44 protein-coding genes and 2 pseudogenes (2 of these 46 running past the window's edge) are annotated in these 57,671 nt (G+C 69.7%); 19 read left to right on the top strand and 27 right to left on the bottom strand.

Annotated elements, in window-relative coordinates; translation table 11 throughout:
- Nucleotides 1–504: the 3' portion of a DUF488 domain-containing protein gene (locus AB5T46_RS06295; protein ID WP_370562998.1), read on the top strand. Its footprint begins 42 nt before the window's first position; 504 of the gene's 546 nt are visible here — the last part of the coding sequence; the start codon falls outside the window, past its left edge; it ends in the stop codon at nucleotides 502–504.
- A 48-nt stretch (nucleotides 505–552) separates the two neighbouring features.
- Here the strand turns inward: AB5T46_RS06295 and AB5T46_RS06290 are convergent, their stop codons facing one another.
- The 3 genes from AB5T46_RS06290 to AB5T46_RS06280 all read right to left on the bottom strand — a co-directional run bounded on the left by AB5T46_RS06290 (nucleotide 553) and on the right by AB5T46_RS06280 (nucleotide 3,407).
- Nucleotides 553–753 (bottom strand): hypothetical protein, encoded by a 201-nt coding sequence (locus AB5T46_RS06290; RefSeq protein WP_370562997.1) that lies wholly within the window; start codon nucleotides 751–753, stop codon nucleotides 553–555.
- Nucleotides 750–1,343, bottom strand: coding sequence for a TlpA family protein disulfide reductase (locus tag AB5T46_RS06285; protein ID WP_370562996.1), 594 nt, complete (start codon nucleotides 1,341–1,343; stop codon nucleotides 750–752). Before AB5T46_RS06285 ends, AB5T46_RS06290 begins: the two co-directional genes overlap by 4 nt.
- 186 nt (nucleotides 1,344–1,529) lie before the next feature.
- Nucleotides 1,530–3,407 (bottom strand): ABC transporter ATP-binding protein, encoded by a 1,878-nt coding sequence (locus AB5T46_RS06280; RefSeq protein ID WP_370562995.1) that lies wholly within the window; start codon nucleotides 3,405–3,407, stop codon nucleotides 1,530–1,532.
- Nucleotides 3,408–3,746: 339 nt separating this feature from the next.
- Between AB5T46_RS06280 and smc the strand changes: the two genes are divergently transcribed.
- From smc to AB5T46_RS06210, 14 genes and pseudogenes are all read left to right on the top strand, one after another.
- Complete coding sequence (smc, locus tag AB5T46_RS06275; protein ID WP_370562994.1) at nucleotides 3,747–7,250, top strand: chromosome segregation protein SMC; 3,504 nt, start codon at nucleotides 3,747–3,749, stop codon at nucleotides 7,248–7,250.
- A gap of 64 nt (nucleotides 7,251–7,314) precedes the next feature.
- The gene (gene zipA, locus AB5T46_RS06270; RefSeq protein WP_370562993.1) at nucleotides 7,315–8,058 is read left to right on the top strand and encodes a cell division protein ZipA; all 744 of its coding nucleotides are present in this window, start codon (nucleotides 7,315–7,317) and stop codon (nucleotides 8,056–8,058) included.
- 151 nt (nucleotides 8,059–8,209) lie between these two features.
- Nucleotides 8,210–10,145: pseudogene (gene ligA / locus AB5T46_RS06265) on the top strand (NAD-dependent DNA ligase LigA); the annotation flags it as partial.
- 74 nt (nucleotides 10,146–10,219) lie between these two features.
- A pseudogene (locus AB5T46_RS06260) lies at nucleotides 10,220–10,549 on the top strand (BRCT domain-containing protein); the annotation flags it as partial.
- A gap of 97 nt (nucleotides 10,550–10,646) precedes the next feature.
- On the top strand, nucleotides 10,647–11,636 hold the full coding sequence (gene epmA, locus AB5T46_RS06255) for an EF-P lysine aminoacylase EpmA (RefSeq protein ID WP_370562992.1): 990 nt from the start codon (nucleotides 10,647–10,649) through the stop codon (nucleotides 11,634–11,636).
- Nucleotides 11,637–11,738: 102 nt separating this feature from the next.
- Complete coding sequence (locus tag AB5T46_RS06250; RefSeq protein ID WP_370562991.1) at nucleotides 11,739–12,305, top strand: DUF3011 domain-containing protein; 567 nt, start codon at nucleotides 11,739–11,741, stop codon at nucleotides 12,303–12,305.
- Between the two features lie 70 nt (nucleotides 12,306–12,375).
- Nucleotides 12,376–13,434, top strand: coding sequence for an S-methyl-5-thioribose-1-phosphate isomerase (mtnA, locus tag AB5T46_RS06245; RefSeq protein ID WP_370562990.1), 1,059 nt, complete (start codon nucleotides 12,376–12,378; stop codon nucleotides 13,432–13,434).
- 544 nt (nucleotides 13,435–13,978) lie between these two features.
- On the top strand, nucleotides 13,979–16,567 hold the full coding sequence (gene gyrA, locus AB5T46_RS06240; RefSeq protein ID WP_370562989.1) for a DNA gyrase subunit A: 2,589 nt from the start codon (nucleotides 13,979–13,981) through the stop codon (nucleotides 16,565–16,567).
- 151 nt (nucleotides 16,568–16,718) lie between these two features.
- A complete protein-coding gene (locus tag AB5T46_RS06235; RefSeq protein WP_370563116.1) occupies nucleotides 16,719–21,587 on the top strand; it encodes an alpha-2-macroglobulin family protein in 4,869 nt (1,622 codons plus the stop codon).
- Between the two features lie 53 nt (nucleotides 21,588–21,640).
- Nucleotides 21,641–24,082, top strand: coding sequence for a penicillin-binding protein 1C (pbpC, locus tag AB5T46_RS06230; RefSeq protein ID WP_370562988.1), 2,442 nt, complete (start codon nucleotides 21,641–21,643; stop codon nucleotides 24,080–24,082).
- 43 nt (nucleotides 24,083–24,125) lie between these two features.
- Nucleotides 24,126–24,506: a hypothetical protein gene (locus tag AB5T46_RS06225; protein WP_370562987.1), complete on the top strand. Its 381-nt coding sequence runs from the start codon at nucleotides 24,126–24,128 to the stop codon at nucleotides 24,504–24,506.
- 172 nt (nucleotides 24,507–24,678) lie between these two features.
- Nucleotides 24,679–25,881, top strand: a complete 1,203-nt coding sequence (locus tag AB5T46_RS06220; RefSeq protein WP_370562986.1) for a TolC family protein — start codon at nucleotides 24,679–24,681, stop codon at nucleotides 25,879–25,881.
- A gap of 5 nt (nucleotides 25,882–25,886) precedes the next feature.
- On the top strand, nucleotides 25,887–27,317 hold the full coding sequence (locus tag AB5T46_RS06215) for an efflux RND transporter periplasmic adaptor subunit (RefSeq protein WP_370563115.1): 1,431 nt from the start codon (nucleotides 25,887–25,889) through the stop codon (nucleotides 27,315–27,317).
- Nucleotides 27,314–30,475: an efflux RND transporter permease subunit gene (locus tag AB5T46_RS06210; protein WP_370562985.1), complete on the top strand. Its 3,162-nt coding sequence runs from the start codon at nucleotides 27,314–27,316 to the stop codon at nucleotides 30,473–30,475. Before AB5T46_RS06215 ends, AB5T46_RS06210 begins: the two co-directional genes overlap by 4 nt.
- A 72-nt stretch (nucleotides 30,476–30,547) precedes the next feature.
- Here the strand turns inward: AB5T46_RS06210 and AB5T46_RS06205 are convergent, their stop codons facing one another.
- From AB5T46_RS06205 to AB5T46_RS06175, 7 genes are all read right to left on the bottom strand, one after another.
- The gene (locus AB5T46_RS06205) at nucleotides 30,548–31,210 is read right to left on the bottom strand and encodes a DUF1109 domain-containing protein (RefSeq protein WP_370562984.1); all 663 of its coding nucleotides are present in this window, start codon (nucleotides 31,208–31,210) and stop codon (nucleotides 30,548–30,550) included.
- Complete coding sequence (locus AB5T46_RS06200) at nucleotides 31,203–31,868, bottom strand: sigma-70 family RNA polymerase sigma factor (RefSeq protein ID WP_370562983.1); 666 nt, start codon at nucleotides 31,866–31,868, stop codon at nucleotides 31,203–31,205. The genes AB5T46_RS06205 and AB5T46_RS06200 overlap by 8 nt, the downstream gene beginning before the upstream one ends.
- Nucleotides 31,869–31,888: 20 nt before the next feature.
- Entirely contained in the window at nucleotides 31,889–32,440 is a 552-nt protein-coding gene (locus tag AB5T46_RS06195) for a DoxX family protein (protein WP_370562982.1), read from the bottom strand.
- A gap of 1 nt (nucleotide 32,441) precedes the next feature.
- Nucleotides 32,442–33,284 carry an HvfC/BufC family peptide modification chaperone gene (locus AB5T46_RS06190; RefSeq protein ID WP_370562981.1) on the bottom strand — a complete coding sequence of 281 codons (843 nt, stop codon included), beginning with the start codon at nucleotides 33,282–33,284 and terminating at the stop codon, nucleotides 32,442–32,444.
- Nucleotides 33,281–34,183, bottom strand: coding sequence for an MNIO family bufferin maturase (gene bufB / locus AB5T46_RS06185; RefSeq protein ID WP_370562980.1), 903 nt, complete (start codon nucleotides 34,181–34,183; stop codon nucleotides 33,281–33,283). The genes AB5T46_RS06190 and bufB overlap by 4 nt, the downstream gene beginning before the upstream one ends.
- A gap of 27 nt (nucleotides 34,184–34,210) precedes the next feature.
- Complete coding sequence (locus AB5T46_RS06180; protein ID WP_370562979.1) at nucleotides 34,211–34,711, bottom strand: BufA1 family periplasmic bufferin-type metallophore; 501 nt, start codon at nucleotides 34,709–34,711, stop codon at nucleotides 34,211–34,213.
- Between the two features lie 91 nt (nucleotides 34,712–34,802).
- The gene (locus AB5T46_RS06175) at nucleotides 34,803–35,282 is read right to left on the bottom strand and encodes a peroxiredoxin (protein WP_370562978.1); all 480 of its coding nucleotides are present in this window, start codon (nucleotides 35,280–35,282) and stop codon (nucleotides 34,803–34,805) included.
- 305 nt (nucleotides 35,283–35,587) lie between these two features.
- Here AB5T46_RS06175 and AB5T46_RS06170 point away from each other — a divergent pair, with 305 nt between their 5' ends.
- Complete coding sequence (locus tag AB5T46_RS06170) at nucleotides 35,588–36,511, top strand: DnaJ C-terminal domain-containing protein (protein ID WP_370562977.1); 924 nt, start codon at nucleotides 35,588–35,590, stop codon at nucleotides 36,509–36,511.
- A gap of 28 nt (nucleotides 36,512–36,539) precedes the next feature.
- Here AB5T46_RS06170 and pilH read toward each other — a convergent pair whose 3' ends face one another.
- From pilH to purB, 11 genes are all read right to left on the bottom strand, one after another.
- Nucleotides 36,540–36,947: a twitching motility response regulator PilH gene (gene pilH / locus AB5T46_RS06165; RefSeq protein ID WP_370562976.1), complete on the bottom strand. Its 408-nt coding sequence runs from the start codon at nucleotides 36,945–36,947 to the stop codon at nucleotides 36,540–36,542.
- A gap of 156 nt (nucleotides 36,948–37,103) precedes the next feature.
- Nucleotides 37,104–38,099 carry a YhdH/YhfP family quinone oxidoreductase gene (locus AB5T46_RS06160; RefSeq protein ID WP_370562975.1) on the bottom strand — a complete coding sequence of 332 codons (996 nt, stop codon included), beginning with the start codon at nucleotides 38,097–38,099 and terminating at the stop codon, nucleotides 37,104–37,106.
- A gap of 62 nt (nucleotides 38,100–38,161) precedes the next feature.
- Nucleotides 38,162–38,428: a GIY-YIG nuclease family protein gene (locus AB5T46_RS06155; RefSeq protein ID WP_370562974.1), complete on the bottom strand. Its 267-nt coding sequence runs from the start codon at nucleotides 38,426–38,428 to the stop codon at nucleotides 38,162–38,164.
- A 141-nt stretch (nucleotides 38,429–38,569) separates the two neighbouring features.
- Nucleotides 38,570–39,163 carry an LOG family protein gene (locus AB5T46_RS06150; RefSeq protein WP_370562973.1) on the bottom strand — a complete coding sequence of 198 codons (594 nt, stop codon included), beginning with the start codon at nucleotides 39,161–39,163 and terminating at the stop codon, nucleotides 38,570–38,572.
- Nucleotides 39,164–39,314: 151 nt separating this feature from the next.
- Nucleotides 39,315–40,751: a dihydrolipoyl dehydrogenase gene (gene lpdA, locus AB5T46_RS06145; RefSeq protein ID WP_370562972.1), complete on the bottom strand. Its 1,437-nt coding sequence runs from the start codon at nucleotides 40,749–40,751 to the stop codon at nucleotides 39,315–39,317.
- Between the two features lie 115 nt (nucleotides 40,752–40,866).
- On the bottom strand, nucleotides 40,867–42,132 hold the full coding sequence (sucB, locus tag AB5T46_RS06140) for a dihydrolipoyllysine-residue succinyltransferase (protein ID WP_370562971.1): 1,266 nt from the start codon (nucleotides 42,130–42,132) through the stop codon (nucleotides 40,867–40,869).
- Between the two features lie 36 nt (nucleotides 42,133–42,168).
- Complete coding sequence (locus AB5T46_RS06135; protein ID WP_370562970.1) at nucleotides 42,169–44,997, bottom strand: 2-oxoglutarate dehydrogenase E1 component; 2,829 nt, start codon at nucleotides 44,995–44,997, stop codon at nucleotides 42,169–42,171.
- A 204-nt stretch (nucleotides 44,998–45,201) separates the two neighbouring features.
- Nucleotides 45,202–46,122 (bottom strand): GNAT family N-acetyltransferase, encoded by a 921-nt coding sequence (locus AB5T46_RS06130; RefSeq protein WP_370562969.1) that lies wholly within the window; start codon nucleotides 46,120–46,122, stop codon nucleotides 45,202–45,204.
- The gene (locus AB5T46_RS06125; RefSeq protein WP_370562968.1) at nucleotides 46,119–47,333 is read right to left on the bottom strand and encodes a JmjC domain-containing protein; all 1,215 of its coding nucleotides are present in this window, start codon (nucleotides 47,331–47,333) and stop codon (nucleotides 46,119–46,121) included. The genes AB5T46_RS06130 and AB5T46_RS06125 overlap by 4 nt, the downstream gene beginning before the upstream one ends.
- A gap of 301 nt (nucleotides 47,334–47,634) precedes the next feature.
- A complete protein-coding gene (locus AB5T46_RS06120) occupies nucleotides 47,635–48,060 on the bottom strand; it encodes a VOC family protein (protein ID WP_370563114.1) in 426 nt (141 codons plus the stop codon).
- 178 nt (nucleotides 48,061–48,238) lie between these two features.
- Nucleotides 48,239–49,636: an adenylosuccinate lyase gene (purB, locus tag AB5T46_RS06115; protein ID WP_370562967.1), complete on the bottom strand. Its 1,398-nt coding sequence runs from the start codon at nucleotides 49,634–49,636 to the stop codon at nucleotides 48,239–48,241.
- Nucleotides 49,637–49,827: 191 nt separating this feature from the next.
- Between purB and AB5T46_RS06110 the strand changes: the two genes are divergently transcribed.
- On the top strand, nucleotides 49,828–51,213 hold the full coding sequence (locus AB5T46_RS06110) for a class II fumarate hydratase (RefSeq protein WP_370563113.1): 1,386 nt from the start codon (nucleotides 49,828–49,830) through the stop codon (nucleotides 51,211–51,213).
- A 226-nt stretch (nucleotides 51,214–51,439) separates the two neighbouring features.
- Here the strand turns inward: AB5T46_RS06110 and AB5T46_RS06105 are convergent, their stop codons facing one another.
- From AB5T46_RS06105 to AB5T46_RS06080, 6 genes are all read right to left on the bottom strand, one after another.
- Entirely contained in the window at nucleotides 51,440–51,991 is a 552-nt protein-coding gene (locus tag AB5T46_RS06105) for a DUF2884 family protein (RefSeq protein ID WP_370562966.1), read from the bottom strand.
- A 46-nt stretch (nucleotides 51,992–52,037) separates the two neighbouring features.
- The gene (locus AB5T46_RS06100; protein ID WP_370562965.1) at nucleotides 52,038–52,880 is read right to left on the bottom strand and encodes a DUF4097 family beta strand repeat-containing protein; all 843 of its coding nucleotides are present in this window, start codon (nucleotides 52,878–52,880) and stop codon (nucleotides 52,038–52,040) included.
- Nucleotides 52,881–53,312: 432 nt separating this feature from the next.
- Nucleotides 53,313–54,389 (bottom strand): hypothetical protein, encoded by a 1,077-nt coding sequence (locus AB5T46_RS06095; protein ID WP_370562964.1) that lies wholly within the window; start codon nucleotides 54,387–54,389, stop codon nucleotides 53,313–53,315.
- Nucleotides 54,386–55,252: an ABC transporter ATP-binding protein gene (locus AB5T46_RS06090; RefSeq protein WP_370563112.1), complete on the bottom strand. Its 867-nt coding sequence runs from the start codon at nucleotides 55,250–55,252 to the stop codon at nucleotides 54,386–54,388. Before AB5T46_RS06090 ends, AB5T46_RS06095 begins: the two co-directional genes overlap by 4 nt.
- 44 nt (nucleotides 55,253–55,296) lie before the next feature.
- Nucleotides 55,297–55,668, bottom strand: a complete 372-nt coding sequence (locus AB5T46_RS06085; RefSeq protein WP_370562963.1) for a GntR family transcriptional regulator — start codon at nucleotides 55,666–55,668, stop codon at nucleotides 55,297–55,299.
- A gap of 4 nt (nucleotides 55,669–55,672) precedes the next feature.
- Complete coding sequence (locus tag AB5T46_RS06080) at nucleotides 55,673–56,095, bottom strand: hypothetical protein (protein ID WP_370562962.1); 423 nt, start codon at nucleotides 56,093–56,095, stop codon at nucleotides 55,673–55,675.
- A 169-nt stretch (nucleotides 56,096–56,264) separates the two neighbouring features.
- Here AB5T46_RS06080 and AB5T46_RS06075 point away from each other — a divergent pair, with 169 nt between their 5' ends.
- Nucleotides 56,265–56,795 (top strand): glutathione peroxidase, encoded by a 531-nt coding sequence (locus AB5T46_RS06075; RefSeq protein ID WP_370562961.1) that lies wholly within the window; start codon nucleotides 56,265–56,267, stop codon nucleotides 56,793–56,795.
- 97 nt (nucleotides 56,796–56,892) lie between these two features.
- A protein-coding gene (locus AB5T46_RS06070; protein ID WP_370562960.1) for an FKBP-type peptidyl-prolyl cis-trans isomerase N-terminal domain-containing protein crosses the window boundary here: on the top strand, nucleotides 56,893–57,671 show its 5' portion. It continues 166 nt past the right edge of the window; 779 of the gene's 945 nt are visible here — the first part of the coding sequence; it begins with the start codon at nucleotides 56,893–56,895; its stop codon lies off the right edge, out of view.

Genomic DNA, 57,671 nt, shown 5'->3' with positions numbered 1-57,671 from the left:
TGGGATGCGTTCGTCGCGCTGCTGGCGGCGGCCGGCATCGAGACCGTGGCCGACGTGCGCCGCTTCGCCGGCTCGCGGCGGCATCCGCAGTTCTCCGGAGCGGCGATGGCGCGGGCGCTGCCGCAGGCCGGTCTGGGCTATGCGTCGATGCCCGGACTCGGCGGGCGCAGGCCGCCGCGGCCGGACTCGCCGAACACCGCCTGGCGCAATGCCGGCTTCCGCGGCTACGCCGACTACATGGCCACGCCGGACTACGCCGCCGCCCGCGATCGCCTGGGCGATCTGGCGCTCCGATCGCGTACGGCGGTGCTGTGTGCCGAAGCGGTCTGGTGGCAATGCCATCGCGGGCTGATCGCCGACGATTTCAAGGCGCGTGGCTGGGAGGTGATCCACCTGTTGGCGCCGGGACGCACGCAGCCGCACCCGTACACGTCCGCGGCCCGGATCGTCGCCGGGCGCCTGGACTATTCCGCGCCCGCGGACGACCAGCGTTCGCTGTTCTGAGGCGATCGGAGGCCCGCCGGCGGCGGACCTCCGTGACGTCGGCGCGGATCAGCCGCAGCAGTAGCAGACGCCGGCGATGTAGCTGCCGCCGAAGCCGGGGCACTCGGACTCGCAGACCCAGCTGCAGGAATTGGCCTGCGCCTTTTCGGCGGTGCCGCTGGCGACTGCCTGCATCGCGCCGAATCCCATGGCCCCGGCGAAGGCGACCGCGACCAGCAGCTTGCGCAACGAAACTTTCGAACGCTTCATGGTGTGCTCCTCGTTTGCATGGCGGCCGCAGGCGGCGTGTCCGTACGCATTGCGGCCAGGATCGAACCGACCTGGTCCATGGTGTCGATGGTGCCCAGATGCGAATGCAGCACGCGGCCGTCGGCGCCGATCACCAGCACCAGCGGCACGCTGTTGCCGCGGAACAGCATCAGCGCGCGGCGATCGGCGACCGCGGCGACCGGGAAATCGAAACCGTGCTCGCGCACGTAGCCGGCCAGCGCCCCGGCCTCCGCGTCGCCGACCCCGATCATCTGCACGCGTTCGCCGAAGGCGTCGTCGAGGCGCCCGGCCAGGACCCGCACCATCGGCGCCGACGCGAGGCAGTAGGGGCATTGCGGGGTGAAGAAGTAGAGCACCTGGAAATCGCCGGAGACGCCGCCCAGGGTGAGCGCCTCGCCGTGCAGCCCTTCGACCGGCACGGCCGGGACGTACATGCCGTAGTAGGGGCGCGTGGCGCGTTCCGCGAGCCAGTCGCGCTGCGTGCGCAGCTCGCGGTTCTGCCAGGCGAGCACCGCCACCAGCGCGAGCGAGAGCAGCAGGGCGATCGGCAGGACGGGGAGCTTGCGCACGGTGGCGAGCGTCCATTCGCGGCAGCGGCGCCGCCATGCCGCGAAGCTATCGACCTGCCACCAGGCGCGTCAATGCGGCAAGGATGACCGGCCGCGCAGTTCCGCACGGACGCACCGTGCGGGTGCGTCCGCGATCGCCGGGCTGTGCGCCGCTTCACAGTCGTTGCCGCGCTGCGGCATGGCGGATCAGCGGTAGCCGGCGGCCTGCAGCTCGAACAGTTCGGCGTAGCGGCCGCCCTGCGCCATCAGTTCGGCGTGGGTGCCGCTGGCCTCGATCATGCCCGCCTCCAGCACCAGGATGCGGTCGGCCATGCGCACGCTGGAGAACCGGTGCGAGATCAGCACCGCGGTGCGCCGCTCCGACAGTTCCTTGAAGCGCTTGAACACCTCGAACTCGCTGCGCGCGTCGAGCGCGGCGGTTGGCTCGTCGAGGATCATCACCTGGGCGTCGCGCATGTAGGCGCGGGCGATGGCGATCTTCTGCCATTGCCCGCCGGACAGGTCGACGCCGGTGCGGAAACGGCGGCCGATCAGCTGCGCGTAGCCCCGCGGCAATGCCTCGATCACCTCGTCGGCCATCGCCCGGCGCGCGGCATCGCGGATGCGGGCGTCGTCGTCCATGGCGTCGATGCGGCCGACGCCGATGTTCTCCGCGGCGGTGAGGTGATAGCGCACGAAGTCCTGGAAGATCACGCCGATGTTGGCACGCAGGTCGTCGAGGTCGTACTCGCGCAGGTCGTGGCCGTCGAGCAGGATGCGGCCCTCGTCGGGGTCGTACAGCCGCGCCAGCAGCTTGACCAGCGTGGTCTTGCCGGCGCCGTTCTCGCCCACCAGCGCCAGCACCTCGCCGGCGCGCAGCTCGAAGTCCAGGTGGCGCACCGCCCAGCGTTCGGCGTCGGGATAGCGGAAGCCGACGTTCTCGAACACGAAGCCCTGCGCGACCGGCTGCGGGAACGCGAGCGGATGCTCCGGCGAGCGGATCTCCGGCTCGATCGCGAAGAACGAGAACAGGTCCTCCAGGTACAGCGCCTGCCCGGCGACCTGCGAGAAGCCGATCAGCAGCCCTTCCAGCAGTTGCCGCAGGCGCCGGAAGCTGCCGGCGAGGAAGGTCAGGTCGCCGATGCTGAAATCGCCGCGCACCGTGCGCCAGGCGATGTAGGCGTAGGCGACGTAGTAGCCGAGCGTGCCCAGCGTCGCCAGCAGCGTGCCCCAGAACGCGCGCCGCCGCGCCAGCGCGCGATTGGCGCGGTAGAAGCCGTCGGCCAGGGTGCGGTAGCGGCCGATCAGGAAACGGTGCAGGTCGAAGATCTTGACCTCTTTCGCCGTCTCCACGCTGGCGCCGGTCTGGCGCACGTATTCCAGCTGCCGCCGCTCCGGCGTCCACTGGAAATTCAGCGAGTAGTTCATGGCGTTGAAATGCGCCTCGCCGACGAAGGCGGGGATCAGCGCGACCGCCAGCAGCAGGATCAGCCACGGCGCGTACACCAGCAGGCCGATGGCGAAGCTGGCCACGGTGATCGCATCCTGCAGCTGGCCGAACAGCTGGCCCATCAGGTTCATCCGGCCCATGGTCTGGCGGCGGGCGCGGTCCAGCCGGTCCTGCAGCTCGGGATCCTCGAAATCCTCCAGGTCCAGCGTCGCCGCATGCTCCATCAGGCGCACGCTGGTGGCGTTGGTGAACAACTCCGACAGCAGCGCATCGGCGTAGCTCACGAGGCGGCCGAGCAGGTCGGAGACGATCGCCAGGCCGAACTCGAGCGCCAGCAGCCACAGCAGGTGATCCAGCTGGCCGCTGCGCCACGCGGCCTCCATCGACTCGAACGCCAGGCCCAGCCCGACCAGGCGCACCGCCTCGTCGATGATCAGCTTGCCGACGTAGAGCATCAGGATCGGCAGGAAAGCCCGTACCAGGCGCAGGCCCAGGCTGGTCAGGGTCAGCGCCGGGCTGGTGGCCCAGATCTGCCGCAGGAACGGCGGCAGGTTGCGCATCGCGTGGAAGCGCTCGCGCAGGCTGGGGTTGGGGCGCTTGGCGGGTGCGGCAGCGGGCGGTGGAGAATTGGGCATCGACGGATTGTGCCTGCTGGGAGGCGGGGCAGCCCCACGTAGAGCGGAGCTTGCTCCGCTGCTCTTGGGCTCCGGAGCCCACGCAGCCGAGCAAGCTCGGCTCTACGGGGCATCAGGCATGCGCAGCGGAGCAAGCTCCGCTCTACGGGCGGGCGAACCGATGCCGGTCCGTGCCCGCGGCTTACGTGGGCCGGCGGCGGGCCGGTATACTCGCCGATGGCCGCGGCACTTCGCCGCGGTTCCTATTAATGATTCAGTCGGTTAAACGACGCTTCTAATCCTTTTTCTCATATGCGCCGCCGCGGACTGCCGTGGCCCGCCGAGGCATCCCACCGCCGCATGCGCCTGTCCACGATCAAGCTCTCCGGATTCAAGTCCTTCGTCGATCCCACCACGCTGCACCTGCCGACCAACATGACCGGCGTGGTCGGCCCGAACGGCTGCGGCAAGTCCAACATCATCGACGCGGTGCGCTGGGTGATGGGCGAGAGCACCGCCAGCCGGCTGCGCGGCGACTCGCTGACCGACGTGATCTTCTCCGGCTCCTCGGCGCGCAAGCCCGTGTCGCAGGCGACGGTCGAGCTGATCTTCGACAACTCCGACCACACCATCAGCGGCGAGTACGCGGCGTTCAACGAGATCTCGGTCAAGCGCACGGTCAGCCGCGACGGCCAGAGCACCTACTACCTCAACGGCACCCGCTGCCGCCGCCGCGACATTACCGACCTGTTCCTCGGCACCGGCCTGGGGCCGCGCAGCTACTCGATCATCGAGCAGGGCATGATCAGCCAGATCATCGACGCCCGGCCCGAGGACCTGCGCGTGTACCTGGAGGAGGCCGCCGGCATCTCCAAGTACAAGGAGCGCCGCAAGGAGACCGAGACCCGCATCCGCCACACCCGCGAGAACCTCGACCGCCTCAACGACCTGCGCGAGGAGGTCGGCAAGCAGCTCGAGCACCTCCGGCGCCAGGCGCGGCAGGCCGAGCAGTACACCGCGATCCAGGCCGAACGCAAGATCCGCGATGCCGAGTGGAAGGCGCTCGAATACCGCGGCGTGGACACGCAGCTGCAGGCGCTGCGCGAGGGCCTGTCGCAGGAGGAGACCCGGCTGCAGCAGCTGATCGCCGAGCAGCGCGAGGCCGAACGCGAGATCGAGACCGGCCGCGTGCGCCAGCAGGAGGCCGGCGAGGCCCTGAACAAGGCGCAAGCCGGCGTCTACGAGGTCGGCGGCACCTTGGCCCGCATCGAGCAGCAGATCGCGCACCAGCGCGACCTCGGCGAGCGCCTGCGCAAGGCGCACGAGGAGGCGCAGAGCGCGCTGTCGGAGATCGGCGAGCACATCAGCGGCGACCAGGCACGCCTGGAATCGCTGCAGGCGGCGATCGTCGAGGACGAGCCGCGACTGGAGCAGCTGCGTGCCGAGGACGAGGCGCGGCAGGAGGCCCTGCGTGACGCCGAAGCCGCGCTGGCCGACTGGCAGCAGCGCTGGGACGCGCACAGCCGCGAAAGCGCCGAGGCCGCGCGTGGCGCCGACGTCGAGCGCACCCGCGTCGACTATCTCGACCGGCAGTCGCTGGAAGCGGACCGTCGCCGCGAGCAGCTGACCGCCGAGCGCGCCGGCCTCGACCTGGACGCGCTGGCCGCGGCGTTCGAGGGCGTGCAGGCGCAGCACGACGAGCAGAAAGCCGGGCTGGAGACCCTTGCCGAGGGCCTCGAAGCGCGCAAGCAGGCGGCACTGGCGCTGCAGGACGAGCAGCGCGGCGCGCAGAACGAGATCTCCGAGGTCCGCAAGCGCGCCCAGGAGGCGCGCGGGCGCCTGTCCTCGCTGGAGGCGCTGCAGCATGCCGCGCTCGGCCAGGAGCAGGGCGCCGCGGTCGAATGGCTGCGCCGCCAGGGCCTGGATTCGGCCGCGCGCGTGGGCGAGCGGCTGCAGGTCGAGCCGGGTTGGGAGAACGCGGTCGAGGGTGCGCTCGGCCAGCTGATCGAGGGCGTGCTGGTCGACGATCCGCAGGCGCTGGTCGATGCGATCGGCGATCTCGGCGAAGGCCGCCTGGCGCTGGTGTCGGCGGAGGCGGGCGAGGCGTCGTTCGCGCCCACCTCGCTGGCGGCGAAGGTGCAGGGGCCGCTGGCGATCCGCCGCCTGCTGGCGCGGCTGCACGTCGCCGAATCGCTGGACGAGGCGCGCGCGCTGCAGGCGCGGCTGGACGCCGGCGATTCGGTCATCACTCGCAGCGGCGAGCGCCTCGGTGCCGGCTGGGTGCGGGTGCTGCGTTCGGGCGCGGCCAAGCAGGGCGCATTGCTGCGCGAGCGCGAGATCCAGGCGCTGCGCGCCGAGATCGAGACCCTGCAGGAACGCGAGGCCGAGCTGGAGGAGGCGATGACCGCGCGCCGCGACCGCCTGCTCGTGGCCGAGCAGCAGCGCGAGGACGCGCAGCGCGCGCTGTACATGGCGCACCGCGGTGTGTCGGAACTCGCCGGTCAGCTGCAGAGCCAGCAGGGCCGGCTGGATTCGGCCCGCAGCCGCATCGAGAAGATCGACGCCGAGCTCGCGCAGCTGCACGAGACCATCGACGGCAGCGGCCAGCAGGCGCGCGAGTCGCGCACGCGGCTGGAAGACGCCGTGACCGCGATGGCGGAACTGGAACAGGCGCGCCAGGCGCTGGAGGCCGAGCGTCGCAGCCTGGCGGAGGCCCGCGATGCCGCGCGCGACGCCGCGCGTGCGTCGCGCGATGCCGCGCACGCGCTGGCGCTGACCCTGGAGTCGCAGCGCACCCAGGCCGCGGCGCTGACCCAGGCGCTGGAGCGCATGGGCGGGCAGCGCGGCCAGCTCGACAGCCGGCTCGAGCAGATCAATGCCCAGCTCGCCGAAGGCGACGCGCCGGTGCACGGGCTCGAGGCCGACCGCCAGGCCGCACTGGAGCAGCGCGTGCTGGCGGACAGCGCGCTCAACGCGGCGCGCGCGGCGCTGCAGGGCGTGGAGAACGAACTGCGCGGCTTCGAGCAGATCCGGCAGCAGCGCGACGAGCAGGCGCTGGCGCAGCGCGAGGCGATCTCGCAGCGCCGGCTCGACCAGCAGGCGCTGGTGATCCGCACCGAACAGCTCGCCGCGGCGGTGGCCGAAGGCGGCTTCGTGCTCGAGGACGTGCTGAACGGCCTGCCGGCCGATGCCGATGTCGCGGACTGGGAAAAGACCGTCACCGACTTCGACGCCAAGCTGCGGCGGCTGGAGCCGGTCAACCTGGCCGCGATCCAGGAACACGCCGAGGCCGCCGAGCGCAAGGAGTACCTGGACCGCCAGGACGCCGACCTGACCGCCGCGCTGGACACCCTGGAGGACGCGATCCGCAAGATCGACCGCGAGACCCGCGGCCGCTTCAAGGACACCTTCGACCGGGTCAATTCCGGGGTGCAGGAGCTCTATCCGCGCCTGTTCGGCGGCGGCCACGCCTATCTGGAGCTCACCGGCGAGGATCTGCTCGACACCGGGGTGACGATCATGGCGCGCCCGCCCGGCAAGCGCGTGTCCAGCATCTCGCTGCTGTCCGGCGGCGAGAAGGCGATGACGGCGGTGGCGCTGGTGTTCGCGATCTTCCGCCTGAACCCGGCGCCGTTCTGCCTGCTCGACGAGGTCGACGCGCCGCTGGACGAGGCCAACGTCGGCCGCTTCACCACGATGGTGCTGGAGATGAGCGAGCAGGTGCAGTTCCTGTTCGTCACCCACAACAAGGCGACCATGGAGGCCGCACAGCAGCTGTCGGGCGTTACCATGCGCGAGCCCGGCGTCAGCCGCCTGGTGTCGGTCGACCTGGCCGAGGCGGCGCGGCTGGCGGGGGCCGCTTGAGCCGTGCCGGCCGCACTTTCGGGCATGCGGTGACCGGCCGCCCATCCACCGCGAGGAGAGGACGATGTCGGACGACTGGCTGATACGAATCGGGATCCTGGTGGCGGGCGCGTTCCTGCTCGCCGCCATCTGGTACATCGGCACCCGTCCGCGGCAGAACTCGCAGGGGCGCCGGCTGAAGACCGAGCAGCGGGGAGAGCGCACCGAGCCGACCCTGGGTGCGCAACTCGAGGAGGAGCTGGCGGGGTCCGCCGAGCCCGGCGACGAGGCCGTGCAGGCCGAGATGGAGCTGTTCGACGACGCGGTCGGCGACGCCGCGACCCCGAACGCCGATCTCGGCCGCCGGGTGAGCGAGGATTTCGACAAGATCGTGACCCTGTACATCGCCGCGCGCGCCGGCCAGGTGCTGCGCGGCCCGGACATCATGGTCGCGGCGGAAAAGGCCGGACTGACCTACGGCCACATGAACGTGTTCCACCGGCTGGTGGAAGGGCACCCCGAGCGCGGGCCGATCTTCAGCGTGGCCAACATCCGCAAGCCGGGCAGCTTCGAGATGTCGGAGATCCAGGCGCTGGAAACGCCGGCGATCGCGTTCTTCCTGACGCTCCCGGCGCCGGTCAGCGCGCTCGATGCCTGGGACGCGATGCAGCCGACCGCGCAGCGCATGGCCGAACTGCTCGACGGCGTGCTGCTGGACGAGCAGCGCAACGCGCTCGGCCGCCAGCGCATCGCCCACCTGCGCGACGAGCTGCGCGCCTACGACCGCCAGCACGAAGCCCCGCCGATCACCCGCAGCCCGCGCTGGTGATGTGTCGAGGAACGAGTGGAGAGGAACGAGAAAACGAGAGGAAGGCGCGAATGTCCGCATCGTTTCGTTCCCTTGACGGGTTCCGGGTGAGCCTTTCCGCCGGTGCCGCATCCGGCGCACACTCGTTCCTCGTTTCTCTTCACTCGTTCCTATGCCGTCCATAGCCGCCCGCGCCGCCCAATTGCGCCGCCTGATCGACGACGCCAACTACCGCTACCACGTGCTCGACGAGCCGCGTATTCCGGACGCCGAATACGACGCGCTGATGCGTGAACTCGAGGCGCTGGAGACCGAGCATCCGGAACTGGCCAGCGAGGATTCGCCGACCCGCCGCGTCGGCGCTGCGCCGTCGTCGAAGTTCGCCGAGGTCAGGCACGCGGTGCCGATGCTGTCGCTGGGCAATGCTTTCGAGGCGCAGGAGGTGCACGATTTCGTGCGACGCATCGCCGAGCGCCTGGAGCGCGACGAGCCGGTGTTCTCGGCCGAGCCGAAGCTCGACGGCCTGGCGATCAGCCTGCGCTACGAGGACGGCGCGTTCGTGCAGGGTGCGACCCGCGGCGACGGCGCCACCGGCGAGGACGTCACCGCCAACCTGCGCACGGTGCAGGCCATCCCGCTGAAGCTGCGCGGCAAGGGCTGGCCGAAGGTGCTCGAGGTGCGCGGCGAGGTCTACATGCCGCGCGCCGATTTCGAGGCCTACAACGCCCGCGCACGCGAGGGCGGCGGCAAGGTGCTGGCCAATCCGCGCAACGGCGCCGCCGGCTCGCTGCGCCAGCTCGACCCGCGCATCACCGCGCAGCGTCCGCTCAGCTTCTTCGCCTACGGTGCCGGCGTGGTGGAAGGGGAGTCGTTGCCCGACACCCATTCGAAGGTGCTGGAGAAGCTGCGCCGGTGGGGATTCCCGGTCAGCGCGCTGGCCGAAGTGGTGCGCGGCGCCGACGGGTTGCTCGACTACTACCGTCGCGTCGGCGAACGCCGCGATGCACTGCCGTTCGACATCGACGGCGTGGTCTACAAGCTCGACGACGCCCGCGGCCAGCGCGAGATGGGCTTCGTCTCGCGCGCGCCGCGCTGGGCGCTGGCGCACAAGTACCCGGCGCAGGAACAGTCGACCGTGGTCGAGGCGATCGACGTCCAGATCGGCCGCACCGGCGCGGTCACGCCGGTCGCGCGCCTGCGCGAAGTGCAGGTGGCCGGGGTCAACGTCACCAACGCCACCCTGCACAACGCCGACCAGATCGCGCGCCTGGACGTGCGCGTCGGCGACACCGTGATCGTGCGCCGCGCCGGCGACGTGATCCCGGAGGTGCTGTCGGTGATCCCGGAGCACCGGCCGCCCTCGGCGCAGCCGTGGACGATGCCGGCCAGCTGTCCGGAATGCGGCTCCGAGATCGTGCGCGAGGAGGGTGGGGTGGTCTGGCGCTGCTCCGGCGAGCTCAGCTGCCCGGCGCAGCGCAAGGAGGCGATCCGCCATTTCGCCTCGCGCCGGGCGATGGACATCGACGGCCTGGGCGAGCGCTACATCGAGGACCTGTCGGACTTCGGCTACCTGGAGTCGGTGGCTGATCTCTACCGCCTCACGCTCGACGACCTGCTGGAGATGAAGCGCCGCTCCGACGAGCGCAGCGGCACCACGCCGGAGACGGTGAAGGCCGGCAAGGTGGCGACCAAGTGGGCCGAGAACCTGATCGCGGCGATCGACCGCAGCCGCGACACCACGCTGGCGCGGTTCCTGTTCGCGCTCGGCATCCAGCACGTCGGCGAAAGCACCGCCAAGGCGTTGGCGTCGTGGTTCGGCGACCTGGCGCTGATCCGGCACACGCCCTGGCCGCTGTTCAAGCGCGTGCCCGACATCGGCGGCGAAGTCGCACGCGCGATCGGACACTTCCTCGACCAGCCGGGCAACCAGCGGGTGATCGACGAGCTGCTGCGGCGCGGCGTGCGCATCGGCGACACGCATCCGCCCTCGCCGAAGCTGCGCGACGGGCTCGACCTGGCGACGCTGCTGGTCGATCTCGAGATCCCGAAGATCACCCCGGTGCGAGCCGCGCAGCTTGCGTCCGCATTCGCATCGGCCGCTGCGCTGCGCAAGGCGGCGGTGCACAACCATGTGGCGGCGGGGTTGCCTGGCGAGGCGGCCGATTCGCTCGTGGCCTGGTTCGCCGACGAAGCGAACGCCGCGCTGTTCCTGGCCTCGGCCAAGGCGCAGCAGGCGCTGGCGAAGCGGCTGCCGGCGCGCGCCTCCACCGCGGCCGGCCCGCTCGACGGGCAGACCGTCGTGCTCACCGGCACCCTGGAATCGATGACCCGCGACGAGGCGAAGGAACGGCTGGAAGCGCTCGGCGCCAAGGCCGCCGGCAGCGTGTCGAAGAAGACCAGCTTCGTGGTCGCAGGCGAGTCGGCCGGCTCCAAGCTCGCGAAGGCCGAGGAGCTCGGCATCGAAGTCTGGGACGAGGCGCGGCTGGTTGCATTCCTGGAAGCGCACGCGTGACGTCGCGTCGCGCGGGTGTGCCACGGGTGCGAACGTCACGGCGAGCGGCACGCACGTGCGCCCGCCATCGCCGGGGCGCGGCCCGGCGGGGCACGGCGTGAGCGACGACTGGCGCCCCTCGGCGACGCCGGAAGCCCTGCGCCTGCGCGCCCGCCTCAATGCCGCGATCCGCGCGTTCTTCGCCGAACGCGACGTGCTCGAGGTGGAGACGCCGATCCTGTCGCAGGCCGGCAACAGCGAGCCCAACATCGCCTCGTTCGCGCTCGACTTCAGCGGCCATGTCGATGCCGGGTCGCGCCGGCGCTGGTTGCGCACCTCGCCGGAGTATCCGCTCAAGCGCCTGTTGGCGGCGGGGATCGGCGATTGCTACGAGCTCGGCCGCGTGTTCCGCGACGGCGAGGCCGGCGGCCGCCACAATCCCGAGTTCACCATGCTCGAGTGGTACCGCGTGGGCTGGGACCACCTGCGGCTGATCGACGAGGCGGTGGCGCTGGTGCAGGCGGCGCTCGTGCTCGCGGGACGGCAGGCGGCGGTCGAACGCACGAGCTATCGCGCGTTGTACCGCACGCGGCTGGGCATCGATCCGATGCGGGCCGACGAGCGCGAACTGCGGGCCGCGCTCGGCGGGGTGGAGATCGACCCCGCCGGGCTGCGGCGCGACGACTGGCTCGACCTGTTGATGACGCACCGGATCCAGCCGCAGCTGCCGGCGGGCGCGATCCTCATCGTGCACGACTATCCCGCCTCGCAATGCATGCTGGCGCGAGTGCGCGAGGACGACGGCGACGCCAATCCGGCGCCGGTCGCAGAACGTTTCGAGCTGTACCTGGGACCGCTCGAACTGGCCAACGGCTATCACGAACTCGCCGATGCGGGTGAACAGCGGCGCAGGTTCGAACACGAGCTGGCGACGCGCGCGGCACGCGGATTGCCCCAGCCCGCCATCGATGTGCGGATGCTCGCTGCACTGCAACACGGGCTCTCCGACTGCGCGGGCGTGGCGCTCGGTGTCGATCGGCTGCTGATGGCGCTGCTGGGCACCGGCCGGATCGCCGAGACGCTGTCGTTCGGGTTCTCACGCGCCTGAACGGCGACGGCGGCGCACGCCGGCATGCGCCGCCCGCGCATGTTGTCGTTCACGAACACCGATTAGATTAGATTCGGAACATCGGACAGGAGGAGGCGCGCCATGAACAGCAGCTTGCGGATTGCAACACTCGCATTGGCACTCGGCGGTACGGGCTGCATGGCCTATGGCGGTGGCTACTACGGCGGTCACGGCGGCGGCTATGGCTCTCCGGGCTACGGCCAGGACCCCGGCTACGGACAAGGCGGCACGCTGCGCTGCGAGTCGCGCGACAATCGCCGCCACTATTGTCCGGCGGACACCCGCGGCGGCGTCCGCATCGGCCGCCAGCTGTCGTCGGCGCAATGCATCCAGGGCAGCAGTTGGGGTTACGACCGGCGCGGTGTCTGGGTGTCGCAGGGGTGCCGCGCGGAATTCGTCTTCGGCGCGGGTGGATCGTACCCGGGGCGCCCCGGCCGTCCTGGGCACGGATCGGGCGACGGCGGGCAGATCGTACGTTGCGAATCGAAGAACAACCGCCACCGCCGCTGCAACGCCGCCGTCGGCCGCGACGTGCAACTGGTGCGCCAGCTGTCCGGCACCCGCTGCGTGCAGCGCCAGAACTGGGGCTGGGACCGCGGCGGCATCTGGGTCGATGGCGGTTGTCGTGCGGAGTTCCGGGTGCGCTGACGCGACGTGCGCAACGGCGGCATCTCCCGGCAACTATCCGGAGTGTGCCAGCAAGCCCTAGACTTCCGCGATGACCGAAGCCATCGACTACGCACGCTACGACCGAATTCGTCCGATCCGCTGGAACGGCGAGTCACTGGAACTGCTCGACCAGCGCAAGTTGCCGTTCGTTGAGGAATACATGCGTTGCGCCGGCAGCGATGCGGTCGCGATGGCGATCCGCGAACTGGTGGTGCGCGGCGCGCCGGCGATCGGCATCGCCGCCGCCTGGGGCGTGGTGCTGGCGGCACGGACCGTCGAGGCGGCGGACGGCGCCGCGGCCGCGGCGGTGCTGGAACCGGCGCTGCAGCGGCTCAACGCCGCGCGGCCCACCGCGGTGAACCTGGCCTGGGCACTCGCGCGCATGCGTGCGGCGCTGCTGATCGCCGGCGACGACTGGCGCGCCGTGCTGGAGCGCGAAGCGCAAGCGATCGAAACCGAGGACCTGGCTGCCAACCGCCGCATGGGCGAACTCGGCGCCGCGCTGATCGCGCCGGGTTCGGGCGTGCTGACCCATTGCAACACCGGCTCGCTGGCGACCGCCGGCTTCGGCACCGCGCTCGGGGTGATCCGCGCCGGCGTCGCCCAGGGCCGGATCGGCAAGGTGTTCGCCGACGAGACCCGCCCATGGATGCAGGGTTCGCGCCTGACCGTGTGGGAGCTGCAGCAGGACGGCATCGACGCCACCCTGATCGCCGATTCCGCCGCCTCGCACCTGCTGAAGAACGGCGAGGTCGAGTGGGTGGTGGTCGGTGCCGACCGCATCTGCGCGAACGGAGACGTCGCCAACAAGATCGGCACCTATCAGCTGGCGATCTCGGCCCGCTTCCACGGCAAGAAGGTGATGGTGGTGGCGCCGTCGTCGACCGTCGACATGGCCACGCCGTCCGGCGATGCGATCGAGATCGAGGAGCGCGATCCGGGCGAACTGCTCGGCGTGAACGGCGGCCGCACGGTGGCCGAGGGCGTGCGGGCCTGGAACCCGGTGTTCGACGTGACGCCCGCGGCGCTGATCGACGCGATCGTGACGGAGAAGGGCGTCGTCGAGCGTCCGGACGCGGAGGCGATGCGGGCGCTGTTCGGCGGGTGAGGCGGTTCAGCCACGGATCGACGCGGATGAACGCGGATAAAGCGGATGACGCGGACAAGACTGAAATCAGCCGGTCCGGAAAGCGCCTGCATCGTCATCCCGGCGTAGGCCGGGATCCATCTTGATGCTGCCTCGAAAGCAAAATGGATGACCAGCCTGCGGCTGTTGTGAAGCGCGTGACCAGCTTCGCTGTTGAAGGGCACTTCGGCCTGCGCCGGGATGACGGCACGAGATGGACCTTTCTGCGCCGGGACGGCGGCAACGATTGCTGCCATGGATGAGCGTGTCGGCTACCGCGGAATCGAGATCAGCCATCCGCGACTGCGGACGTTTTCCGGGCGTGTTCGCCCTATCCGCGTTCATCCGCGTCAATCCGCGGCTAAGTCATTGTTTTTCAGGTGAAAAAAGCTCGCGCGAACGGGCTCGCCGTGCTATGATTTCACGTCTTTTCAACGCGTTGCCGATGGGCCGCGCGGACAGCCGTCCGGAACCGCCGGGCAGGCGTCCGCGAACGGTCCGAGCAGCCAGGATGCAAGCACCCTAGATGGTCGATTCCGCCAGAGAAATCATTCCCGTCAATCTCGAAGACGAAATGCGTCGCAGCTATCTCGATTACGCCATGAGCGTGATCGTGGGGCGCGCGCTCCCGGACGTGCGCGACGGCCTCAAGCCGGTCCACCGCCGCGTGCTGTACGCGATGAACGAACTCGGCGCGCACAGCAACAAGCCGTACTACAAGTCGGCGCGCATCGTCGGTGACGTCATCGGTAAGTACCATCCGCACGGCGACTCGGCGGTGTACGACACCCTGGTGCGCATGGCGCAGCCGTTCTCCCTGCGCTACATGCTGATCGACGGGCAGGGCAACTTCGGCTCGGTCGACGGCGACTCCGCCGCGGCGATGCGCTACACCGAGGCGCGCATGTCGCGCCTGGCGCAGGAGCTGATGGCCGACATCGACAAGGAGACGGTCGATTTCAAGCCCAACTACGACGAGAAGGAGCTGGAGCCGTCGGTGCTGCCGGCGCGGGCCCCCAACCTGCTGATCAACGGTTCGGCCGGCATCGCGGTGGGCATGGCGACCAACATCCCGCCGCACAACCTGTCGGAGGTGGTCGACGCCACCATCGCCCTGATCGACGATCCCGAGATCGACATCGACGGGCTGATGGAACACATCCCCGGTCCGGATTTCCCCACCGCCGGCATCATCAACGGCGTCGGCGGCATCCACCTGGCGTACCGCACCGGCCGCGGCCGCGTGCGCATGCGCGCGCGCGCCGAGATCGAGGTGACCGACAACGGTCGCGAGGCGATCGCGGTCATCGAGATCCCGTACCAGGTCAACAAGGCGCGGCTGATCGAGAAGATCGCCGAACTGGTGAAGGAAAAGAAGATCGAGGGCATCAGCGAGCTGCGCGACGAGTCCGACAAGGACGGCATGCGCATCTACATCGAGATCCGCCGCGGCGAGTCGGCCGAGGTGGTGCTCAACAACCTCTACCAGCAGACCCAGCTGGAGTCGGTGTTCGGCATCAACATGGTGGCGCTGGTCGACGGCCGCCCGCAGCTGCTGAACCTGAAGCAGATCCTCGAGGCGTTCGTGCGCCATCGCCGCGAGGTGGTCACCCGCAGGACGATCTTCGAGCTGCGCAAGGCGCGCAACCGCGCCCACATCCTCGAAGGCCTGACCGTCGCGCTGGCCAACATCGACGAGATGATCGAGCTGATCAAGACCTCGGAGAATCCGCAGGTCGCCAAGGAGCGCATGCTGGGCCGCACCTGGCCGCCGGGCCTGGTCGGCGCGCTGCTGGAAGCGACCGGCGCCGAGGCCTCGCGCCCGGAAGACCTGCCGGACGGGGTGGGACTGGTCGACGGCAGTTATCAACTTACCGACGTCCAGGCGCAGCAGATCCTGGAGATGCGCCTGCACCGCCTGACCGGCCTGGAACAGGAGAAGCTGACCGAGGAATACCGCCAGCTGCTCGACGCGATCCGCGGCCTGATCGAGATCCTCGAGGATCCGGACGTGCTGCTGGAGGTGATCCGCACCGAGCTGCGCAACCTCAAGGAGGAGTTCGGCGACGCGCGCCGCAGCGAGATCCGCGCCAGCGAGGAGGACCTCGACATCCTCGACCTGATCGCGCCCGAGGACGTGGTGGTGACGCTGTCGCACGCCGGCTACGCCAAGCGCCAGCCGGTGACCGCCTATCGCGCGCAGAAGCGCGGCGGCCGCGGCCGCTCGGCCGCGGTGGCGAAGGAAGAGGACTTCATCGACCGCCTGTGGCTGGTCAACACCCACGACACCCTGCTCACCTTCACCAGCGCCGGGCGCGTGTTCTGGCTGCCGGTGCACCAGCTGCCCGACGCCGGCCCCAACGCGCGCGGCCGGCCGATCATCAACTGGATCGCGCTGGAGGAGGGCGAGCAGGTGCAGGCGGTGGTGCCGGTACGCGAGTATGCCGGGGACCGGTTCGTGTTCTTCGCCACCCGCCGCGGCACGGTGAAGAAGACCCCGTTGGCCGAGTTCGCCTATCGCCTGCAGCGCGGCAAGATCGCGATCCGCCTCGACGAGGGCGACGCGCTGGTGGACGTGGCGCTGACCGACGGCGATCGCGACATCATGCTGTTCGCCTCCAACGGCAAGGCCGTGCGTTTCGACGAGGCCGCGGTGCGCTCGATGGGCCGTACCGCGGCCGGCGTGCGCGGCATCCGCCTGGGCGAGGGCGAGTCGGTGGTCAGCCTGATCGTGGTCGAAGGCGACGGCGACGTCCTCACCGCCAGTGCCCGAGGCTACGGCAAGCGCACCCCGGTCGCCGAGTACCCGAAGAAGGGCCGCGGCACCCAGGGCGTGTTGGCGATCAAGACCAGCGAGCGCAACGGCCGGCTGGTCGGCGCCATCCAGCTCAGCGACCACCACGAGGTGCTGCTGATCTCCGACGGCGGCACCCTGGTGCGCACGCGCGCCTCGGAGATCTCGCAGGTCGGCCGCAACACCCAGGGCGTGACCCTGATGCGGCTGGCCGCCGACGAGAACCTGCAGGCGGTGGAGCGGGTCGACGCGTCGCTGGACGAGGATGCGGAGACGGCCACGCCGCAACCGTCCGAGGCCGAGCAGCGCCCGGACGCCTGATGCATCGCTGATGCGCACCCGCCGGCGATGCGCGTCCGCATCGCCGGCGGGTCTATACTCGACGCCACTCCAGGGAAAGAGTGCGCGCACGATGAGCAAGCATGCCGTTGGACCGGTTTGCCGCCGGGCCGTGATCGCTGTCCTCGTTCCGATGCTGGTGCTGCTCGGGATCGTTGCATGCAAGCGCGACGACGGCGGCCAGTTGCCGACCGCCAGCGGCGAGGCGATCCACGCCGAGCGGCAGGAGATCGAAGGCTTCGGCCTGGCCCGTGCCTGGCCCGACCAGCGCAGCGATGGACTGGCGATCGCGCTCGAATTCTCGCAGCCGCTGGTCGGCACCCAGGATTTCGACAAGCTGGTCACCTTCGCCGAGAAGGTCGGCGGAGAAGGCAGCTGGTCGCTCGACGAGGACGGCAGGACGCTGCGCTTCCCCTTCGTCGAGGCCAACCGCGACTACACGGTCCGCATCTCCGCCGACCTGACCGCCGCCGACGGCAGCCGCCTGGGCGAGGCGGTCGAGCGCAGGATCCATACCGGCGATCTGGAGCCGGCGGTCGGGTTCGCCTCGCAGGGCAGCGTGCTGCCGGCGCGCGAAAGCCGCGGCCTGCCGGTGGTGTCGCTCAACGTGCCCGAGGTCGACGTCGAGTTCCTGCGCGTGCGCGAGAGCGCGCTGCCGCAGTTCTTCAGGCAGTACCAGCGCGGCGGCCGCAGGGGCAGCTGGGAGCTGAGCGCCGATTACGACGACCGGCGGCCGCTGTCGCGGTTGGCCGAACCGGTCTACGTCAACCGTTTCGTGCTCGGCGGCGAGCGCAACGAGCGCGTGCTGACGCACCTGCCGCTGCAGGACATCGCCGAGTTGCAGCAGCCCGGCCTGTACTTCGCCGCGATGAAGCGCGCCGGCTCGTTCGACGACGCGGTCGAGACCGCGTTCTTCAGCGTCAGCGACATCGGCCTGCACGCGCGCGCCTACAAGGACAAGCTGTTCGTGCATACCGCGTCGCTGCGGGACGGCGGCGCGACCGGCGGGGTCGGGTTGCGCGTGCTCGATGCCGACGGCGAGGAGATCTACGAGGCCGAGACCGACCGCAACGGCAATGCGCTGCTCGACTACACCCTCGATGCCGCGCACGTGCTGGTGGCCAGCCGCGGCAGCGACGTGTCGATACTGCCGTTCAACCAGCCGGCGCTCGACCTGTCGGAGTTCGCCGTCAGCGGACGCGAGCAGGCCTGGTTCGACGTGTTCGCCTGGTCGGGTCGCGACCTGTACCGCCCGGGCGAAACCGTGCGGGTGTCGGCGTTGCTGCGCGATCGCGACGGCGCCCCGGTGGCGGCCAAGGACGGCAAGACGCAGCCGCTGTTCGTGCGCCTCAAGCAGCCGGACGGCAAGACGCTGTTCGAAACCCCGCTGCAGGCGGGGGCGCAGGGCTATTACCGCCTCGAGCGCGAGATTCCCGTCGACGCGCCCACCGGGCGCTGGCAGGTCGAGTTCCGCACCGACCCGGGCAGCCGCGAGGCCGTCCAGGGCATGACCCTGCGGATCGAGGAGTTCCTGCCCGAGCGGATGAAGCTCGAGCTCGACAGCCCCGATCCGGTGCTCGCCCCGGGCCGGCCGCTGCGCCTGCGCGCGAGCGGCGCCTATCTCTACGGTGCGCCGGCGGCCGGCAACCGCTTCAGCGCGACCCTGGCGGTGGCGGTGGCGCAGCATCCGGTCGAGTCGCTGCCCGACTACTTCTTCGGCGACCCGACGGTCGAGCTGCCGCGCGAGGCGAAGGAGGTCGTCGACGCCGAGCTCGACGCCAAGGGACTCCTGCAGCAGGACATCGCCTTGCCGGAAGAGGCCAAACCATCGACTCCGATCGCCGCGGTCGTCACCGGCAGCCTGTACGAAAGCGGCGGCCGCAGTGTCGACCGCGCGCTCAGGCGGGTGATGTGGCCGGCCGACGCGCTGGTCGGCGTGCGGCCGCTGTTCGACGACGCCGAGGGTGCCGACGCCAACGCCAGTGCCGGCTTCGAGCTGGTGCGGGTGAACGCGGCGGGGGATGCGCAGCCGCTGAAGGGACTGAAGGTCACCCTGGTGCGCGAGCTCCGCGATTACCACTGGACCCACGACGACGACGGCGGCTGGAACTACGACTTCACCCGCCGCTTCCAGAACGTCGAGACCCGTACCGTCGACGCCGGCAGCGGCGCGGTGCGCTTCGATTTCCCGGTGGAGTGGGGCGAGTATCGCGTCGACGTGCAGGACCCGGAGACCGGCCTGACCACGCGCTACCCGTTCCGTGCCGGCTGGAGCTGGAACGACCAGAACCGGGGGCTCGACGCGCGTCCGGACAAGGTCAAGCTCGCCCTCGACAAGACCGGCTACCGCGCCGGCGACACGCTGAAGGTCACGGTGACGCCGCCGCACCCGGGCAAGGGCCTGCTGCTGGTGGAAAGTGACGCGCTGCTGTACGTGCAGGCGATCGATGCCGAACCCGGCAGCAGCTTCGAGATCCCGATCACCGCGGAGTGGGAACGGCACGACGTCTACGTGACGGCGCTGGTGTTCCGCGGCGGCAGCGCCGCGAGCAAGGTCACGCCGACGCGCGCGGTCGGCGTCGCCCACGTGCCGATGGACCGGCGCGACCGGCGCGTCGCGGTGGGATTGTCGGTCGAAAAACTGGTGCGGCCGGAGCGGCCGCTGCGGGTGACGGTGAGCGCGCCGCAGCTGGCCGGCAAGGAGGCCTACGCCACGGTGTCGGCGGTGGATGTCGGCATCCTCAACATCACCCGGTTCCCGGTGCCGGACGCGGTGGCGCACTTCTTCGCCCAGCGCCGCTTCGGCATCGATGCCTACGACGTGTACGGACGGGTGATCGAGAGCTACGACGGCGGCATCGCGCGCATCCGCTTCGGCGGCGACATGGCGCTGGACGCGCTGCCGCAGGCGCGGCGGCCGACCGCGCGGGTGCAGACCGTGGACCTGTTCGCCGGCCCGGTGAAGCTCGACGCCAAGGGCAACGCCCGGGTGGAGCTGCCGGTGCCGGACTTCAACGGCACCCTGCGGGTGTCGGCGCTGGTGTATTCCGAACGCGCCTACGGCAACCGCGATGCCGAGACCGTGGTGCGCGCGCCGATCGTGGCCGAGGCCAGCATGCCGCGGGTGCTGGCGCCGGGCGACCGCAGCACGGTCACCCTCGATCTCAGCAACTACACCGGTAAATCCGGCGAGTTCGCGGTGCGCGTCGACGGCGAGGGGCCGGTCTCGATCGGCGACGGCGCGCGCAGCGCGACGATCGAGCCGGAAGGCAAGGCGACGCTGAGCTTTCCGCTGACCGCGGGCAACGACTACGCCACCGCGCAGGTGCGGGTGCGGGTGGAAGGCAACGGCCACACGGTCGATCGGCGCTACGACCTGCCGGTGCGCGCCGGCTGGCCGGCGGTATTGCGGGCGCAGACGCGCGCGCTCGACCCGCTGGCGCCGGTGACGATGGACGCGTCGCTGGCCGACGGGTTGATGCCGGGTTCGGTGCAGGCGCGGATGAGCGTCGGCGCACTGCCGCCGATCCCGTTCGCCAGCGCGCTGCACGGGGCGCTGCACTATCCGTACGGTTGCGCCGAGCAGACCACCAGCCGCGGCTACGCGGCGCTGCTGCTCGACCCGGCCACGGTGAAGATGCTCGGCATCCGCGACGTCGATGCGCAGAAGCGCCGTACGATCGTCGAGGGCGCGTTCGGCCGGCTGGCGTCGATGCAGGCGGACAACGGCCATTTCTCGATGTGGGGCAGCAGCGGCGACATCAGCCCGGGGCTGACCCCGTACATCGCCGAGTTCCTGCTTGATGCGCGCGATGCCGGCTTCGCGGTGCCGGAGACGGTGCTGCAGAAGGCGCTCGAACGCCTCAACGAGGACCTGCTTGGGGGCGGCCAGGAATTCTACGGCCGCGACAACCGCCAGCACCTCAAGTTCGCCTACCAGGCGCACGCCGGCTACGTGCTGGCGCGGGTGCAACGCGCGCCGCTGGGCACCCTGCGTGCGTTGTACGACAACGAGCGCGGCAACACCCTCACCGGGCTGCCGCTGGTGCACCTGGGCCTTGCGCTGCGCCTGCAGGGCGATGCCGCGCGCGGCGACCGTGCGATCGCGCAGGGGTTCGCCTTCGAGGACGCGCGTCCGCGCTACCTCGGCGACTACGGCAGTCCGCTGCGCGACTCGGCGCTGAAGATCGCGCTGACCGAGGAGCGCGGCGCCGGCAAGCCGGCGTACGTCGCGCGCGCGATCGATATCGGCCGCGAGATCGGCGCGCGCCGCGGCAACGGCGCGCTGTACCTGAGCACCCAGGAGCAGATCGCGCTGGCGCGGCTCGGCAAGGCGCTGGCGAGCGACCAGCAGCGGCGCGTGTCCGGCGTGCTGCGGATCGGCGACAGCGACGAGCCGGTCGCCGAGACGCGGGTGTTCGGCCGCACCTTCGATTTCGCGGCGCTGTCGCGCGGCGTGCGCTTCGAGCCGAAGGGCGAGGCGCCCATGTATGCCAGCCTGGAGGTCGCCGGGGTGTCGCGCACGGCGCCCGAGCCCGACTTCAGCGATCTCAAGGTCGAGCGCCGGCTGTACCGCACCGACGGCAAGCCGTGGACGCCCGGCCCGCTGAAGGAGGGCGAGGCGCTGATCGTCGCCGTCGCCATCACCGCCGACCGCGCGATGCCCGACGCGCTGCTCACCGACCTGTTGCCGTCGGGGCTGGAGATCGAGAACTTCAACCTCGGCGATGCCGGGCAGTGGGCCGGTGTGACCGTCGCGGGAATCGAGCTGACAGAACGCGGCGGCTCGGCCGACGTCAGGCACGAGGAATTCCGCGACGACCGCTATGTCGCCGCGCTATCGCTCGACGCCGGGCGCACTGCGCGGCTGTTCTACCTGGTGCGCGCGGTCACGCCGGGCACCTACACGGTGCCGCCGCCGCTGGTCGAGGACATGTACCGTCCGGAGCTGCGCGGCGTCGGCCGCGCGCCGGTGGAGCGCATCACGGTAGAGCAGCCGTGAGGCGGAATTGGTGAGTGGAGATTACGCGTAGGAGCGCACCCGGGCGCGGCGCCATGAAGCAGGAACGAGTCAATAGGAACGAGGAACGAGAGGGACGACCTGCCTCTACTCGTTGCTCGTTCCTCTCCACTCGTTTCTCCTGCCGTCGATACCGTAGCCTGCCATGGCTGCGCTGGACGGCCGCCGCCGCGCTGCTGTCGCTGCTGGTCCTCGATCTCGCGTTCCCGCCGCCGTTGCCGAAGGCGCGCGACACCAGCACGCTGGTGGTCGCGCGCGACGGCACGCCGCTGCGCGCGTTCGCCGACGCCGAAGGCGTGTGGCGGCACCCGGCCGATCCCGACGCGGTGTCGCCGCTGTACCTGCAGGCGCTGCTGACCTACGAGGACCGCTGGTTCCACCGCCATCCCGGCGTCAACCCGGTGTCGCTGCTGCGCGCCGCGGCGCAGTGGGTGCGCGGCGGCCGCATCGTCTCCGGCGGTTCCACGCTGACGATGCAGGTCGCGCGCATCCTCGCCCCGCCATCCGCGGGGCACACCCGCTCGCTGCCCGGCAAGTTCAGGCAGATGCTGCGCGCGCTGCAGCTGGAGGCGCGCCTGTCCAAGCGCGAGGTCCTGACCCTGTACCTGGAGCGCGCGCCGTTCGGCGGCACCATCGAGGGCGTGGAGGCCGCCAGCTGGGCGTACCTGGGCAAGTCCGCCGCGCGCCTTTCGCACGCCGAGGCGGCGCTGCTGGCGGTGCTGCCGCAGGCGCCGAGCCGGCTGCGCCCCGACCGCCATCCCGAACGCGCGCAGGCGGCGCGCGACAAGCTGCTCGAACGCATGGTCGACCAGGGGGTCTGGTCGCGCGCCCTGGTCGACGACGCGCGCATCGAGCCGGTGGTGTCGCGCGCGCTGCGGCAGCCGCTGCATGCCGCGCTGCTGGCGCAGCGGCTGCGCGACGGCGACCCGCGCAGCGCGCGCATCGCCTCGACCATCGATCCCGGCCTGCAGCGCATGCTGGAGGAGCGCGTGGCCGCGTACTTCTCGAACCTGCCCGAGCGCACGTCCGCGGCGCTGCTGGTCGTCGACAACGCGACCCTGCAGGCGCGGGCCTATGTCGGCTCGGTGGCGTTCGGCGACCGCGCCCGGCTCGGCCACGTCGACATGGTGCGGGCCTGGCGCTCGCCGGGATCGACATTGAAGCCGTTCCTGTACGGCATGGCGCTCGACGACGGCCTGATCCATTCCGAGAGCCTGCTGGTGGATGCGCCGCAGGCGTTCGGCGGCTACCGCCCGGGCAACTTCGATGCCGCGTTCAACGGTCCGGTGGCGGCGTCCACCGCGTTGCGGTTGTCGCTCAACGTGCCGGCGGTGGACCTGCTCGACCGCGTCGGCCCGGCGCGCTTCGCCGCGCGGCTGGAGAACGCCGGGATCCGACTGCGGTTCCCGCGCGGCGCCGCACCCAACCTGTCGCTGATCCTCGGCGGCACCGGCGCGACCCTGGAGGACCTGGTCGGCGCGCATGCGGCGTTGCGCCGCGGGGGCATCGCCGGCCGCGTGCGCTACACCGCGGACGCGCCGCTGGTCGAGCGGCGGTTGATGTCGCCGGGCGCGGCGTGGATCGTCGGCGAGATCCTCGCCTCCAACCCGCGTCCGGGCGAGCGCGCCGACACCTTCGATACCGGCGGCCGCCCGCGCGTGGCCTGGAAGACCGGCACCAGCTACGGCTTCCGCGACGCCTGGGCGCTGGGCGCGACGGGACGGTACTCCATCGGGGTGTGGGTGGGGCGCCCCGACGGCACGCCGCTGCCGGGGCAGTACGGCGCGATCACCGCGTTGCCGCTGCTGTTCGAGGTGGTCGACACGCTGCCGCGCGCGCGCGGCGACGGCAATCCGCTGCCGCCGCCGCACAACGTGCGGCGCGAGGACATCTGCTGGCCGCTGGGCACGTCCGCCGCTGCGCAGCCGGTCGCGCTGTGCCAGCGTCGCCGCAAGGCGTGGGTGCTGGACGACGCGGTGCCGCCGACGTTCGCCGAGCGCGATGCGCGGCTGTGGAGCGCCGGACGCGAGCGTTTCCGGGTCGACGCGCGCAGCGGCCTGCGGCTGTCGGGCGCGTGCCGTGACACGCACGTCGCGCGCGTTGCCGAGATCGCGCATTGGCCGACATTGGCATCGCCATGGCTGCCTGCGGCCGCCCGCCGCGCTTCCAGCCTGCCGCCGCTGTCACCGGACTGCGCACACGACGGTCGCGATGCGGTCGCGACGTTGCGCATCGACGGCGTCAACGAGGGCGCCACGCTGGCGCGGCCGCCGGGCAGCGGTCGCGGCGTGCGGCTGTCGCTGCGCGCGCTCGGCAGCGGCGGGCGCGTCCAGTGGCTGTTGAACGGACGCTGGATCGCCGAGACCGAAGGCACGCGGCCGCTGCTGCGCGAGTTCGATACGCCCGGCGAGCACGTGCTGACCGCATTGGCCGAAGGCGGCGCCTGGGCGCGGGTGGGGTTCCGGATCGCACGCTGAGATGCCGGATCGGGATCTCGACTCAAGGTGTATCATCCGGCCCGTGACCCGACGCGCTCGCCATCGCCTACGCATCGCCCTCGTGGTGGTGTTCTGCCTGCTGTTCCAGCAGGCGGCGCTGGCGGTGTATTTCTGCCCGACAGGGCAGGCGCCTGCCGAAATCGAGGCGATGGTCGAGGAATGCGCCAAGAAGGGCATGGAGCAGGTGCAAGGCAATCCGACCCTGTGCCACAAGCACTGCAATCCGGACCGGTCGACCGCACCTGATATCGTCAAACTGTCGGTGCCCCCGTTGGCGCTGCCGGCGCCAACGATGCCGCTGTTCACGGTGCAACTGGTTTCGCGCGCGGCCGCCTGGGCCGAGGTGCCGATGACCGGCTCGGACCCACCGCCACGACTGCGATTCTGCAGTCTTCTGATCTAGACCCCGAAACGACGTTGCGTAGTACGCCGGCGCAGGAGCGCCGCGTACGTGTCGTGGCCGTTTCGGAGGTCTTATGCCTGTCCGTTCCCTTGTCGGCGCCGTCCATTCCGTAATCGTGCGTGGGGCGATGCCGTGTCTGATCGTTGCGTCCCTCGCAACGCCCGCTGTCGCGGTGTTCGCCGCGCCCCTTGAAATCTCTCTGCCGGAGGCCGTCCGCCGCGCCAGCGAACGCGTGCCGATGCTCGAGGCCCGCCGCGCATCGGTCGAGGCCGCGCGGCAGGAATCGCACCGCGCCGGGGCATTGCCCGATCCGACGCTGATCGTCGGCATCAGCAACCTGCCGGTGACGGGCTCCGATGCGTTCGATGACGCCATCGACCCCATGACCATGAAGTGGATCGGACTGCGCCAGGCGTTCCCGGCCCGGGCCAAGCGCGAGGCGCAACGTTCGCTGGCCCTGCGCAGGACCGACGAGGCGCAAGCGCTGGAGACGGCCGAGCGGCTGGATGTGCAGCGCGCAAGCGCCGAAGCCTGGATCGGCTTGTGGGCGCGCCAACGCGAACTGCAGAAACTGCATGCATTGCGGGAGCAAGTGCAACTGGCTGCGCGGTTGGCCAAGGCGGGTGTCGGGAGTGGCGGGTCGCTCAACGACGCCTTGGCCGCGGAAGCCGCCGTGCTGGAACTGGACAACCGTATCGCCGCCGCCGAGGCCGCGCAGGTCGAGGCCCGGGAGGCGTTGCATCGCTGGGTCGGCGAAACCGCAGACGGCGGCCTCCGTGCCGCCGACACGACGCCGGACTTCACCACGACGCCGTATTCGCAATCCGAACTGCTGGCGGCGCTGGATCGCCTGCCGGCATTGCAGCCCGTCGACGCGCAGCTGGAAACCGCAGCGGCGGAGGTCGACGCAGCACGCGCCGAGAAGCGCCCGGACTGGAGCGTGACCGCCTCGTACGGGCAACGCGAGGCCAGCCGCAGCGACATGCTGATGCTGGAGTTCGGCGTCGGCCTGCCGCTGTTCACGCGCAACCGGCAGGACCGCGGCGTCGCCGCGCGCCAGGCGAATTACCAGGCGGCCCTGGCCACCCGCGAAGACCGGCGCCGGCAACTGGTCGCACGGATCCGCGCCGCCTTTGCGCAATGGGAGGGCAGCAAGCGCGTGGTGGCCTTACACGAAGATGCGCAGATCCCGCTCGCACGCGACCGCAGCAGCACCGCGCTGGCCGCCTACCGTGCCGGCGGCGAGCTGCGTCCCTGGCTGGACGCGCATCAAGACGAACTCGAATTGCACCTGATGCACGTCCAGCACCTGGCGCAGCTGGGCCGCGCCTGGACGGCGGTGTCTTTCCTGCTGACTTCGGAGACTCAACCGTGAACCGGATGAACCGTATCGTGATCGTCGTCGTGGCGGCGGCAGTGGTGTTGGCGGCCCTGGGCGCCGGGTACTGGTGGGGGCGGTCGCAGTCGGGCAGTCCGGCGACCGGCAGCGCCGGGGCCGTGTCGGACGACCGCGAAGTCCTCTACTGGTACGACCCGATGGTCCCGGACCAGCACTTCGACAAGCCGGGCAAGTCGCCTTTCATGGACATGATGCTGGTCCCCAAATACGCCGACGAAGCGGCTGGCGGTGGAATCTCGATTGCGCCCGGCATGCGACAGAGCCTCGGCATCCGGGTCGCGCCGGCCGAGCTTGGCCGGCTGGAGAGCGCACTGACGGTGCCGGGCACCCTCGGCTGGGACCTGCGCGCCGAGCACGTGATCAGCATGCCGGTCGACGGCGTCGTCAGCCGGCTGCACGTCAAAACGCCGTTCGAGTCCGTGCATGCGGGTCAGCCGTTGGTGAACGTGCTGGCCCCGCGCTGGAGCGTGGCGCTGGCGGAGGCCGGCGCGCTGGACGGGGCCGGTTCGGCCTCGGCGCAGGCGTTGCGTTCGGCCGCGCAGCAACGCCTGCGTGCGCTTGGCCTGCCGAGCGGCGCACGAGCAGCTGGCGACGGCAGCATCGTGCTGATTTCGCCGGTCACCGGTGTGGTCAGCGAAATCGGCGTGCGCGAGGGGGATGCCGCCATGCCAGGCACGATGCTGTTACGGGTCAACGGCGCGGACACGATGTGGCTGGTAGCGGCGGTGCCGCAGGCCGATGTCGCCGGATTGCGGGCCGGCACGCCGGTGCAGGCCCGCGTGAGCGCGTTTCCGGGACGGCAGTTCACGGGCGAGGTCGAGGCCTTGCTGCCCGACGTCGACCCCAGCAGCCGAACCCAGCAGGCGCGGATCGTGCTGGATAACCCGGAAGGCCTGCTGGCGCCGGGCATGTTTGCCGAGGTCGGTCTGCAGCCCGAGCGCGGCAAGAAGGAGGTGCTGCTGGTGCCGACGGACGCCGTCATCGGCGCCGGCGAGCGGTCCCACGTGATCGTCCGCGACGAGAACGACAGGTTCGTGCCGGTGGCCGTCCGGACCGGGCGCAGCAGCGGAGGCCGCACCGAAATCTTGAGCGGGCTGAAAGGCGGCGAACCCGTGGTGGTGTCGGGGCAGTTCCTGATCGATTCGGAGGCGAGCCTGTCGGGGGCGCTGGAGCGTTTGAATGCGGCTTCGGAGGAGAGTGCCGAAACGGAATCAGCGCCGGGGAACGAGCAGGAACGCAAATGTGAAGTCGAGTACTGGCATGACCCGATGGTGCCGGACCGGCATTTCGACGAGCCCGGCCAATCGCCGTTCATGGACATGATGCTGGTGCCCAGGTTCACGGACGCGTCGAGCCCCGACTGCACCGTCGACGATGTCCAGGGCGCCGCCAAGGCGGAGGCGCAATCATGATCGCGCGCATCATCCGCGGCTCGATCGCCAACCGGGTGCTGGTGCTTGCGGCCGCTGTGGCGCTGGCGGTGTGGGGCCTGTGGGCGCTGACGCGAACGCCGCTCGACGCGCTGCCGGACCTGTCCGACGTGCAGGTCATCATCCGCACCGAGTGGCCTGGGCAGACGCCGCGCATCGTCGAGGACCAGGTCACCTACCCGTTGACCACGACCATGCTGTCGGTCCCCGGGGTCAGGACGGTGCGCGGCTTCTCGTTTTTCGGCGACTCCTACGTCTACGTGCTGTTCGACGACGACACTGATCTGTACTGGGCGCGTTCGCGCGTGCTCGAATACCTGAGCCAGGTGCGCGGCGAGTTGCCGGAAGGCGTCAATCCGTCGCTCGGTCCGGACGCAACCGGCCTGGGCTGGGTGTACCAGTACGCATTGGTCGACCGTACCGGCCAATACGATCTGGGCGAGTTGCGTTCGCTGCAGGACTGGTTCCTGCGCTACGAGCTCAAGACCGTCCCCGACGTGGCCGAGGTCGCGAGCCTGGGCGGCATGGTCCAGGCCTGGCAGATCGTGCCGGACCTGCAGGGGTTGGCGGCGCGCGGCATTACCGTCGCCCAGCTGACAGAGGCGATCCAGGCCGCCAATGGTGCCACCGGCGGCTCGGTGATCGAGCAGGCCGAGGCCGAGTTGATGGTGCGTAGCGAGGGCTACCTGCAGAACCGGGCGGATTTCGAAACCATCCCGGTGGCCAGCGGCCCGGTGCCGGTGCTGCTGCGCGACGTGGCGACGGTGCAGCGCGGGCCGACGTTGCGACGCGGCATCGCCGAGCTCGACGGCGAAGGCGAGGTCGCCGGCGGCATCATCGTGCTGCGTACCGGCAAGGACGCACTCACGGCGATCCAGGCGGTCAAGGATCGGCTCGAGGAGTTGCAGGCCAGCCTGCCCGACGGGGTCGAGGTGGTACCGGTGTATGACCGCTCCGAACTGATCCTGGATGCGGTGCGCAATCTGGCGAAGAAGCTCGGCCAGGAGTTCCTGATCATCGCACTGGTGTGCGCATTGTTCCTGTGGCACCTGCGCTCGTCGCTGGTGGTGATCATCAGCCTGCCGCTGGGCGTGCTGGCCGCCTTCATCGTCATGTACTACCAGGGGATCAGCGCCAACCTGCTGTCGCTGGGCGGCATTGCGATCGCGATCGGCGCGATGGTCGATGCTGCGGTGGTGATGATCGAGAACGCGCACAAGCACGTCGAAGCCTGGCGCCTGGCGCACGAAGATCGCGATGAACCCTCGCCCGTCGAGCGCTGGGGGATGATCGCCGATGCCGTCAGCGAAGTCGGGCCGGCACTGTTCGTCAGCCTGCTGGTGATCACCCTCTCGTTCGTGCCGGTGTTCGCGTTGGAGGCCCAGGAGGGACGACTGTTCTCGCCGCTGGCCTTCACCAAGACTTATGCGATGGCCGCCGCCGCGGGCTTGTCGATCACCCTGGTGCCGGTGCTGATGGGCTACCTGATCCGCGGGAAACTCCGTGCGGAGTCGGAAAATCCGATCAATCGCGCATTGCTCGTCGGCTACCGGCCGGTGTTGAACTGGGTGCTGCGCTTCCCGCGGCTGACCCTGGTCGCGGCCGGCGTGGTGTTGCTGCTGACCGCACTGCCCTATATGAAGCTCGGCAGCGAGTTCATGCCGCCGCTGGACGAAGGTAGTCTGATCTACATGCCCACCGCGCTGCCCGGCTTGTCGGCCGGCAAGGCGGCGCAGCTGCTGCAGCAAAGCGACCGCATGATCAAGACCGTGCCCGAGGTGGAACACGTGTTCGGCAAGGCCGGGCGCGCGCAGACCACCACCGATCCGGCGCCGCTGGTGATGTTCGAATCCACGGTGACGTTCAAGCCGCGCAGCGAATGGCGTCCGGGCATGACCATGGACAAGCTGATCCAGGAACTGGACCAGGCGGTGCAACTGCCCGGCCTGACCAACCTGTGGGTGCCGCCGATCCGCAACCGCATCGACATGCTGTCGACCGGCATCAAGAGTCCGATCGGGATCAAGGTCAGCGGGCCGGACATCGACGAGTTGGCGCGTCTGGCCGAGCAGATCGAGAAGATCGCCACCGAAGTGTCCGGGGTCAGCTCGGCGGTGGCCGAACGGATCACCGGCGGGCGCTATCTCGATGTCACCGTCCGTCGCGAAATCGCCGCCCGCTACGGCCTCAGCCAGGCCGCGTTGCAGCGACTGATCGCAACCGTGGTCGGTGGCGCGCCGATCGCCCAGACCATCGAAGGCCGCGAGCGCTACCCGGTGGTGCTGCGCTATCCGCGCTCGCAACGCGACAGCGTGGCGGCGCTGGAACAGTTGCCGATCGTGGCCGCCGGCGGCGTGCAGCTGACCCTGGGCCAGGTGGCCGACCTGAAGCTCACCTCCGGGCCGCCGATGCTCAAGAGCGACGACGCACGGCTGACCAGCTATGTCTACGTCGACGTGGCCGGGCGCGATCTGGGCTCGGTGGTCGCCGACCTGCAGGACGTGGTCGCCGAACAGGTGCAGCTGCCGGCCGGTTACGCGGTGCAATGGTCGGGGCAGTTCGAATTCATGCAACGCGCACGCGCGCGGCTGCAGATGGTGGTGCCGATGACGCTGGCGATCATCTTCGGGCTGATCTACCTGGTGTTCCGGCGCGCTGCGGAGGCGGCCATCATCATGCTCAGCCTGCCGCTGGCCGTTGTCGGTGGGCTATGGCTGATCTGGCTGATGGGCCACGCGATCTCGGTCGCGACCCTGATCGGCTTCATCGCCCTGGCCGGCGTGGCCGCCGAGCTGGGCATCATCATGCTGCTGTACCTGCGGAATGCATGGGAAAGGCAACTCGAAGCCGACCCGAATTCGGATGCGACCGCAGTCGATCGTGCGATCCGCGACGGCGCGGTGCAGCGGGTGCGGCCGATCGCGATGACCGTGGCGGTGATCCTGGCCGGCCTGCTTCCGCTGATGATCGGCGGCGGCGCCGGCTCGGAGGTGATGCAGCGCATCGCCGCGCCGATGGTCGGCGGCATGCTCAGCGCGCCGTTGCTGTCGATGCTGGTGATCCCGGCGGCTTACAAGCTGCTCCAGCAGAGCCGGCTGACCCGCGCAAGCCATCGCGCTCGCCATACCCCGTCGGGATGACATGGACACTCGCCCATCGACCGGAGGACAAGGCGACTGCGACGGTCGAAGGCGCTTCGGACGTGCGCGGCCTCAGCGCTTGACGTACCCGATCCACGAAAACAGCGGGCGCCCGAACGCCAGGCACAGCAGCGACAGCACGACCACGGCACCGACGTGCCAAAGCAGCACCATCAGTGCGCTCTCTCCGCCGTGAAACAGGCTCACGCCCGCGGCCGACAGGGCCGCGGCGCTCAGCGCCGACAGCATCGCCGTGGGACCGGGGCGGACGACGCCGGCATGGCGCACCATCAGCAGCATCACCAGCCCGAGCGGAATGCTGGCCATGGCGATCGCGACGGCGCATTCCGAGCTGGCCATCTCCAGCACGAAGGCTTCGCTGCCCATGCGGGCGGCATCGTGCAGGCAGCCCCAGCCCAGGCCGCCCAGCCACAACGCGAGCGCCGGCAGCGGAAGCCAGGCCCAGCGCGGCGAGCGGCCCGGCACGCTGATCTGGAAGACCGCGTAGGCGGCGAGCACGCCGGTCAGGATGCTGGCGATCCATTCGACCAGCGCCGGCGGCGCGGCAAGATCCGCAGTCAGGCCGGGGCGCAGGCCATAGGCGGCGACGATCGCCATGATGAGCGCGGTTGCCATCGCGACCCACAGCAGCGTTCGTCGCAACGGCGATGCGAGCGGACGGACCGGCCTGGCCTGCGCGGTCAGCTGGTCGATGAGGCGGCTGGTGTCAGTCATGAGGTTCTTCCTTTCCCGCCAAGGCTTGCCGCAACGATTTCAACGCGCGATGACAGGCCACTTTCAGCGCACCGACGCTTTGCCGGCTGCGGGTCGATGCCTCGCCGAGCGAGAGTTCTTCGAGGTGCAGCAGGCGGATCGCCTCCTGCTGTTTCGGCGACAGTCCGTCGACGGCTTCGTGGACCGTACGACTGTCGTGAAGGTGCGTCGTCGTTTCGTACGGGCCGGGCGACGCCTCCTGCAGGCGATCCAGTGCGTCGTCGGCGTCGATTTCATGCGCGACGCGCCGCGAGCGGCGCCGGAGCAGGTCGATGCAGCGGCGCGTGGCGATCGTGGCCAGCCAGGGCTTGAACGGCCGCCCATGTTCATAGGTATGCCGGATGTCGTGCACGACCAGCAGAATCTCCTGCACGGCATCCTCCGCATCCTCGCCGCGGCCGAGATAGCGATGCGCAATCGCCCGCAGGTAGGGAGTGATGTCGCTGAGCAGCGAGTGGTACGCCGCCCGGTCGCCGTCCTGCGCGCGCATCATCAGCCCGGCCCATGCCGCGCCGCTGTCCCGGCCGTGCCGGGGCGAACCGCCGGGGGCGGCGGATGGATTGCGCTGGGGCATCGACGTGGTCGACTCCGGTCGCTGGAACGGGAGGATGGTGGCCATGATGCGACGGTCCGATGCGATCACCAAGTGCGGCACCGTGCCCGGGCGCGGCTGCGATTCGTGATCAGGTGATCCAGGGAGACGACTCCCGGCCCCCTGGCCATGAGGTAGAGCATCGCCACGGCCCACATCCCGTGCGTCGCGAACGCGCCGGGGTAGACGAAGACCTGGATCACCAGCGTCATGAGCAGCAGCGCGAACGCCGAGAAGCGGCTGGCCAGTCCGATCAGCAGCAGCAGCGGAAACACGTGCTCGGCGACGGCGGCGGTCACCGCGGCCAACTCGGGCGAAATCAGCGGCAGTGCGTATTCGCTGCGGAACAGTTCCACCGCATTCCCGGACATCCGCGGCAGGCCGAGTTCGGCGGTGCGGCCGATGGGGTCCAGCACCAGCCCTTCGATCTTGGTCTGCCCGGACAGCCAGAAGGTGACCGCGATCGAGAACCGCGCCAGCAGGGCGATGAAGCTGTGGGGAATGCGCTCGAAGAGCGCGATCACCTTCCAGATACCTCGTGCAGCGGCGGCCGAAGGGCCTGGACGGGTGTCGGGGGCGGCTGCTGCGAAAGTGTCCATGTCAATGCTCCGGGGTGGAATCGAACGCGGTGACCAGGCCGTGACGGATCAGGACCGCGAACAGCGCGCCGTCGTCGACCTCGGCGCCGACGGCGGCATGCGCGCTCCCGAATGCGGCGGCGAAGGATTGTCCGCCGCGAAGCGCGTCCAGCCAGGCGACGGCGCCGCCGGGCAGGGCGGTGACGGTGACGTCGAATGCCGGACGGGCGATCAGCACGTCCTCGGTGCGCGCAACGTCGATGTCGGCGAGGCTGGCCTCGGCCATGTCCTGCAGGCCTTGATGCGCGCGCCAGATCGAATACGCGGCATGGCGGGCACGGAACCAGCAACAGGCGGGATGGAGCGCCGCGCGCGTCGCGGCCAGCCGTTCGGGCGCGTCGAACAGTTCGCGGTAGGCCGTGTCCGGGACCGGCGCGGCGTCGGCCGCGTGATAGGCGCGGATGCGCAATGCCTCGATCCTGGCCACGTCCGTGAGGTAGGGCACGGCGGCGGCGGGCGGAAACCTGGCAATGAAATCCGGAAAGCCGATCGCGTAATCGGTCAGCACCGGGCTTTGCGGTGGCGCGGCCAGGACGCGTTCGCGCGCCATCGCACGGAAGAATCCCGGGCCGACCAGGGCCTGGGTGACCGGGAACGACTCGGCCAGCGTATCGACCAGGCTGACGACGACGTTGTTGCGGTGCACGGCGAACCGGCGTTCGGCGCGCCGCCGGTCGCGGGTCTCGACTCCGGCAGGCACGTCGAGGTCCGGTCGCAGCAGCGCGGCGGCGAAATTCCCCAGCCGCAGCGGCGCGGCGGCGGAGTCCCGTTGCGAGGCGGCCTGCCGGGCGTCGGCGCCGGTCATGCCGCCCTCTCCTGCGCGGTTGCGCCGATCCCGTCCAGGATCGCCTCCGCCCGTCGCGCTTCTTCGCGCAGCGTCGCGTAGTCTGGTATCTGGTTGTCCCACTCGATCAGGGTCGCGATCGGTCCGGTCATCACCAGGGTGCGTGCGTACAGCGCCCAGACGGCATCGGCGACCGGCGAGCCGTGGTTGTCGATCAGCAGCAGGTCGCCGTCGACGTCGCGCTCCTCGGCGTGTCCGGCGAGATGGATCTCGCGTACCGCGTGTAGCGGCAGCGCCGCCAGGTAGGCGAGTGGATCGTGACCGTGGTTGCGGCAGGATACGTAGACGTTGTTCACATCCAGCAGCAGCCCGCAGCCGGTACGGCCCACGATGGCCGTCAGGAAATCGGGTTCGTCGTAGGTACTGCTCCCGAACTCGAGATAGGTAGCTGGGTTCTCCAGCAGCATTCGCACGCCGAGCCGGTCCTGCACTTGGTCGATGTGCGCGCAGACCCGGGCCAGGGTGCGAGTGTCGTAGCGCAGCGGCAGCAGGTCGTTGAAGAACCGGCCGTGGTGCGTCGACCAGGCGAGATGTTCGGAGAAAGCCGCGGGCCGATAGCGGGCGATCAGCGTCGCCAGTCGATCGAGGTGGGCCTGATCCGGCGGGTCCTCGCCGCCGATGGACAGGCCGACGCCATGCAATGAGAGCGGTAGCCGTTCCCGGAGCGCAGCGAGCTGGGCATGCGGTGCGCCACCGGCACCCATGTAGTTCTCGGCGTGCACCTCGATGAAGCCGGGCGGCGCGACGTCCGCCCGCAGCGCACCGAAATGACGGGGCTTGAATCCGATACCGGCCCGCACGGGCAGGCCGGTGCCGGCCGGAGAAGATTCGGCGAAGGAGGGGGGTGAGGGGAGGTTCACCGACCTGTCTCCGGAAGGGCCAGGGGCTTACGACTGCTCGGGTTCGAACGGCTCGGGCTGGCCGTGGCCGGTGGGAGAAGTTTCCGAGGCGGTCTGCGTGCAGGTACCGGCCGGCACGTACTTCCAGGCGTTCGCCTGATGGTCGGTCTTGGAGGTGCCGGCGCAGGTCGTGCCGGGGCCGGCGGCGCAATCATTCTTGCCGGCGAGGGCGATGCCGTAGCACTTCTCCTTCTCGGCGCCTTTTTCCTGCGCCTGTGCGGGCGAAGCGCCCATGGCCAGCGCCGAACCCAGCGCGGCGGCAAGGGCAAATGCGGGAAAGGCGGGCTGAATGCGGGTCGTCATGAAGAATCTCCTGAGCAGTTGATGGAAGCGGGGCGTCGTCGGGCACCGATAGCGGCGCCCGATCGCCCCCCGCATCAGGAGGATTCGTCCGGAAGGGCAAATGGTTACATCGAATCGGCTGGATTCGCGGAGCGAAAGGTTGCACGCGGCCGGCACCTCCTCGGCGAAGGCGAGGCCGGCCTGCATGGTCGTGCCGCTAAGGGCAGCAGGGAGCACTACGGCAGGTGGGACCGCTATGTCGTCTGACGCTCCCGAACGATCCGCCCGTTTGCCGGTGCTACTCCAGGTTCGCCAGCACGTGCTCCGCGCTCGAGACCTTGAACTCGCCCGGGGCCTCGACGAACAGCTGCTTCACCACGCCGTTCTCGGCGTACAGCGCGAAACGCTTGGCGCGGGTGCCCATGCCGTAGGCGCTGGCGTCCATTTCCAGCCCCAGCGCGCGGGCCAGGTCGCCGTTGCCGTCCGACAGCATCAGCATGCCCTCGGGCACGTCCAGGCTGTCGCCCCAGGCCTTCATCACGAACGGGTCGTTGACCGCCATGCAGGCGACGTCGATCCCGCGGGCGCGGAACGCGTCGAAATGCTTGACGAAGCCCGGCAGGTGCCGTTCCGAGCAGGTCGGGGTGAAGGCGCCGGGGACGGCGAACAGCACCACCTTCTTGTCGTCGAACAGGGTCAGGGTGTCGATGGTCTGGATGCCGCCGTCGATGTGCTTGAGCACCACCTCGGGGATCGGATCGCCGGGCTGGATGGGCATGCGGGTGTCCTGTGAGGGTTGACTGAACGCAGTCTAGCGTTTCCGCGTTACGGCGGCGGCAAACGCCCTTGAAAGGCGGCGCCGCGGCGCATCCAGGTGGGGCCGGGCAGCAGCGCGCGGCAGTAACGACGCCGCGGCCGCGGCTCCCGATCCGGCCGTTCGTCCCGTCACGGCCTGCAGGCGTGCTTGCAGGCCGTGACGTTTGTGGGATCCTCGGGCCCGACGGCGAAGCTCGTCGTGGGCCGGCGTTCGCCGGCGCACCGTACGGCCGCGGCCGCGGCCCCGATCCCGGCGCAAGGTGAAGCATGCAGTTCAAGGACTACTACGACATCCTCGGCGTCGAGCCGAGTGCGGGCGACGCGGAAATCAAGACCGCCTATCGCCGGCAGGCGCGCAAATACCATCCCGACGTCAGCAAGGAGCCGGGCGCCGAGGAGCGGTTCAAGGCGGTCAACGAGGCCTACGAGGCGCTGCGCGATCCGCAGAAGCGCAGCGCCTACGATCAACTGCGCGCCCGTGGCTATCGCCCCGGCGACGAGGTGCAGCCGCCGCGCGGCGGCTTCGGCCAGGGCGGCCCCGAGGGCGGCGTCGACTTCGACGAGATCTTCGCCGGCGGTGGCGCCGGCGGCGGCTTCAGCGATTTCTTCGAAGAGTTGTTCGGCCATCGGCGGGCAGGGGGCGGTCCGCGCGCCGGCCACGGTGGGCAACCGCGCGGAGACAGCCGTGCGCGCCTGGCGGTGCCGCTGGAAGCGGTGTACGAAGGCCGCGCCATCCGAATCGCCGTCAACGACAAGGCGCTGGACGTGCGGATCCCGAAGGGCGTGCGGCCGGGCCAGCTGATCCGCCTCAAGGGGCAAGGTGCCGGGCAGGGCGCAGGCGGCCGGGGCGATCTGCTGCTGGAGATCGAATATGCCGCGCATCCGCATTTCGAGGTCGACGGCGTCAATATCGTCCACGTGCTGCCGGTGGCGCCCTGGGAGGCGGCGCTCGGAGCGACCGTCAGCGTGCCGACGCTGGGCGGGCCGGTGGAGCTGAAGATCCCGCCCGATTCCGAGGCCGGGCGCAAACTGCGCCTGCGCGGCCGCGGCCTGCCGGGCGCGCGCGGCGCCGCGGCCGGGGACCAGATTGTGGAACTCGAGGTGACGGCGCCGCGTGCCGAGAACGAGGCGCAGCAAAAGGCCTATCGCGACCTGCAGGACGCTTTCGGCGCCGGCTGGCGGCGGGCCTGATCTGACCGGTGTGACTGACCGGTGTGACTCAGCCTGCGACGGGCGCCTGCGGTTTGGCGGAGCCGGCGTCGCCGGCGGTGAGGATGCTGGCGATCACGTCCGACAGCTCGCTCTCGCTGAAAGGCTTGGTGAGATAGCCGCGCGCGCCCTGGCGCATGCCCCAGATGCGGTCGGTTTCCTGGTCCTTGGTAGTGACGAGCACTACCGGGATGTGCCGGGTGGTGGGCTCGCGGGTGATCGCACGGGTCGCCTGGAATCCGTTGAGGTTCGGCATCACCACGTCCATCAGGATCAGGTCCGGGAGTTCGCGCTTGGCGGCGTCGACGCCGGCCTGGCCGTCTTCGGCCGGCAGCGCTTCATGGCCGAGCTTTTCCACGATCCGGCGGATGCCGGCCAGTTGCGAAGGCGAGTCGTCGACGATCAGGATGCGCGCCATGGTGTTCCCCGGATTCAACGTGAGGATTGTAACTGCGGTGCCGGCGCCCGCAAGCGACGGCACCGCCCGCGTCCGTACGGTGCGGGCCCCGCCCAGGCGAATCAACCGCCTGCGTCACGGAATTGAAGCGGATCGTCGCGACGGCGCCGTCGCGTCTCAGCCGATTGTGACCAGCGTCCGCCCGCGCGAGCCTCCGGCCAGCATGCGCGCGAACACCTCCGGCAGTTGCTCGAGCGATGCCTCGCGGGTGCAGATGCGGTCGAGGTGGCGCGGCTTCCAGTCGGACGCGAGCCGGCGCCAGACCTCGTCGCGGATCCCGCGCGCGGTGCCGGCCGAGGCCACGCCGAGCAGCGAGACGCCGCGGATGATGAACGGCATCACCGTGGCCGGCAGGTCGTGGCTCGCCGCGAGCCCGGCACTGGCGACGTTGCCGTAGGGCGCGGTCTGCGCGAGCAGGCTGGTCAGCATGGGCCCGCCGACGTTGTCGAGGCCACCGCCGAAGCGCACCGACTCCATCGGCCGCGCGGTCGCCAGCGCATCGCGGCCGAGCACCGCGTCGGCGCCGATCGCCAGCAGATAGCCGGCGTGTTCCGGCTTGCCGCTGATCGCGTGCACCCGGTAGCCGGCGCTGCTGAAGATGTCGACCGCCAGCGAGCCGACGCCGCCGGTGGCGCCGGTCACCGCCAGCGGGCCGAGGTCCGGCGTCTGCCGGTTCTCGCTCATGCGCAGCAGCGCCAGCGCCGCGGTGAAGCCGGCGGTGCCCACGATCATGCTCTCGCGCAGGCCGAGCCCGTTCGGCAGCGGAATTACCCAGCGGGACTCGAGCCGGGCGTACTCGGAATAGCCGCCGTCGCGGGTTTCGCTCAGGCCGCAGCCGGTGACCAGCACGGCGTCCCCTTCCTTGAACGCCTTGTCGGTCGAGGCGACGACATGGCCGGCCACATCGATGCCGCCGACCAACGGGAAACGCCGCAGGATCTTGCCCAGGCCGGTGCCGGCGAGGGCGTCCTTGTAGTTGACCGAGGAATACGCGGCCTTGATCACGACTTCGCCGGGTGCCAGGTCGTCCAGCGAGACGTCCTCGATGCCGCTGCGATAGCCGGCGTCGTCGTCGTGGATGCGGAAGGCGCGGAAGGTTTCGGGAGTGGTCATGGCGCCCGGCTCGTCATCCCAGCGGAAGCTGGGATCCATTTTGATTGCCGCGACGGGGCTGGTCAAAGAATGCATGGATACAGATCGTGCCAATCTGGATTGATCGTCTCGACAAGTTCGATTTTCCAGCGTCGTTTCCAGGCCTTCATCGCTTTTTCGCGCATGATGGCCGACTCCATGGATTCATGCGCTTCATACCAGACCAGCGTCCGGATCCGATACTTGCAGGTGAATCCATCAGCAGCGCCGCATTGATGCTGCCATACACGCTGTACGAGGTTCGAGGTCACGCCGATGTAAAGCGTCCCGCGCGGGCGGCTTGCAAGCATGTATACGCAGGGAATCCTTTCCCGCACTGCGCGTCTCGATAGGGCAGTCGCAGAAACCGGGAGTCTAGCGGTGGCCGGCCGCAGAGCAAAATGGGTCCCAGCTTTCGCTGGGACGACGGGTCGAGGGCAGCGGCTACCGTGCTAGCGCAAAGCGCGGCGGCGCTTCTCGTCCAACCATTTCGACGCCTGCGCCGGCTCGTACCCGCGCATCCAGGCGAGCAGGGCATCGATGTCGTCGCCGGTCCACAGGTCGGCACGCTGGTCCGGGTGCAGGAAGCGCTGCTCGACCATCCGGTCCATCATCGCGATCAGAGGCGACCAGAAGCCGTCGATGTCCAGGAACGCGCAGGGCTTGCGGCCGATGCCGAGCTGGCGCCAGGTCAGCATCTCGACGATCTCCTCCAGCGTGCCGAAGCCGCCGGGCAGGGCGACGAAGCCGTCGGCCAGGTCGAACATGCGCGACTTGCGCTCGTGCATCGAGCCGACGATCTCCAGCTGGGTGACGCCGCGGTGCGCGACCTCCCAGTCGACCAGCTGCTGCGGGATCACGCCCGTCACCTCGCCGCCGGCCTCGAGCACGGCATCGGCGACGGTGCCCATCAGGCCGATGTTGCCGCCGCCGTAGACCAGGCGGATGCCGTCCTTCGCCAGGCGCGTCCCCAACGCGATGGCGCGCTCGGTGTAGACCGGCTTGCTGCCGGCGTTGGAACCGCAGTAGATGCAGAGGCTTTGCATTGGCCGGGAATGGGGAATCGGGAATCGGAAATGGTCAAAGCGAAAGCAAAAGCCGGATAGCAGGGCGTTTGGCATCGGTCCGACGCCTTACCGCGGAAAAGCAGCACCGCTTTTGCGATTCCCGATTCTCCATTCCCGATTCCCGCCTCGATCAATTCGTCTTGTGGATCGCCCGCTTGTCCAGCGCCATCGCGGCGTCGTGGATCGCTTCGGACATGGTCGGGTGCGCATGGCAGATGCGCGCCAGGTCGTCGGCCGAGCCCTTGAACTCCATGGTCAGCACGCCCTCGTGCACGAGCTCCGAGACGTTGGCGCCGACCAGGTGCAGGCCGAGCACGCGGTCGGTCTCCGCGTGCGCGATGATCTTGACCATGCCCGCCGGCTCGCCCATCGCCACCGCGCGGCCGAGCGCCGCGAACGGGAAGGTGCCGACCTTGTACGGGACGCCCTCGTCCTTGAGCTGCTTCTCGGTGCGGCCGACCCAGGCGACTTCCGGTTCGGTGTAGATCACCCACGGCACGGTCTCGAGGTTGACGTGCCCGGGCAGGCCGGCGATCAGCTCGGCCACGGCGATGCCCTCCTCGAAGCCCTTGTGCGCCAGCATCGGCCCGCGCACGCAGTCGCCGACCGCCCAGACGCCGTCGACGCCGGTGTGGCAGTGCTCGTCCACCTCGATGCGACCGCGGTCGTCCAGTTTCACGCCGGTGCCGTCGGCCAGAAGGCCGTTGCTCGCGGCCTTGCGGCCCACGGAGACCAGCAGCTTGTCGAAGACCAGGCTCTGCTCGCCGTCCTTGTCCTCGAACGTGACGTGGACTTCGGTCTTCTTGCCCTTCTTCCTGACCTCGGTCTTGCCGACCTTGGCGCCCAGCTTGATGTCCAGGCCCTGCTTCTTGAATTCCTTGGCGGCGATCTTGGCGACCTCGGCATCGGCGGCGGCAAGGAAGTCGGGCAGGGCCTCGAGCACGGTGACCTCGGCGCCCAGGCGCTTCCATACGCTGCCCAGTTCCAGGCCGATCACGCCGGCGCCGATCACCCCCAGGCGTCCGGGCACCTCGGTGAAGTCGAGCGCGCCGACGTTGTCGACGATGTTCTCGCCGTCGAACTTCGCGAACGGCAGCTCGATCGAGTCGGAACCTGCCGCGATGATCACGTTGGTCGCCTTGAGCTCGACCTCGCTGTCGTCGTGTTGCTTCACTTTCACCATGCGGTCCGGATGCAGCGTGGCGAAGCCGTAGTACGGCGTCACCTTGTTGGCCTTGAACAGCATCGCGATGCCGCCGGTGAACTGCTTCACGATCTTGTCCTTGCGCCCGACCATGGCGCCGACGTCGATCTTGGCGTCCTTGAAGCTGATGCCGTGGTCGCCGAACAGGTGGCCCATGTTCCAGAACTGGCGCGAAGAGTCGAGCAGCGCCTTGGACGGGATGCAGCCCACCCGCAGGCAGGTGCCGCCGAGCGCCGGCTTGCCGTCCTTGCCGAGCGCGGCGTCGACGCAGGCGGTCTTCATGCCCAGCTGCGCGGCGCGGATGGCGGCGTGGTAGCCGGCGGGGCCGGCGCCGATGACGATGACATCGAATTGTTCGCTCATGCTTCGCTCACAACGGGAATCGGGAATGGGGAATCGGGAATAGGAAGAGCGGGCCGGGAATTGCTTTTACGATTCCCCATTTTCTCCATTCCCTATTCCCGGATGCTGCTCGGCATCACATGCCGAGCAGCATGCGGTGTGGGTTCTCAAGTTGATTCTTGATGTCGACCAGGAACAGCACCGCGTCCTTGCCGTCGATGACGCGGTGATCGTAGGACAGGGCGATGTACATCATCGGTGCGGCGACCACCTGGCCGTCCTTGACGACGGCGCGTTCCTTGATCGCGTGCATGCCGAGGATCGCCGACTGCGGCGGGTTGACGATCGGGGTCGACATCAGCGAGCCGAAGGTGCCGCCGTTGGTGATGGTGAACGTGCCGCCCTGCAGGTCCTCGAGCTTCAGCCCGCCCTCGCGCGCGGCCTTGGCGAAATCGGCGATGCCCTGTTCGACCTCGGCGAAGCCCATGCGCTCGACGTTGCGCAGCACCGGCGTGACCAGCCCGCGTTCGGTGGAGATCGCCACCGAGATGTCGGCGTAGCCGTGATAGATGATGTCGTCGCCGTCCACCGAGGCGTTGACCACCGGGTGCCGCTGCAGCGCGTTGGCGGCGGCCTTGGCGAAGAAGCTCATGAAGCCGAGCTTGATGCCGTGTTCCTTCTGGAACTGTTCGCCCAGTTCCTTGCGCAGCGCCATCACCTTGCCCAGGTCGACCTCGTTGAACGAGGTCAGCATGGCGATCGAGTTCTTGGACTGCATCAGGCGCTCGGCGATGCGCTTGCGGATCCGGGTCATCGGCACGCGTTCTTCCGGACGCGCGCCGCCCGACACGCCCGCGGTCTTGCCGGAGGCATAGTTGAGCAGGTTCTCCTTGGTCACCGCGCCGCGGCGGCCGGTGCCTTCGACCTGCGAGGCGTCGATGCCTTCCTTCTCGGCGGTGAAGCGTGCGCCGGGCGGCAGCTCCGCGGACGCGGGCGGGGCCGCCTTGGCTTCCTTCCTGGCCATCTGCGGGCCTTCCTGCTTGGCCGCCTTGACCTCGTCTGTCTCGTCCTTGGTGGCCGGCGGCGCCTCGTCGGCGCCGGCCTTGCCGCCTTCCTGCTTCTTTTCCTCTTTTTTCTCCTCTTTCTTCGGAGCCTCGGCGGCGGCGCCTTCCTCGATGACGGCGATCACCTGCGAGCTGGTCACGGTGGCGCCTTCCTCGAACTTGAGCTCCTTGATCACGCCGTCGACGGTCGAGGGCACCTCGAGCACGACCTTGTCGGTCTCCAGGTCGACGATGTTCTCGTCGCGCTTGACCGCGTCGCCGGGCTTCTTGTGCCAGCTGGCGATGGTGGCATCGGCGACGGATTCGGGCAGGACGGGGACCTTGATTTCAGTGGCCATGGGGCGGCTTCCTGGGAAAGCGGTGTGGGGTGGGAATCATTCGGCGGCGACCTTGCCCTTGAGCGGGTGCACCAGCGCGTCGGCGATCAGCTGCTTCTGCTCCTCGACGTGGTCGTGGAAGTGACCGACCGCCGGCGACGGCGAGCGCGGGCGGCCGGCGTAGTGCAGCTTCTGGCCGGGCGCGAGGCAGGCGTCGAGGTGGTGCTTGATCTGGTACCAGGCGCCCTGGTTCTGCGGCTCTTCCTGGCACCACACCAGGCCGACGCCCTTGCCGTAGCGCTTGAGCTCGGCGGCGAGCGTCTCGCGCGGGAACGGGTACAGCTGCTCGACGCGGATCAGCGCCACGTTGTCGAGCGACTGCTTGCGCTGTTCCTCGAGCAGGTCGTAGTAGACCTTGCCGGAGCAGGCGACCACGCGCTTGACCTGTTTCGGGTCGGCCTCGTCGGCGATCAGGTGCCTGAACCCGCCGTCGGACAGGTCCCGCAGCGGCGAGGCCGCCAGCTTGTGCCGCAGCAGCGACTTCGGCGTCATCACCACCAGCGGCTTGCGGGTCTTCATGCACAGCTGGCGGCGGATCATGTGGAACGCCTGTGCCGAGGTGGTCGGCACGCAGACGAACATGTTCTCCAGCGCGCACAGCTGCAGGAAGCGCTCCAGGCGCGCCGAACTGTGCTCGGGCCCCTGGCCCTCGTAGCCGTGCGGCAGGAACAGGGTCAGCCCGGTCAGGCGCTGCCACTTGGCCTCGCCGGAAGAGACGAACTGGTCGATCACCACCTGCGCGCCGTTGGCGAAGTCGCCGAACTGCGCCTCCCAGATGTCGAGCGTGCCGGGCTCGGAGGTGGAATAACCGTACTCGAACGCCATCACCGCCTCCTCGCTGAGCAGCGAGTCGATGATGGTGGCGTCTTCGGGGTTCTTCACCAGCTGCTGCAGCGGGATGTAGTCCTCGCCGCTGTTCTGGTCGTGCAGCACCGCGTGGCGGTGGAAGAAGGTGCCACGGCCGCTGTCCTGGCCGACCAGGCGCAGCTTGTGGCCTTCGTCGAGCAGGGTGGCGTAGGCGAGGTTCTCGGCGAAGCCCCAGTCGCCGGGGATCTCCCCGGCGGCCATCTTGCGGCGTTCCTCGTAGACCTTGGCGACGCGGGCATGCAGGGAGACGTCGTCGGGAATCTCGTTGATGACCTTCGCCAGCGCCTGCAGCTTGTCGGCGGGGACGCGGGTGTCGACCGGATCGTCGACCCTGCCGGAGAGATAGGGGCTCCAGTCGATGGTGAGGTCGTAGTCGTCCGGATTGGCGTCGGCCAGCTCGGTGGTGACCTCGCCGGCATCGAGCTTGTCGCGGAAGCCGTCGACGATCGCCTTGGCCTCGTCCTCGGCCACGACGCCGGCCTCGATCAGGCGTGCCGTGTAGAGCTCGCGCGGCGTCTTGTGCTTGCGGATGCTCTGGTACATCAGTGGCTGGGTGGCGGCCGGCTCGTCGGACTCGTTGTGGCCATGGCGCCGGTAGCAGACCAGGTCGACCACCACATCCTTGCCGAACTGCTGACGGAAGGCGTAAGCCAGTTCCATGCAGAACACCACGGCCTCCGGATCGTCCGCGTTCACGTGCAGCACCGGCGCGCCGACCATCTTCGCGACGTCGGTGCAGTACAGGGTGGAGCGGGCGTCCTGGCGATCGCTGGTGGTGAAGCCGAGCTGGTTGTTGATCACCACGTGCAGGGTGCCGCCGACCGCGAACCCGCGCGCCTGCGACATCTGCAGCAGCTCCATCACCACGCCCTGGCCGGCGAACGCGGCATCGCCGTGCAGCAGGACCGGCAGCACGGTCTTGCGCGCCTTGTCGCCGCGGCGGTGCTGGCGCGAGCGCACGCTGCCCACCACCACCGGGTCGACGATCTCCAGGTGCGAGGGGTTGAACGCCAGCGCCAGGTGCACCGGCCCGGACGGCGTCTGTACGTCGGCGGAGAAGCCCATGTGGTACTTGACGTCGCCGGTGTGCGCCGGGTCGTCGCTGGGCTTGTGCTCGAACTTGCCCTCGAACTCGTCGAACAGCTTGCGCGGCGACTTGCCCAGGGTGTTGACCAGCACGTTGAGGCGGCCGCGGTGGGCCATGCCGATGACGATGTCCTTGACCCCGTCGCTGCCGGCGCGCCGGACCAGGGTGTCCAGCAACGGGATCAGCGCATCGCCGCCTTCCAGCGAGAAGCGCTTCTGGCCGACGTACTTGGTATGCAGGTAACGCTCGAGGCCCTCGGCCGCGGTCAGGCGCTCGAGGATGCGCTTGCGGCCCTCGACGCCGGGATCGAAGCGGCCGCCGGCGCGCTCCAGGCGCTCGTACAGCCAGCGGCGCTGCTCGGCATCGGTGATGTGCATGAACTCGGCGCCGACCGGCCCGGTGTAGGTCGCCTTGAGCAGTGCCAGCAGGTCGCGCAGGCGCATGCGTTCGCGCCCGCCCACGCCGCCGGTGCTGAACTCGCCGTCGAGATCGGCGTCGGAGAGATTGTGGAAGGGCAGGCCGAGGTCGGGCGGGTTGACCGGCGGCGACAGGCCGAGCGGGTCGAGCTTCGCGCCCAGGTGGCCGCGCGAGCGGTAGGCGGTGATCAGGCGGCCGACATGGCGTTCGCGCTCGTCGGCGCCGCCGCCGGCGTGGCCGCGCGCCGCGCGCCGGCCGGATTCGGCAACCGCTTCGCGTACCGCCGAATGCGGGACATCGCCGGCCTCGCGGCCCTCGAGCGCGTCGAACCAGGTTTTCCATTTCGGCCCGACGCCGTCGGGGTCGACCAGGTATTGCTCGTACAGTTCTTCGATATAGGCGGCATTGGCGCCGAGTTGGGAAGACTGCGCAAACTGCTTCAGAAGACTGTCCACGTCTGGCGTATGGGGCTCGTAGGGGGAGGCGGGCGCCCGCTCCGGACGTCGTTCCGAACATTCCGGTGCGGGGGTGCGGCGGCCGCCGGCAAAGCGGGCGCATGAAGTCGCTGATTATAGCCGCAGCGCCGGTTGCGGTGCGACCGGCCACCGGACGGTCGACGGCGGCAGGTCAGCCGGTGTTGCCCGGTGCGAACGCGCCCTTCACAGTCCCAGCGCACGCAGTTCGCTGCACGGCCGCGCGCGCTCCCAGACCGGCTTGAAGGCCTCGACCAGCTGGCGTGCGCGGCCGGCGCCGTGGCGTTCGCATTCGCCGTCGAAGCGATGGCCGAGACCGCGGAAGTAATAGCCGCCGCTGTCATTGACGACGAAAGCCGAGGCATAGGCGCGGTCGACCGGATCCTCCACCTGGCGAAACAGGAACGCGCTCGGCAGCCGCTGTGCCAGGGCCAGCAGCGGCGCATGTGCCCGCTGCGCGGCCGCCGCGTCCTGCAGCAGCAACCGGACCTCGCTGCCGCGTTCGCGCACCGCGAACGCACGCAGCGCCTCCAGCACTTCGGGACTGTCGAGCAGCCCGGGATCGAGCTCGCGGCTGTAGATCCACAGGTGCCACCGCGCCCCGACCACGAGATCCACCGTGGCCGTCACGGCGTCTTCACGATTTTCGATGGACTGCGGCTGCGCGAGCGCCAGTCGCATGGTCTGGTGCTCGATGCCGGCTTCCCGGAAGCGCTCGCCGACCGGGACGAATCCGTGGCGGGTATAGAACGCGATCGCGTCCGCCTGCGCGTGCAGCACGACTTCCTTCAGCCCGCGCTCGCGCGCGATGCGCAGCAGCGCGTGCAAGAGGGCGGCGCCGACGCCGCGGCCGCGCCAGTCGGCCAGCACCGCCATGCGCCCGATCTTGCCCGCGTCGTCCATGCGTCCGGTGCCGATCGGGCGGCCGCCGGCGTCGCGGGCGAGGACATGCGCGCACAGCGGATCGATGGCGTCCAGCTCCAGTTCCGGCGGCACCTGCTGTTCGCGCACGAAGACGGCCTCGCGCACGGCGCGAAGGTCGGCCGAGGCGGCGGCGTAGTCCACGGCCTCGATCCGGAACGGCGCGTCCGCGGCGTTCGTGCTCATGGCGCCGGCTCGTCCTCGCCGCCGTCGTCGCCTCCGGGCGGCAGCAGACGGTAATGCCCCTGTGCGAGCAGGGCGAAGACCGCGTCGCGGCCGGTTTCGGAGAGCGCGCCATAGAGCTGCGCATCGATACCGGCGGCGGCGGCGATCCGTGCCGCGTCGCGCGCCGGCAGCGGCAGGTCCTGGCCGGCCACGTACAGCCGCGCCTCGTGCCCGCTGCGCCGCCAGGCCATGCGCGTGAACGGATGGCGGTGCAGCGTGCCGCCCTGCTGCAGGTCCCATTCGACCTCGATGCGCGAGCGCGATTCCCCGGACGGCGCGGCCTCGCCGCCGGCGCGGTAGAGGGTGATGAAACGCCCGAACCAGTCGCCGAGGCGGTCGGGATCGTTCATCCGCAGCAGGTTCAGCGCCTCGACCACGCGGTTCATCGCCGCGGCGTCGATCTCGTGAGGGTCGCGCGGCGGCGCCAGGTCGGGATCGCGGTAGCGCAGGCTGTCGTCGGCCTCGGAGATCATCGCGTCGACCCAGTCGCCCACCAACTCGGCGGCCGACGGCGCGCGCATGCCGATCGAGAAGGTCAGGCAGGGATCCTCGGCGATGCCGTGGTGCGGCACGCCCGGCGGCAGGTACAGCATGTCGCCGGGACCGAGTACCCAGTCGTGGGTGGGGGCGAAGCGCTGCAGCAGCTTGAGTTCGGTGTCCAGGCGGAAGTGCACCGGCGGGTCCGGACGGTCGTCGACCTGCCAGCGGCGCTGGCCCTGCGCCTGCAGCAGGAACACGTCGTACTGGTCGACGTGGGCGCCGACCGAGCCGCCGGGCGCGGCGAAGCTGACCATGATGTCGTCGATGCGCCAGCGCGGCAGGAAATCGAAACGCGGCAGCAGCGCGGCGACGTCGGCGTCCCATTTGTCGACGTCCTGCACCAGCAGGGTCCAGTCGTGGTCGGGCAGGCCGGGGAACAGCGATTCCGGGAACGGTCCCTGCCGCAGCAGCCAGCGGTCGCGGTCGCGTTCGTGGGCGACGATGCGCGCCAGCACGCCGTCCTCGCAGGCCAGGCCGGCGAGGTCTTCCGGGGTGATCGGGGAGACGAAATCCGGGAACGCGTTGCGGATCAGCAGCGGCCGCTTCTGCCAGTAGTTCTCCAGGAACTGCGCCGGCGGCATGCCCAGCGGCGGCAATGCGGAGGCATCGATTTCGATCGGAAGCGGGGGCATGCGCAAAAGCCTACGCGATCGGCATGTGGATCGCACGGAACGAACGGACCCGTAGAGCGGAGCTTGCTCCGCTGCTCCGGCACTTGGACAGAGTGGCGGCCGCCATCCCTGGCGCGCCTGTACCGGCTTCGGACCGTCCGGCCCGGCTTGCCGGCCCCGCGCAGCGCGCGGGGCGTTCGCCCGAGGCGCGAGGCAGTGCCTCGCAAACGCCCCGTGCTCACCCATGGCCGGGCGCTCAGCGCCACGCGAGCGGTCGATAGACAGCTCGCAAGCGTGTCGCTTTGCCCAAGCAACCTCGGCTCTACGAAGTCGGGTCCGGCGCGGACGGACCGGCGGCGATCTCGTCGTAGCCGCGGCCGAGGAACTGCAGCAGGCACCAACCATGGCCGAAGGGATCGGCCAATTGCACGATCCGGCCCCAGCTGTCTTCGCGAACGTCGCCTTCCTTGCGTGCGCCGGCGGCGAGAGCACGGGCCAGCGCGGCGTCGAGATCGTCGACCACCACGTCGCAATGGAGCGGACTCCAGTGGCGTGCGTAGCTCCGCCCGGCCGCGCCCGCCCCGATGCTGCCGGCGTCCTTCTTCAGCAGGTAGATCGGCGCCTGGGCCCCGAGCAGTTCGAGCACGCCATCGCCGATCCGGCGCGCGGGCCTGAGCCCGAATGCTTCGCAATAGAAGCGTTCGGCCCGGGCCAGGTCGTCGACGTCGATGTTGACCAGCAGGTGCATGCGCAGGTTCGCTTTCCGAAGCGTGTAATTTACTACCGTCGCGCGCTCGGAGGCGGTAGCCAATCCTTTCGCCGGAACTCGGCCGATCGAAGTCGCTGATGACCGTCTTCACGGGCACGACCGACGCGAGCGGTCGGCGAGCCGGCGGCGTCGGCGGCCCGCAGTCAGCGGTCTCGGCTCAAATCTGCTTCGCCAGCCGCTCGGCCAGGCCGGTATAGGTGGCGGGCGCGAGCGCCAGCAGGCGCCGTCGCTCGTCCTCCGGCAGCGCGAGCGACTCGATGAAACCGCGCATCGAGTCGGCGTCGATACCCCGGCCGCGGGTCAGCACCTTGAGCTGCTCGTAGGGGTTGGGCAGGCCGTGGCGGCGCATCACCGTCTGCACCGCCTCGGCCAGCACCTCCCAGGCGGCGTCGAGGTCGGCCTGCAGCCGCGCCTCGTCGGCGGCGAGCTTGTCGAGTCCGCGCAGCAGCGCATCGACGCCCACCAGGGCGTGGCCGAACGCGGTGCCGAGCCCGCGCAGCACGGTGGAGTCGGTGAGGTCGCGCTGCCAGCGGCTGACCGGCAGCTTGGCGGCGAAATGCTCGAACAGCGCGCTGGCGACGCCGAAGTTGCCCTCGGCGTTCTCGAAGTCGATCGGGTTGACCTTGTGCGGCATGGTCGAGCTGCCGATCTCGCCTTCCTTCGTCGTCTGGCGGAAGTAGCCGAGCGAGACGTAGCCCCAGAGGTCGCGGCACAGGTCGATGCAGATGCTGTCGATGCGGCGCTGCGCGTCGCACAGTTCGGCGATGCCGTCGTGCGGCTCGATCTGGGTGGTATAGGGTTGCCAGTCGAGCCCGAGCGAGTGCACGAAGCGCTCGGCGAACGAGGGCCAGTCGACATCCGGATAGGCGGCCACGTGCGCGTTGTAGTTGCCCACCGCGCCGTTGATCTTGCCCGGCATGCGCGCGGCGGCCAGGGTCTCGCCCTGGCGCTGCAGGCGCGCGACCACGTTGGCCAGCTCCTTGCCCAGGGTGGTCGGCGAGGCGGTCTGGCCGTGGGTGCGCGAGAGCATCGGCAGGGCCGCGTACGCGTGCGCCATCGCGCGCAGCTTCTCGATCAGGGCGTCGAGCTTCGGCAGCAGCACCTGCTGGCGGGCGTCGCCCAGCATCAGCGCGTACGACAGGTTGTTGATGTCCTCGCTGGTGCAGGCGAAATGCACGAATTCCAGCGCCGCGGCGAGATCCGGTTCGTCCTGCAGCCGCTCCTTGATGAAGTATTCGACCGCCTTGACGTCGTGGTTGGTGGTGCGCTCGATCTCCTTGACCCGTGCCGCGTCCGCGACCGAGAAGTCGTCGACCAGGCGGCGCAGTTTCGCGCGCCGGGCCTCGTCGAACGCCGGCAGTTCGACGATGGCCGGATGGGCGGCGAGCGCCAGCAGCCATTCCACTTCGACCCGGACCCGGGCGCGGATCAACCCGTACTCGGAGAAAATCGGGCGCAGCGCGTCGACCTTGCCGGCATAGCGGCCGTCGAGCGGGGACAGGGCGAGCAGGCGCGATTCTGCCGGTGCGTCGATCGGGCTGGCGGGAGCGGACATGAGGCGGCGACTCTGGCGGTGTGGCGAAACCACCAAGTTTACAGGCAGCGGCGATCCGGCGCCGCGACGGGACGTCCGGCATCCACGCCCGCCGGACGGTCCGCGTCGCGATGACGGCCCGGGCGCTAGACTGCCGCGAATCGACCCGCTGCGGAGACATCATGGGCAAGCGAACATCACCGGCGTCCGGCATGCGCACCGAGCACGACAGCATGGGCGAGCTGCAGGTCCCCGCCGATGCGCTTTGGGGGGCGCAGACCCAGCGCGCGGTGCTGAACTTCCCGATTTCCGGCCGGCCGGTGCCGCGCGACTTCATCCGCGCGCTCGGCCTGATCAAGGCGGCCGCGGCCGAAGCCAACGCCGGGCTCGGGCTGCTGCCGAAAGGGCTGTCGCAGGCGGTGCGCAAGGCCGCGCTCGCCGTCGCCGGCGGCGAGCACGACGCCCATTTCCCGATCGACATCTACCAGACCGGCTCCGGCACCTCGTCGAACATGAACGCCAACGAGGTGATCGCCACGCTGGCCTCGCGCGGCGGCAAGCCGGTGCACCCGAACGACCACGTCAACCTCGGCCAGAGCTCCAACGACGTGGTGCCGACCGCGATCCGCGTCGCCGCGCAGCTGGCGACCGTGGAGCACCTGCTGCCGGCGCTGAAGCATCTGCGCCGCACCATCGATCGCCGCGCGCGTGCCTTGAAGAACGTCGTCAAGACCGGTCGCACCCACCTGATGGACGCGATGCCGCTGACGTTCGCGCAGGAGTTCGGCGCCTGGTCGGCGCAACTGGCCTCGGCGCAGGCGCGGATCGAGGACAGCCTCAAGCGGTTGCGGCGCCTGCCCCTGGGCGGGACCGCGATCGGCACCGGCATCAATGCCGATCCGCGCTTCGGGTCGGCCGCGGTCAGGCGGCTGTCGTTGCACGCCGGGACCCGCTTCGAGAGCGCCGTCGACAAGTTCGAGGGCATCGCCGCGCAGGACGATGCGGTGGAACTGTCCGGCCAGCTCAACACGCTGGCGGTGGCGCTGATGAAGATCGCCAACGACCTGCGCTGGATGAACTCCGGGCCGCTGGCGGGCCTGGGCGAGATCGAACTGCCGGCACTGCAGCCGGGCAGCTCGATCATGCCGGGCAAGGTCAATCCGGTGATCCCGGAGGCGACCTGCATGGTCTGCGCCCAGGTCATCGGCCATCACACCGCGATCACGGTGGCCGGGCAGAGCGGCAACTTCCAGCTCAACGTGATGCTGCCGCTGATCGCCGCCAACCTGCTGGAGTCGATCCACCTGCTGGGCAACGTGTCGCGCCTGCTCGCCGACAGTACGATCGCCGGGCTGAAGGTGCACAAGGGCAATGTGACGGCGGCGCTGGACCGCAACCCGATCCTGGTCACCGCGCTCAATCCGATCATCGGTTACGAGCAGGCCGCCGCGATCGCCAAGCGCGCCTATCGGGAAGGCCGGCCGATCCTCGAGGTCGCGAGGGAAACCACCGGCCTGCCGGAACGGGAGCTCAGGGAGCTGCTCGATCCCGCCTTGCTTGCCGGTGGCGGGATCCAGGGCAAGTCGCGAGGCCGTTGAGGCCGGCGCGGCCCAAGCCCCTGGCATGCCTGGGGCCGGTGGCGGGAACGTGGGAGTAATGGCGGCATGCATGCCGCCGCCGCGAAATCGCGATTCGCCACGACGACTCGTCGCGACTTGATTCGCCGCTGCGCGGCTCGCCCGTATCGAGTACGGGGCAGGCTCTTCGGGCCGGCTTCGCCGTTGACTCGCTGCGCTCGTTTCGTCGCTCCCACAAGGTCGGAGCTCAATCTCCGCCGTCGTCGACAGTCGCCGCGGCGATCGGGTCGAAGTCGCCGGGCAGCAGGGAGCGAAGCTGCGGGAGCTCCTGTGCGAGCCGGCGCTGCGTCAATTTCAGCGCTTCGGCACGGGCTTCGATCTTTTCCGCTTCCTGCTCGATCTTCTCCGCCTCGGCATCGACCCGCTGCTCGATGCCGTCCGGATCGCCCTTGAGGATGCCTTTGATGGCCTCCGACACGGCCTTGCCGCCGAGGGCGGCGCCCTGGCCGGCGATCGCCAGTGCGGCTTCGCGCAGTTGCGCCAGTTCGCCGTGGTACTCGCGCAACAGTGCGGCCTGGGCCGGCGTCACCGCCACGTCCTTGCCGTCGACGGCCAGGGTGCCGTCGGCGCCGATCAGCGCCCGGTCGCCGTCGGCGTTGCGCAGTTCCACGGTCAGGCCGTCGCCGCCCAGGCGGATGCGGGTGCCCTCGACGTGCATCGTCGTCGGCGGGGTACAGGCGGCCGCCGCCACGGCGATGCCGGCAGCGACGAGGATGGCGTGCAGATGACGGAACGGCATGGCAGTGACTCCTGTGGGTTGGCGGCGATCCGCCGCGGAACTGGCGTCACCGCCGACGCGGTATCTCGACCGTGCCGGTCACGCCGGAATGCTCGACCGAGCCGCTGCCCTTCGAGCGCACGGTGAGGTCGCCGCGGATGTCGCCGGCATCGACGTCGCCCGAACCGATCGAGCCGATGGTCACGTTGCCGTCGATGTCGCGCAGGTCGGCGTCGCCGGAGCCGATCGAATCGATCGCGACGTCGCCGCGCGCGCCGTCCAGCCCGAAATCGCCCGAGCCGATCCCGCCGACCTCGACCGCGCCGCGGACGTTCCGCGCCTCGACATCGCCGGAGCCGATCGACAGCACCTCGAGCGCGCCGACGTCGTCGAAGGCGATGTCGCCGGAGCCGACCTTGGCCGTGGCCAGGCCGCGGATCCGTTTCGCCTCGACATCGCCGGAGCCCACGTCCGCGCTCATCGCCGCGGCGCCGGCCAGCCAGGCGTCGCCCGAGCCGACCTTCAATTGCACCAGCACGTCGCCGGGGATCTGGCCGGACAGGTCCAGGTAGGCGTAGTTGCTGCCGAAGGAGAAGCCGAGAAGATTGTCCTCGCGGCGCAGGCGCACCAGCAGCCGGTCGCCGGTCTTCTCCTGCTCGATCTGCAACTGCGACAGGCGCCCGGCGCTGGCCGCACAGGCGTGTCCGCGCAGCGTGGCGTCGGGGGCGTCGGTCGCGTCGAGCCGAAGCTTGTGCGGGCCGACCTCGAACATCACGGTCTTCACGCCGGCGAGGTCGAGCTGCAGCTCGCGCGGTTCCGATTCCTTGCAACGGCCATCCTGGGCGGCGGCGGCGAGGGGCAGCAGCAGGCACGCGAGCAGGGCGGTGGTGGCGGCGATGGCGGGTTTCATGCGCGTGCTCCTGTTGGTTCGTTGCAATGGGGCGATGGTGCGATTCCGGTTTCGATCAATCGATCGTTGCCGTTCCTGGCGAGGCGAGAGCGCTGTCTGTGCAGGCATCCTGCCGCTTCGGGGCGTTGGTCGTTGCCATCCATGGCGGGGCCGATCGGCTTCGGGCCGTCCGGCCCGGCTGGCCGGCCCCGCGCAGCGCGCGGGGCGTTCGCCCGAGGCGCGAGGCAGTGCCTCGCAAGCGCCTCGTGCTCACCCATGGCCGGGCGTTCGCGGCCGCAGCAGATGCCGATAGGGCATCCTGCCGCTTCGGGGTGCTGGTCGTTGCCATCCATGGCGGCGCCGATCGGCTTCGGGCCGTCCGGCCCGGCCATCCATGGCCGGGCGTTCGCGACCGCTGCCAATGCCAATAAGGCATCGGCATGGCGCGGCCGCTCACCCCTCGTCCCGCCAGCGGCGCAGGCGGATCGCGGCCAGGATCATCGCCACGCCGGCGGCGGCGCCGATCCACATCTTCGGCGAGGCGAAGGCCGAGTACATGACCTTCAGGTTGAGTACGCCGCGGATGTCGGCGGCGCTTTCGAACTTGAAGCGGCCCATCGCGGCCATGCCCTGCAGGTCGAGCGCATCCAGCCAGCCGATCGGGACCACGCTCAGCAGCGAGCGGCCGACCACGTTCTTCCAGAACCACAGGGTCTCCAGGTCGAAGAACTCCATCAGGTCGAACCAGGACACGATCACGCCGGCGAACACCGGGATCATGACCGCCCACAGGAACGGCTTGCTCCGCGCCCAGGCCGAGCACAGCAGCAGCCAGCCGACGGTGGGCAGCGCCCAGACGGCATACACAGGGATCGCGGCGATGAAGTGCGCGGCCAGGTACAGCGGGCTGGCCGGTCCCCAGAGCAGGGTCACCGGGTTGCCGCCGTGCGCCAGCACGATCGCGCTGACCAGCAGCAGGAAGCCGTACATGGTGGCGATCGCCGCCACCGTGGCGATCGCCGGCGCCACGACCGCGGCGCTGATCGCCTTCGACAGCACGGTATCGCGGTCCGACAGCGGCAGCGATTTCCAGAACAGCACGCTGCGGTCCTTGCGCTCGTCGTACAGCGCGCCCAGGCAGTAGAAGAACACCACGAAGGCGAGCACGATGAACGGCCAGCTCGAGGCCATGATCAGGCTCATGTCGAGGCCGGCGCCGAGCTGGCGCATCTCCTCGGGACCGAGGCGGCTGGTGATCAGGCCGAGGTCGAGGCCGTTGACCATCATCTCGCCGTCGATCTCCAGCTCGCCGCCAGCCGCGGCGCGGTGCGCGGCGACCAGGGCGATGATGGCGAACAGCAGGGTCAGCCCCAGGGAAATCGCCCCGGCGACCAGCGGCGCCCACAGGAAGCCGCCCTTGTGTTCCCAGTATTCGCGACGCAGCAGCATGCGATAGCGGTGGGTCGCGTGCGGCGCCGCCGGCGGGGTCGCGACCGGCGCCCGGGTCATGGTGTCGGTGCTCGCGTTCATGCGTAGGTTCCTTTCATCGTCGCGACGAAGAGATCGGCCAGGCCCGGCGTGCGGGTCTCGCCGTAGGACGCCAGTGCAGGCTGGGTGACGCCGTCGAACAGCATCACCGTCTTGCCGAACGGCAACGCACGTTCGTCGATCGGGCCCAGTGCGCGCGCTGCCTCGGCCTGCTCGGCGTTGAGCAGCACCTCGGTGAAGCGCCCGCCGACCTCGTCCATGGTCGCCTTGAGGACGATCTTGCCGTCGCGGATGAACATCACGTCGGTGAGGATGTGCTCGATCTCCTCGACCTGGTGGGTGGTGATGAGGATGGTCTTCTGCTCGTCGAAGTAATCCTCCAGCAGGCGCTGGTAGAACTGCTTGCGGTAGAGGATGTCCAGGCCCAGGGTCGGCTCGTCGAGCACCAGCAGCCTGGCGTCGATCGCCATCACCAGGGCCAGGTGCAGCTGCACGATCATGCCCTTGGACAATTCGCGCACCCTGGAGTCCTGCTTGAGCTGGGTGTTGGCCAGGAAGCGCTCGCAGCGGGCGCGGTCGAAGCGCGGGTGCACGCCGGCGACGAACTCGATCGCCTCGCGTACCCGGATCCAGCGCGGCAGCACGGCGACGTCGGCGATGAAGCAGACGTCGTTCATCAGCGCGTCGCGCTCGAGGCGCGGATCGCGGCCGAGAATCTTGAGATCGCCCTCGAACGGGATCAGTCCCAGCATCGCCTTCAGCGCGGTGGTCTTGCCGGCGCCGTTGGGGCCGATCAGGCCGACGATCCGGCCTGGCTCGATGTCGAACGCGGTGCCGTCCAGGGCCAGCGTGTTCCTGTAGGCCTTGCGCAGGCCGCGCGCCTGCACCACGAGGTCGTTGGACAGATCGTTGGAGAACTTGTCGGAGAACTTGTCAGAAACGGCGGCGTTCACTTCGCACCTCCATTGCGGACCGGCTTGAGCAGGTCCTCCGTCGTCAGGCCCAGGCGCTGGATGCGTTCCAGGACCTGCGGCCACTCCTCGGTGAGAAAGCGCTCGCGTTCGTTGGCCAGCAGCTTCTTGGATGCCTCATCGGTGACGAACATGCCGAGTCCCCTCCGTTTTTCGACCAGCGCCTCGTCCGCCAGCTCCTGGTAGGCCCGCGAGACGGTGATCGGGTTGAGCTGGTATTCCGCCGCGACCTGCCGCACCGAGGGCAGGGCGTCACCGGGCTTGAGCAGGCCGTCGAGCATCATCGCGATGACGCGCTCCTTCAGCTGCCGGTAGATGGGAGCGCCTTCGCTCCACTGGATGGACGTCATGGTGTCAGCTCCCGCTGCTGCCGCGCAGGCCTTGCGCGAACGAGAAATAGGGCAGGGCCAGGGCATTGCGCTTGCGGCCGTTGCCGCGCTTGCGCTCGGTCGCCCTGGTGCTGGTGGCGCCTTCGCCGGTGGTGTCCTGTTCGATGCGCTGCAGGGCCGAGGCGACTGCCGCCTCGGTCACGATCTCGGCGAGGAACACCGAGGACAGGGCGATCATCTCGTTGGCCGATCCGGCGCGCTCCAGTTCCGCCTCGAACGCCCGGGTGCGCGCCTCGATGGCTTCGGCGCGCGCGGAAGGCAGGCTATGCGTCGGACCCGCCGCGACCTGGGCCGCACGGGGAACCGGAACGGCTGCCATGAGTCCCAGCAACAGCATGCCGCCGGCGACGGAGAAAGCCAGTATCGTGTTGTGGAGCTTGCGGTTCATGCCGAAACCTCCTGCCCTGGTTGATCGGTGTTGTATGCAACTATAACACTAGAACAGGGGCTGTCAAGAACCGGATGCAGATCCGTTCCCCAACTGAAGTCACGTTGCCGTGGAGTCCCCCATGAAGAATCGAAAATACTCTTATAAAGCAGCTATTTATGCTGCTTTCATGATGTGCATTCTCACGATGCAGGCGCAGGCGGAGGACGGTCTGCTCGACCGCAGCTACCGGCCGCTGGCCGGCAAGATCCCGGTCGATCTGCAGGCCGCTTACGGCGGCCAGGTGCTGCTGGTGGTCAATACCGCGAGCAAATGCGGTTTCACGCCGCAATTCGAGGCGCTGGAACAACTGCACGCGCGCTACGGCGATCGCGGGTTCGCGGTGCTCGGTTTCCCGTCGGGCGACTTCAAGGAGCAGGAGTTCGAGGACGAAGCGGAGATCCGCGAGTTCTGCACGCTCACCTACGGAGTGAAGTTCCCGATGTTCGAAAAGGTGCGCGTGGTCGGGCCGGAGGCGACGGCGCTGTACCGCGACCTTGCCGCGGCCACCGGCGCGACGCCGCAATGGAACTTCCATAAATACCTGATCGGCCGCGACGGCCGGGTGCTGGCGAACTGGGGCAGTCGCACCGTGCCGGACGATCCGGAGGTGGTGGCGGCGATCGAGCGTGCGTTGCAGGTGCCTGCCGCGGACAGATGAACGTGCGGGCGCGCACGTGATTGCCCGTGCGCGCCGGCCTCGCGACAATAGGCGTTTACGCGTCGCTGGCGGCGGCGCCCAACTGGAGTGTTTCCCGATGAAGAATGCGATGCGCGGCGCGTTCGCGCTGTGTCTGCTCGTGACTTGGCTGACGGCGGCGACCGCGAACGCCCAGCAGCCACGGCTGGAGAACGAGCGTGAGAAGGTCAGCTACATGGTGGGGATGGACGTGGGCCAGTCGCTGGTGCCGGTCGGTCCGGACATGGACTATGCCGCGCTGGAGCGCGCGGTGCGCAACGCCTTCGAGGGCGGCGAGCCGTTGCTCGACGCCACGGAAATGCAGGAGGTCGGCCAGGCGCTGATGCAGCGCGTGGCCGCGCGCGGCGGCCAGAGCCTGCCGGGCATGCCGCCGGGCGCCGCGCCGCCGGAAGTGGACAGCAGCAAGGTCGGCCTGCTGGTCGGCGCCGACGTCGGCCGCTCGTTGCTGCCGATCCGCGACGAGATCGAACTGCCGGTGATGCTGCAGGCCCTGCGCACGCGGATCGAAGGCGGCGAGCTGCTGCTGGCCGAGGCCGAGGCCGAGGCATTGCGACAGGCGTTCTCCGGACGCGTGCAGCAGGAGATGGAAGCCGAGGCGGCGCAGGTCGGCGGGAAGAACCGCGCCGAGGGCGCGGCATTCCTGGCCGCCAACAAGGGCGAGAAGGGCGTGTTCTCGACCCCGTCCGGCCTGCAGTACCAGGTGATCCGCCAGGGTTCTGGACGGCGCCCGTTGCCCAGCGAGCGCGTGCGCGTGCACTACCACGGCACCCTGCTCGACGGCACCGTGTTCGACAGCTCCTACGAGCGTGGCGAGCCGACCGAGTTCGGCCTCAACCA

It is taken from the genome of Luteimonas salinilitoris (assembly GCF_041300785.1).
GTDB lineage: Bacteria > Pseudomonadota > Gammaproteobacteria > Xanthomonadales > Xanthomonadaceae > Luteimonas > Luteimonas salinilitoris.
Note: the sequence above shows the minus strand (reverse complement) of the source record. Positions and strands in the feature narration are given on the sequence as shown.

What these genes read in the sequence shown, in the direction of transcription:
- AB5T46_RS06195 (WP_370562982.1), bottom strand. Translation starts at nt 32,440, where the DNA reads ATGGACACTTTCGCAGCAGCCGCCCCCGACACCCGTCCAGGCCCTTCG.
- AB5T46_RS06290 (WP_370562997.1), bottom strand. Translation starts at nt 753, where the DNA reads ATGAAGCGTTCGAAAGTTTCGTTGCGCAAGCTGCTGGTCGCGGTCGCC.
- AB5T46_RS06160 (WP_370562975.1), bottom strand. Translation starts at nt 38,099, where the DNA reads ATGACCACTCCCGAAACCTTCCGCGCCTTCCGCATCCACGACGACGAC.
- pilH (WP_370562976.1), bottom strand. Translation starts at nt 36,947, where the DNA reads ATGGCGCGCATCCTGATCGTCGACGACTCGCCTTCGCAACTGGCCGGC.
- pbpC (WP_370562988.1), top strand. Translation starts at nt 21,641, where the DNA reads ATGAAGCAGGAACGAGTCAATAGGAACGAGGAACGAGAGGGACGACCT.
- AB5T46_RS06235 (WP_370563116.1), top strand. Translation starts at nt 16,719, where the DNA reads ATGCTGGTGCTGCTCGGGATCGTTGCATGCAAGCGCGACGACGGCGGC.
- AB5T46_RS06155 (WP_370562974.1), bottom strand. Translation starts at nt 38,428, where the DNA reads ATGCTTGCAAGCCGCCCGCGCGGGACGCTTTACATCGGCGTGACCTCG.
- AB5T46_RS06105 (WP_370562966.1), bottom strand. Translation starts at nt 51,991, where the DNA reads ATGCCGTTCCGTCATCTGCACGCCATCCTCGTCGCTGCCGGCATCGCC.
- AB5T46_RS06125 (WP_370562968.1), bottom strand. Translation starts at nt 47,333, where the DNA reads ATGCCCCCGCTTCCGATCGAAATCGATGCCTCCGCATTGCCGCCGCTG.
- AB5T46_RS06175 (WP_370562978.1), bottom strand. Translation starts at nt 35,282, where the DNA reads ATGCCCATCCAGCCCGGCGATCCGATCCCCGAGGTGGTGCTCAAGCAC.
- zipA (WP_370562993.1), top strand. Translation starts at nt 7,315, where the DNA reads ATGTCGGACGACTGGCTGATACGAATCGGGATCCTGGTGGCGGGCGCG.
- AB5T46_RS06075 (WP_370562961.1), top strand. Translation starts at nt 56,265, where the DNA reads ATGATGTGCATTCTCACGATGCAGGCGCAGGCGGAGGACGGTCTGCTC.
- AB5T46_RS06130 (WP_370562969.1), bottom strand. Translation starts at nt 46,122, where the DNA reads ATGAGCACGAACGCCGCGGACGCGCCGTTCCGGATCGAGGCCGTGGAC.
- AB5T46_RS06100 (WP_370562965.1), bottom strand. Translation starts at nt 52,880, where the DNA reads ATGAAACCCGCCATCGCCGCCACCACCGCCCTGCTCGCGTGCCTGCTG.
- AB5T46_RS06080 (WP_370562962.1), bottom strand. Translation starts at nt 56,095, where the DNA reads ATGAACCGCAAGCTCCACAACACGATACTGGCTTTCTCCGTCGCCGGC.
- AB5T46_RS06280 (WP_370562995.1), bottom strand. Translation starts at nt 3,407, where the DNA reads ATGCCCAATTCTCCACCGCCCGCTGCCGCACCCGCCAAGCGCCCCAAC.
- AB5T46_RS06180 (WP_370562979.1), bottom strand. Translation starts at nt 34,711, where the DNA reads ATGCAGGCCGGCCTCGCCTTCGCCGAGGAGGTGCCGGCCGCGTGCAAC.
- AB5T46_RS06095 (WP_370562964.1), bottom strand. Translation starts at nt 54,389, where the DNA reads ATGAACGCGAGCACCGACACCATGACCCGGGCGCCGGTCGCGACCCCG.
- AB5T46_RS06215 (WP_370563115.1), top strand. Translation starts at nt 25,887, where the DNA reads ATGAACCGTATCGTGATCGTCGTCGTGGCGGCGGCAGTGGTGTTGGCG.
- AB5T46_RS06120 (WP_370563114.1), bottom strand. Translation starts at nt 48,060, where the DNA reads ATGCACCTGCTGGTCAACATCGACGTCGACGACCTGGCCCGGGCCGAA.
- AB5T46_RS06190 (WP_370562981.1), bottom strand. Translation starts at nt 33,284, where the DNA reads ATGACCGGCGCCGACGCCCGGCAGGCCGCCTCGCAACGGGACTCCGCC.
- lpdA (WP_370562972.1), bottom strand. Translation starts at nt 40,751, where the DNA reads ATGAGCGAACAATTCGATGTCATCGTCATCGGCGCCGGCCCCGCCGGC.
- AB5T46_RS06250 (WP_370562991.1), top strand. Translation starts at nt 11,739, where the DNA reads ATGAACAGCAGCTTGCGGATTGCAACACTCGCATTGGCACTCGGCGGT.
- AB5T46_RS06085 (WP_370562963.1), bottom strand. Translation starts at nt 55,668, where the DNA reads ATGACGTCCATCCAGTGGAGCGAAGGCGCTCCCATCTACCGGCAGCTG.
- sucB (WP_370562971.1), bottom strand. Translation starts at nt 42,132, where the DNA reads ATGGCCACTGAAATCAAGGTCCCCGTCCTGCCCGAATCCGTCGCCGAT.
- gyrA (WP_370562989.1), top strand. Translation starts at nt 13,979, where the DNA reads ATGGTCGATTCCGCCAGAGAAATCATTCCCGTCAATCTCGAAGACGAA.
- AB5T46_RS06210 (WP_370562985.1), top strand. Translation starts at nt 27,314, where the DNA reads ATGATCGCGCGCATCATCCGCGGCTCGATCGCCAACCGGGTGCTGGTG.
- AB5T46_RS06200 (WP_370562983.1), bottom strand. Translation starts at nt 31,868, where the DNA reads ATGGCCACCATCCTCCCGTTCCAGCGACCGGAGTCGACCACGTCGATG.
- purB (WP_370562967.1), bottom strand. Translation starts at nt 49,636, where the DNA reads ATGTCCGCTCCCGCCAGCCCGATCGACGCACCGGCAGAATCGCGCCTG.
- mtnA (WP_370562990.1), top strand. Translation starts at nt 12,376, where the DNA reads ATGACCGAAGCCATCGACTACGCACGCTACGACCGAATTCGTCCGATC.
- AB5T46_RS06205 (WP_370562984.1), bottom strand. Translation starts at nt 31,210, where the DNA reads ATGACTGACACCAGCCGCCTCATCGACCAGCTGACCGCGCAGGCCAGG.
- AB5T46_RS06110 (WP_370563113.1), top strand. Translation starts at nt 49,828, where the DNA reads ATGCGCACCGAGCACGACAGCATGGGCGAGCTGCAGGTCCCCGCCGAT.
- smc (WP_370562994.1), top strand. Translation starts at nt 3,747, where the DNA reads ATGCGCCTGTCCACGATCAAGCTCTCCGGATTCAAGTCCTTCGTCGAT.
- AB5T46_RS06170 (WP_370562977.1), top strand. Translation starts at nt 35,588, where the DNA reads ATGCAGTTCAAGGACTACTACGACATCCTCGGCGTCGAGCCGAGTGCG.
- AB5T46_RS06150 (WP_370562973.1), bottom strand. Translation starts at nt 39,163, where the DNA reads ATGCAAAGCCTCTGCATCTACTGCGGTTCCAACGCCGGCAGCAAGCCG.